The organism is Metapseudomonas otitidis (assembly GCF_900111835.1).
GTDB classification, from domain to species: Bacteria; Pseudomonadota; Gammaproteobacteria; order Pseudomonadales; family Pseudomonadaceae; genus Metapseudomonas; species Metapseudomonas otitidis.
Genome location: NZ_FOJP01000022.1, coordinates 53562 through 99750, shown reverse-complemented (window position 1 = coordinate 99750; position 46189 = coordinate 53562). Strand labels below are relative to the sequence as shown.

Below are 46189 nucleotides of genomic sequence, written 5' to 3'. Positions count from 1 at the left end.
ATCGACGACCACATCGACAACGACCCGGACCTGCGAGGCAAGCGCGACCTGCTGACCAGCATCGACGGAGTCGCCGACAAGACCGCCGCCCTGCTCCTGGCGGAGCTGGGCGACCCGCTGCGCTTTGCCAACAGCCGCGCCATCACCGCCTTTGCCGGGCTCAATCCACGGCTGCAGGAGTCCGGGAGCTATCGGGGGCAGACACGCATCTCCAAGATGGGCTCATCGCGCCTGAGGGCCGGCCTGTACATGCCCGCGATCAGCGCCCTGACCTACAACGAAGCGATCAGAGCCATGGGCGAACGGCTAAGGGAGCGGGGCAAGACCGGCAAGCAGATCGTCTGCGCCGCCATGCGCAAGCTGCTGAACATCGCCTATGGCGTGCTGAAATCGGGCCAGCCGTTTGACGCAAAACTGGCCCTTGCTCACTAGAGATCAAGACGGTATCTACGGGGAATGCCCCTGAACCGCGCGGTACCACCCCGGTAGAAGAAGCGAATTCATTCGCGAAACAGCTCCCGGTGCAAACGTGCTAGCCCGCAGCCCGCTCCGACGGCCGCCGCGCACCGGCCACCAGCTTGTCCACCGTCTTCGCCGCCGCAGCCATGCCGAAGCTGGCGGTGACCATCATCACCGCGCCAAAGCCGCCAGCGCAGTCCAGCTTCACGCCCTCCCCCACGAAGCTCTTCTGCTGGCACACCGAGCCATCGGGCTTGGGGTAGCGCAGCTGCTCGGTGGAGAACACGCAGGGCACGCTGTAGGTGCGCCCCGGCGTGCGGGAGAAGTTGTAGTCGCGGCGCAGCATGGAGCGCACCTTGGCCGCCAGCGGGTCGTTGAAGGTCTTGTTCAGGTCGGTGACCTGGATCTGCGTCGGGTCCACCTGGCCGCCGGCGCCGCCGGTGGTGACGATCTGGATCTTGCGCCGCTTGCACCAGGCGATCAGCGCCGCCTTGGCCGCCACGCTGTCGATACAGTCGATCACCGCGTCCAGCTCCACAGTGATGTACTCAGCCATGGTCTCGCGGGTGACGAAGTCGGCTACCGCATGGACCACACAGGCCGGGTTGATGGCGCGGATGCGCTCGGCCATCACCTCCACCTTGGCCTTGCCGACACTGCCGGCGATGGCATGCACCTGGCGGTTGGTGTTGGTGATGCAGACGTCGTCCAGGTCGAACAGGGAAATCTCCCCGACCCCGGAGCGTGCCAGCGCTTCGGCCGCCCAGGAACCGACGCCGCCGATGCCGACCACGGCCACATGGGCGGCCTGCAGGCGCGCGAAGCCTTCCTGGCCGTAGAGGCGGGCGATACCGCCGAATCGTTCGTCTGTCATCTCGTCACTCCGTCGCCCACCGGCGGGCGGCGCGCATTATAGGAAGGGCCCCGCTCCGCCCCAAGCCCATCCCGGCTGAATGGCAGCCCATAGATTCGCCCTGGGTCGGCCGACGCTATAGTCCCTGCACACCGACAGGGGGAGCCCCATGCGCAACTTCACCTTCTACAACCCGACCCGCATCCACTTCGGCGAAGGCCAGATCGCCAAGCTGTCCCGGGAGATTCCCGCCGGCAGCCGGGTGCTGGTCACCCACGGCGGCGGCAGCATCTTCCAGAACGGCGTGTGGCAGCAGGTGGAGCAGGCGTTGGCCGGCTACAGCCTGGTGCGCTTCGCCGGCATCGAGCCCAACCCGCAGTTCGACACCCTGGTGCGCGCCGTCGAACTGGCCCGCCAGGAGCAGTGCGACTTCATCCTCGCGGTGGGCGGCGGTTCGGTGATCGACGGCAGCAAGTTCATCGCCGCCGCCCTCTGCCATGACGGCGACCCGCTGGACCTGCTCACCGGCACCCGCGCCCAGGCCGCCGTGCCGCTGGGCTGCGTGCTGACGCTGGCGGCCACCGGCTCGGAGAGCAACCCCCACGGCGTGGTCACCCACGTCGCCCGCCAGGAGAAGCTGCCCTTCTCCAGCCCGCTGCTGTACCCCCGATTCGCCATCCTCGACCCGCGCACCACCTTCAGCCTGCCGCCCCGGCAGATCGGCAACGGTGTGGTGGACGCCTTCGTCCACACCCTGGAGCAGTACCTCACCTACCCCGCCGACGCGCCCCTGCAGGACCGCCAGGCCGAAGGCCTGCTGCTGACCCTGATCGAGGAAGGCCCCAAGGCCCTGGCCACCCCCGAGGACTACGCCGTACGCGCCAACCTCATGTGGTGCGCCACCCAGGCCCTGAACGGCCTGCTCGGCTGTGGCGTCCCCCAGGACTGGGCGACCCACATGATCGGCCACGAACTCACCGCCCTCTATCACCTGGACCACGCCCAGACCCTGGCCGTGGTGCTGCCCGCGCTGCTGGACGAGCGCCGCGACGCCAAGCGCGAGAAGCTGCTGCAGTACGCCGAGCGGGTCTGGGGGCTCAGCGGTGACGGGGCGGCGCGCATCGACGGTGCCATTCACGCCACCCGCGCTTTCTTCGAGCGCATGGGCGTGCCCACCCGCCTGGCCGACCATGGCCTCGACGCCGATGCCATTCCCCGCGTCCTGGCCCAACTGGAACGCCACGGCATGACCGCCCTTGGCGAGCGTCGCGACCTAGACCTGGCGGCCAGCGAACGCATCCTGCTGAAGGCGCTCTGACCCCCTTCGCAGCGGTGCCGCGCACACCGCTGCGAAACTTCCGCAGGCGTCGAAGGACAAAGGGTTTGTGCGGCGACGGAGCGGTACGTCTATCGTTCGTACACAATCTATACAGTCGCCGGACGCCGGAGTAGCATGCGCGCCGACCAGCGCTCGCTGGCGCTATCTCCCCCGTTCCACGCTTCGGAACCCGAAATCCCTATGTCATCGCGTAAATTTGGTCTCAACCTGGTGGTCTTCGTGGCGGTCGCCGCGTTGTTCACCGGACTCTGGGCGCTCTACAACCGTCCGGTCAGCGCGCCCGACTGGCCCGAACAGATATCCGGCTACTCCTACTCGCCGTTCCGCGCGGACCAGAACCCGCAGCAGAACCGCTACCCCACCGACGAGCAGATCCGTGAAGACCTGGAGCTGCTGAGCAAGCAGACCGACAACATCCGCACCTACTCGGTGGACGGCACCCTGGCGGACATCCCCCGCATCGCCGAGGAATTCGGCCTGCGCGTGACCCTCGGTATCTGGATCAGCCCGGACGAAGCACGCAACGAGCGCGAGATCACCAAGGCCATCGAGATCGCCAACACCTCCCGCAGCGTGGTTCGCGTGGTGGTGGGCAACGAAGCCCTGTTCCGCCGCGAGATCAGCCGCAAGGACCTCTCCGCCTACCTCGACCGCGTACGCGCCGCCGTGAAGGTGCCGGTGACCACCTCCGAGCAGTGGCACATCTGGCTGAAGTACCCGGAGCTGGCCAACCACGTCGACCTCATCGCCTCCCACGTCCTGCCCTACTGGGAATTCATCCCCATGCAGGACTCCACCCAGTTCGTGCTGGAGCGCGCCAAGGACCTGAAGAAGGCCTTCCCGAAGAAGCCGCTGCTGCTGTCCGAAGTGGGCTGGCCGAGCAACGGCCGCATGCGCGGTGGCGCCGACGCCACCCAGGCCGACCAGGCCATCTACCTGCGTACCCTGGTCAACGCCCTCAACGCCCAGGGCTACAACTACTTCGTGATCGAGGCCTTCGACCAGCCGTGGAAGGCCAGTGACGAAGGCTCCGTGGGCGCCTACTGGGGCGTCTACAACCTCGACCGCCAGCCCAAGTTCAACTTCGAAGGCCCGGTGATCGCCATCCCGCAATGGCGCATGCTCGCCGTCGCCTCGGTGGTCATGGCCCTGCTGGCCCTGGCCCTGACCCTGATCGACGGCAGCGCCCTGCGCCAGCGCGGTCGCACCTTCCTCACCTTCGTCGCCTTCGCCGGCGGTTCAGCCCTGGTGTGGATCGCCTACGACTACAGCCAGCAGTACAGCACCTGGTTCAGCATGACCGTCGGCGTGCTGCTGGGCATCGGCGCCCTGGGCGTGTTCATCGTGTTGCTCACCGAGGCCCATGAGCTGGCCGAGGCCGTGTGGGTCCGCGCCCGTCGCCGGCCGTTCATGCCGGTGCTGGCCGACAGCGCCTACCGTCCCAAGGTCTCCATCCACGTGCCGTGCTACAACGAGCCGCCGGAGATGGTGAAGCAGACCCTCGACGCCCTGGCCAACCTCGACTATCCGGACTTCGAAGTCCTGATCATCGACAACAACACCAAGGACCCGGCCGTGTGGGAGCCGGTGCAGGCCTATTGCGAACAGCTCGGTCCGCGCTTCCGCTTCTTCCACGTGGCTCCGCTCGCCGGCTTCAAGGGTGGCGCGCTGAACTACATCCTGCCGCACACCGCCCCGGACGCCGAAGTGGTCGCGGTGATCGACTCGGACTACTGCGTCAACCGCAACTGGCTGAAGCACATGGTCCCGCACTTCGCTGACCCGTCCATCGCCGTGGTCCAGTCCCCGCAGGACTACCGCGACGGCAACGAGAACACCTTCAAGAAGCTCTGCTACGCCGAGTACAAGGGCTTCTTCCACATCGGCATGGTGACCCGCAACGACCGCAACGCGATCATCCAGCACGGCACCATGACCATGATCCGCCGCAGCGTGATGGACGAACTGCAGTGGGCCGACTGGACCATCTGCGAGGACGCCGAGCTGGGCCTGCGGGTGTTCGAGAAGGGCTACGCCGCCGCCTACGCCCACGACAGCTTTGGCCAGGGCCTGATGCCCGACACCTTCATCGACTACAAGAAGCAGCGCTTCCGCTGGGCCTACGGCGCCATCCAGATCATGAAGGGCCACGCCCGCAGCCTGTTCATGGGCAAGGACTCCGAGCTCAAGCGCGGCCAGCGCTACCACTTCATCGCCGGCTGGCTGCCGTGGATCGCCGATGGCCTGAACATCTTCTTCACCGTCGGTGCCCTGCTCTGGTCGGCCGCGATGATCATCGTGCCGCAACGGGTCGACCCGCCGCTGCTGATCTTCGCCATCCCGCCGCTGACGCTGTTCTTCTTCAAGCTCGGCAAGATCGTGTTCCTCTACCAGCGTGCGGTGGGGGTCAACCTGAAGGACGCCTTCTGTGCCGCCATCGCCGGCCTGGCGTTGTCGCACACCATCGCCAAGGCGGTGCTGTACGGGTTCTTCACCAAGACCATCCCGTTCTTCCGCACACCGAAGATGCGCACCAACCACGGCCTGCTGATGGCCCTGGCCGAAGCCCGCGAGGAAGTGTTCATCATGCTGCTGCTGTGGGGGGCCGCCATCGGCATCGCCATCGTGCAGGGCCTGCCCAGCTCCGACGTGAAGTTCTGGGTCGCCACCCTGCTGGTGCAGTCGCTGCCCTACGCTGCCGCACTGGTCATGGCACTGCTGTCCTCGGCGCCGAAACCGGTGGTGGCCGAGCAGCCCCAACCCGCCGCGGCCTGACCTCCGCGAGCGTCCTAAACGGCGGCCAATGGCCGCCGTTTATGTTTTAAGATGTCGCCCTTTTCCGCCTTGCCGCCCCGGAGCCCCTGCATGACCGCCCTCTCCCCCACCCTGGAACTCGCCTGCGACCTGATCCGCCGCCCGTCGGTCACCCCGGTCGACGAAGGCTGCCAGGAGCTGATGATGCGCCGCCTGGAAGCCGCTGGCTTCCGCATCGAACGCATGCGCATCGAAGAGGTGGAGAACTTCTGGGCGATCCGTGGCGGCGAGGGCCCGGTGCTGTGCTTCGCCGGCCACACCGACGTGGTGCCCACCGGCCCGGTGCAGGCCTGGCAACACCAGCCGTTCGAGGCCCTGGTGGACGAGCACGGCATGCTCTGCGGCCGTGGCGCCGCCGACATGAAGGGCAGCCTGGCCGCCATGGTGGTGGCGGTGGAGCGCTTCGTTGCCGAGCACCCAGACCACAAGGGCGCCATCGCCTTCCTCATCACCAGCGACGAGGAAGGCCCGGCGCACCATGGCACCAAGGCCGTGGTGGAACGCCTGGCCGCCCGTGGCGAGCGCCTGGACTGGTGCATCGTCGGCGAGCCCTCCAGCACCACCCTGGTGGGCGACGTGGTGAAGAACGGCCGTCGCGGCTCCCTTGGCGCCACCCTCACCGTGCGCGGCGTGCAGGGCCACGTGGCCTACCCGCACCTGGCGAAGAACCCGATCCACCTGGCCGCCCCGGCGCTGGCCGAACTGGCGGCGGAGCACTGGGACGACGGCAACGCCTTCTTCCCGCCCACCAGCTTCCAGGTCTCCAACCTCAATGCCGGCACCGGCGCGACCAACGTCATTCCCGGTGAACTGAAGGCGGTGTTCAACTTCCGCTTCTCCACCGAATCCACCGTCGAAGGCCTGCAGCAGCGGGTCAACGCCATCCTCGACAAGCACGGCCTGGACTACCACGTGGAGTGGGCCCTGTCCGGCCTGCCGTTCCTCACCGAGCCCGGCGAACTGCTGGACGCGGTGGCCGCCAGCATCAAGGCCGTGACCGGCCGCGAGACCACGCCCTCCACCAGCGGCGGCACCTCCGATGGCCGCTTCATCGCCACCATGGGCACCCAGGTGGTGGAACTCGGCCCGGTCAACGCCACCATCCACCAGGTCAACGAACGCGTCCTGGCCAGCGACCTGGACCTGCTGACCGACATCTACCAACAGACCCTCGTCCGCCTGCTGGCCTGATCATGCTCACCTGCCCCCTCTGCCAGGGCGCCCTCACGGCGCTCGACAACGGCGTCGCCTGCCCCGCCGGCCACCGCTTCGACCGCGCCCGCCAGGGCTACCTCAACCTGCTGCCGGTGCAGCACAAGAAGAGCCGCGACCCCGGCGACAACGCCGCCATGGTGGAAGCCCGTCGGCGCTTCCTCGATGGCGGCCACTACGCACCCCTGGCCCGCCGCCTGGCGGAACTGGCAGCCGAGCGCCAGCCGGGCCGCTGGCTCGACATCGGCTGTGGCGAGGGCTACTACACCGCCCAGCTCGCCGACGCCCTGCCGGAAGCCGAGGGCTACGCGCTGGACATCTCCCGCGAGGCGGTCAAGCGTGCCTGCCGCCGCACACCCAGCCTCACCTGGCTGGTGGCGAGCATGGCCCGCGTGCCACTGGCCGACGCCAGCTGCCAGTTGCTGGCCAGCGTCTTCAGCCCGCTGGACTGGCAGGAGGCGCAGCGCCTGCTGGCCCCAGGCGGCGGCCTGCTGCGCATGGGCCCGACCCGCGGCCATCTGATGCAGCTGCGCGAGCGCATCTACGACGAGGTGCGCGACTACGACGACCAGAAGCACCTGGCGCTGATTCCCGCCGGCATGGCCCTGGCCCACAGCGAAACCCTGGAATACACCCTGCACCTGGACAGCGCCGAGGCCCGTGCCGACCTGCTGGCGATGACGCCCCACGGCTGGCGTGCCAGCGCCGAGCGCCGCGCTGCGGTGATCGCCGAACCGTTCGACGTGACGGTGTCCATCCGCTACGACTGGATCGTCAAGGCCTAGCCCCGGCGGGCTCGAAATAGCGCCCACTCCCCCTTAAACTTGCAGCCTCACGAGTGACCGCCCCGCGCACCGGCCGGGGCCCCGCCAGGACCTTCCCATGCGCCAACCCGATATCGAGATCTACCTGAAGGACGCCGAACAGGACGCCGTCACCGCCTGGCTGACCGAAGCCATCGGTCCCTGCAGCGACTGGCAGGCGCGCGGCCAGACCTTCAAGTGCCGCGCGGGCGACATCCCGGTGACCTGGCTGCCCAAGGCCGTGGGCAAGTGGCACAGCCTCCTGCTGGAAAGCGATGCAACCCCCTGGGACAGCGACCTGGCCTGCGCCCAGGCGGCCCACCAGGCGCTGGGCGTGGAGATCCGCTGCGCCCCCGGCGGCTGGGACGAAGCCCAGGGCGAGGAAGACGCCGACCGCTGGCTCAAGGTCAACGCCGACGGCGTCAGCGAGATCACCTGGCGTACGGACTGACCCCTCCCGCTGCAGACGAACCCGGCCCCGGCCGGGTTCTTTCATTCCGGCCCTCTTACGCCGCCTTGTTCATGAAGCCGCTGCAGCTTCATCCCCGAATCAGCCGCTGCACATCGCCTTCGGATTCGACACCCCCTGCGTGAAATGGCCTACACGCGGAGCAGACGGACGGACTTTGACAATCATTCTCATTCTAATTAGTATCGCCATCCATCGAAGCCAACCACAGGTGCCGGTCCCCATGTACGTCTGCCTCTGCCAAGGTGTCACCGACGGTCACATCCGCGAAGCGATCTACGAAGGTTGCTGCAGCTACCGTGAGATTCGCGAGACGCTCGGCGTCGGCACCCAGTGCGGCAAATGTGCCTGCCTGGCCAAGCAGGTGGTGCGCGAGACCCTCACCGAGGTCCAGAGCAGCCAGGCCGCCCTCACCTACCCGGCCACTTTCGTACCGGCCTGAACACCCCCTTATGAAGAACCGGACCTCGAGTCCGGTTTTTTTATGCCCGCAAATCAAGCAGTTAGCGACAAGACGCGGACTTGAAGCGTTCGTATTCACATTCAAATTATCTTATATATCAATCACTTACGTTGACACCCGGGCGGAACTGGTTAAAATTCCGTCACTCAACCCCTTGCGTGGCAGGACCCCCTCATGAAAGGCGACAAGAAAGTCATCCAGCATCTCAACAAGATCCTCGGCAACGAACTGGTGGCCATCAACCAGTACTTCCTGCACGCCCGGATGTACGAGGACTGGGGCCTGAAGAAGCTCGGCGAGCACGAGTACCACGAGTCCATCGACGAGATGAAGCACGCCGACAAGCTCATCAAGCGCATCCTCTTCCTGGAAGGCATCCCGAACCTGCAGGACCTGGGCAAGCTGATGATCGGCGAGAACACCAAGGAAATGCTCAGCAGCGACCTGAAGCTGGAGCACAACGCCCTGCCGGACCTGAAGGCCGCCATCGCCTACTGCGAAAGCGTCGGTGACTACGGCAGCCGCGAGCTGCTGGAAGACATCCTCGAGTCCGAGGAAGAGCACATCGACTGGCTGGAAACCCAGCTGGGCCTGATCGAGAAGGTCGGCCTGGAGAACTACCTGCAGTCGCAGATGGACGAGTAAGACACCCGCCCATGAAAAAGCCCCGCGTCAGCGGGGCTTTTTCATTTCAGCGGGAGGCTCAGGCGCCGGCCTTGCTCACCGCATCCTTGATCAGTTGCTGCAGCTCGCCCTTCTCGTACATCTCGACGAGGATGTCGCTGCCGCCGACCAGCTCACCGGCCACCCACAGCTGCGGGAAGGTCGGCCAGTTGGCGTACTTGGGCAGATTGGCGCGGATTTCCGGGTTCTGCAGGATGTCGACGTAGGCGAACTTCTCGCCACAGCCCATCAGGACCTGGGCAGCACGGGCGGAGAAACCGCACTGGGGAGCATTGGGAGAGCCCTTCATGTACAGCAGGACGGTGTTGTTGGCGATCTGCTCTTTGATGGTTTCGATGATATCCATGGCTACCTCGGCTGAACTATCCGACTACAGGGTCGGCGCGGTGGCGGCATTGTAACGGAAGTCCGAGCATGTCGCTCGGACTTGCACGGGCACTTTTCAGGCTGCCACCACCTCCACCGGCACGCCATTCAGCGCGGCATTGCCGGACACGGCATCGAGGAACCGCTCGTCGGTCAGGTCATTGGCACTGGCCCCTGGCAACTCGGCGGCGATGGCCATCATCACACCGGGCCGCCCATGGCCCCAGCCGTGGGGCAGGCTCACCACGCCGGGCATCATCTCCAGGCTCGCGGCCACCTCCACCTCGATGCTGCCGACCCGCGAACGCACCCTCACCCGCTGGCCATCGCTCAGCCCGCGCCGGGCAAGGTCGTCCGGGTGCATGAGCAGCTGGTGGCGCGGCTTGCCCTTCACCAGGCGGTGGTAGTTGTGCATCCAGGAGTTGTTGCTGCGGACATGCCGCCGGCCGATCAGCACCAGCTCGCCGGCCACCGGAGCGGGTTGCTCGGCGAAGCGCGCCAGGTCCTGCATGAACAGCGCCGGGTCGGCCACCACGCGGCGCGCCTCGGTCTTGAGGCGGCCGGCCAGGTTCGGCTTGAGCGGCCCCAGATCCAGCCCGTGGGGATGCTCCGCCAGGCGCTCGACGGAAAGCCCCCAGCTGGAGCGCTCGCCATAGGGGCCGAAGCGCAGCCCCATGTCGATCATCTGCCGAGGCGGCAGGGTCGGCTTCAGCTCCACGCCGGTGCGCGCCGCGAAGGCCTTGGCCATCCCGACGAAGATTTCCCAGTCATCCAGCGCACCGGCCGGCTTGGCCAGCACCAGCTCGTTGAAGCGGGTGACGTTGCGCACTGCGAACAGGTTGAAGGTGGTGTCGTAGTGGTCGTGCTCCAGCGGCGCGGTCGGCGGCAGGATCAGGTCGGCGTAGCGCGTCGTCTCGTTGATGTAGAGGTCGACGCTGACCATGAACTCCAGCCCGTCCAGCGCCTGCTCCAGGCGCCGCCCGTTGGGGGTGGAGAGCACCGGGTTGCCGGCCACGGTGACCAGGGCGCGGATCTGCCCTTCGCCTGGGGTCAGCACCTCCTCGGCCAGGGCCGAGACGGGCAGTTCGCCGCCGTACTCAGGCAACCCGGAGACGCGGCTGTGCCAGCGCCCGAAGTGGCCGCCGGAGGTGGTCGCCACCAGGTCCACTGCCGGCTCGGTGCAGAGCACGCCGCCAGGCTGGTCAAGGTTGCCGGTGACCAGGTTGATCACCTGGATCAGCCACTGGCACAGGCTGCCGAACGCCTGGGTGGACACCCCCATGCGCCCGTAGCACACCGCCCGTTCGGCAGCGGCGAAGTCACGCGCCAGCTGGCGGATCACCGTGGGCTCGATGCCGCAACGCGGCCCCATGGCCTCGGCGGTGAAGGGCGCCACGGCCTGGCGCACGGCGTCGAGGCCGTCCACCGGCAGGTGGCTGGCCCGGCCGAGGCCTTCCTCGAACAGGGTGCTGAGCATGCCCAGCAGCAGGGCGGCGTCCTGGCCCGGCCGCACGAACAGGTGCTGGTCGGCGATGGCGGCCGTCTCGCTGCGCCGCGGGTCCACCACCACCAGGCGCCCGCCCCTGGCCTTGATCGCCTTCAAGCGCTTTTCCACGTCCGGCACCGTCATGATGCTGCCGTTGGAGGCCAGCGGATTGCCGCCGAGGATCAGCATGAAATCGGTGTGGTCGATGTCCGGGATCGGGATCAGCAGCCCATGGCCGTACATCTGGTGGCTCACCAGGTGGTGGGGCAGCTGGTCCACCGAGGTGGCGGAGAAGCGGTTGCGGGTCTTCAGCAATCCGAGGAAGTAGTTGCTGTGGGTCATCAGCCCGTAGTTGTGCACGCTGGGGTTGCCCTGGTAGACGGCGACCGCCTGCTGCCCGTGGCGGGCCTGGATATCGGCCAGTCGCTCGGCCACCAGCGCAAAGGCTTCGTCCCAACCGATGGGCTGCCACTCGCTGCCCGCCCGGCGCATGGGCTGGCGCAGGCGATCAGGGTCGTTCTGGATGTCTTGCAGGGCCACGGCCTTGGGGCAGATATGCCCACGGCTGAAGCTATCCTGCGGGTCGCCCTTGATGGAGAGGATGTGCCGCGAGCCGTCCGCCCGGTCCTCGGTTTCGATGGCCAGGCCGCAGATGGCCTCGCACAGGTGGCACGCACGGTAGTGAACGGACTTGGTCATGGCCTTGCCTCATGTTCTTGTTCGAGACGACCGGTCGGGTCGCAATCGCTGAACTATGGAAGCAGGGCTGCCGCTTGACCAGCGGCTTAAGCGATGTGAATCGGCAGGCATCAAGCCTGCCGATTCGGGTGGTGCGGGCTTACTTGATGGAGCGGATGGTGCCCTTGTTGCCCACAACCTTGGCGCTGACTTTCTTGAACACGAAGTAGTCGTCGATGTTCAGCTCGTAGCGCGGGGCGACGATCAGGTCGGCGCCGGAGTTCTTCACGGCCTTGAAGGCAGCAGCGGACTTCACCGCGCCAACCGGATCGGGACCGAACGGCAGGCCGGCGGAGGCGCCGCCGTAGGTGACGCCGTCAGCGAACTGGCTGTCGCCACCGAACTGGATGAAGTTGAACAGGATGTTCACTTCGGACTGCCCGCTGATCGACTCACCGACGGCAACGTCGGCTTTCAGGTCGGTCTGGACTTCGGCTTCCAGGGCGGAAGACGGCTGGCTGATGTGGTAGCTGCTGCAGCCGGTTACCGAAGCAATCAGCGCCATCAGGGCAGCGGGCATCAGGAACTTTTTCATGTGGTACTCCATGTCTGGGAATGTGCCTCGGTCCTGTTCCACGTCTTGATGGACCGAGCCCCGGACCGGGTCCGATCCGGGGAGGCGACACCCTACAGCCCTGGTTTTTTTCCCATCAGTTCATGACTTCCCAAGCTGCCGTCAGGCTACTCCCCGCCACTTCGACGAAGCATCTGCGGGGCAATTTGCGCCTATGCGTAATTTCCTTATAAGATCGCGCCTTCCCCATTCCGTCGCCCCCGAGCGGCCCAGCCCGCCGGTCCCGCCTGCTTTTCCTCGAAAAACCCGGCCCGGACTTGCGGCCAGCGGCAACAAAAAAGGTAGTCAGCAATGAGCGCAAGGCATTTTCTCTCCCTGATGGATTGCACCCCCCAGGAGCTGAGCAGCCTGATCCGTCGAGCCATCGAGCTGAAGGACCTGCGCCATCGAGGGGTGCTCTACGAGCCGCTCAAGAGCCGCGTGCTGGGGATGATCTTCGAGAAGGCCTCCACCCGTACCCGCCTGTCCTTCGAGGCCGGCATGATCCAGCTCGGCGGCCAGGCGATCTTCCTGTCCCCGCGTGACACCCAACTGGGCCGTGGCGAACCGATCAGCGACTGCGCCATCGTCATGTCGCGCATGCTCGATGCGGTGATGATCCGCACCTTCGCCCACAGCAAGCTGGTGGAGTTCGCCGCCCATTCCCGCGTGCCGGTGATCAACGGCCTGTCGGACGACCTGCACCCCTGCCAGTTGCTGGCCGACATGCAGACCTTCCAGGAGCACCGCGGCTCGATCCAGGGCAAGACCGTGGCCTGGATCGGCGACGGCAACAACATGTGCAACTCCTATATCGAGGCGGCGATCCAGTTCGACTTCCACCTCAACGTCGCCTGCCCCGAGGGCTACGAGCCCAGCGCCGCGCTGGTGGCCCAGGCCGGCGAGCGTGTCCGCGTGATGCGCGACCCGCGCGAAGCGGTGCGTGGCGCCCACCTGGTGAGCACCGACGTCTGGACCTCCATGGGCCAGGAAGAGGAAACCGAACGCCGCCTGGCCCTGTTCGCGCCCTACCAGGTGAACAAGGAAATGCTGGACCTGGCCGATGAAGCGGTTATCTTCATGCACTGCCTGCCGGCGCACCGGGGCGAGGAAATCAGCATGGACCTGCTGGACGATCCCCGTTCAGTGGCCTGGGACCAGGCAGAAAACCGCCTGCACGCCCAGAAGGCGCTGCTGGAATTCCTCGTCGAACACGCGTCCAGAGCATGAGCCACGAACTGCTACTCAACCTGCGTGACCTGAGCTGCGGCTACCAGGATCAGCGCGTCGTCCAGAACCTCAACCTCCACCTCAACGCCGGGGACATCGGTTGCCTGCTGGGCCCCTCGGGCTGCGGCAAGACCACCACCCTGCGCGCCATCGCCGGCTTCGAGCCGGTGCTGGAAGGCGAGATCAGCCTCGCCGGCGAGGTCATCTCCCGCGCCGGCTACACCCTCGCTCCCGAGCGGCGGCGCATCGGCATGGTGTTCCAGGACTACGCCCTGTTCCCCCACCTCACCGTGGAAGAGAACGTCGGCTTCGGCATCCGCAAGCACCCGCAGCGCGAGCGCATCGTCGGCGAGCTGCTGGAGCTGGTGAACCTCTCGGCCCTGGCCAAGCGCTTCCCCAACGAGCTGTCCGGCGGCCAGCAGCAGCGCGTCTCCCTGGCCCGCGCCCTGGCGCCGGAGCCGGCCCTGCTGCTGCTCGACGAACCCTTCTCCAACCTCGATGGCGAACTGCGCCGGCGCCTCAGCCACGAGGTCCGCGACATCCTCAAGGCCCGTGGCACCAGCGCCATCCTGGTCACCCACGACCAGGAGGAAGCCTTCGCCGTTAGCGACCAGGTCGGCGTGTTCAACAAGGGCCACCTGGAGCAGTGGGACACCCCCTACAACCTCTACCACGAGCCGGCGACCCCCTTCGTCGCCAGCTTCATCGGCCAGGGCTACTTCATCCGCGGCCAGCAACTGAGCCCCGACACCGTGCAGACGGAGCTGGGCACCATCCGCGGCAACCGTGCCTACACCTGGCCGGAAGGCAGTGCGGTGGACGTGCTGCTGCGACCGGACGACATCGTCCCCGCCAGCGATGCCGGGCTGAAGGCCACCGTCACCGGCAAGACCTTCCTCGGCGCCGCCACGCTCTATCGCCTGCAACTGCCCACCGGCACCCAGCTGGAAGCCATCTTCCCGAGCCATGCCGACCACGCACCGGGCCAGGAAGTGGGCATCCGCATCGCCGCCGATCACCTGGTGGTGTTCCCCGCCCAGGGCAGCGTCGCCGCCCAGTTACCGGCACAGGACAACGGCGTCCGTCGCTACGTCACCGCCAGTTGATCCCGCCGCGCGTCGGCGAGCCGCTCAAGGCTCGCTGACGCCGTAGCGCCCCATCACCTCACGCAGCTTGCCGTTCTCCCGGTAACGGGCCAGGCCGTCCTCGAAGATCGCGGCGTAGCGTGCGCTGGCAGTCAGCGCCGGGGAAAAGGCCAGGTAGATGGCCACGTCCGGCGAGCGGCAGCCCGCCAGGCGCAGGCGCTCGGAGGGCGGCAAGGTGGATTGCAGGTTGTCCATCACCCAGCTGTTCTCGATGGTCGCATCGAGCCGACCGTGACGGACCTTCTCCATGTTCATGTCCAGCGCCTGGTCGCCCGCCACCACCTGCACCCGGTCGCCGCGACTGCGGTGCATGCGGATGTAGGTGTCGATTTCCTGGCCGTAGCTGTAGCTGTTGATGCTGCCCAGGCGCACCTGCGGCAGCGAGGGCAGCCCCTGGTAGCGCCACGTGGCATCCAGCGCCGTGTAGAAGCACATGCGCGAGATGCCGGGTGCAGTAGGGGTGTAGACGAAGTCCGGTGCGTCCTGGATGCCGGCACCGATCACCGCGTTGACCTTCCCCGCCCGCGCATCGCTCAGCGCCCGAGCCCAGTTGACCACCCGGTACTCCACCTCGATGCCGGACTCGGCAAAGATCTCCCGGGCCAGCTCGACGAAGATTCCCGGGCGGGGCGAATCGGGTTGGCAATTGATCGGGCACCACAGGTCACCGGCAATGACCAGGGTCTCCGCCTTCGGGGAGCCGGAGGCGAACAGGGCAGCCAGGCCGAGGACCAGGGCTGCCGGGATCAGACGTGCATCCTTGATGAACAAGACGAACTCCCTTCATGAGCGGCCAGCCAGGCGTGGAACGCTACCCCTGGGAAGCCTCGCTGCGTACCCGCTGGACGGCATCCAGCCATCCCTCGTAAAGCTTCGCCCGGTGGGCCTCGGCCATGCGCGGCGCAAAGCGCTGCTGGCGATGCCAGTGACGGGCGATTTCGTCCAGGTCCCGGTACAACCCCGCCTTCAGGCCCGCCAGGTAGGCGGCGCCCAGGGCGGTGGTCTCGGTCACCTCGGGGCGTTCGACCGCCACACCGAGGATGTCCGCCAGGAACTGCATGACCCAATTGTTCTCCACCATCCCGCCGTCCACGCGCAGGGCGCTGGGCGCGGCGGCCCCGTCCTGGCGCATGGCTTCCAGCAGATCACGGGTCTGGTAGCACACCGACTGCAGGCCGGCGGTGACGATCTCCTTGATCCCGGTGTCGCGGGTCAGCCCGAAGATCGCGCCCCGGGCCTTCGGGTCCCAGTAGGGCGCACCGAGTCCGGTAAAGGCCGGCACCAGATAGACGCCACAAGCATCCCCGGTCTGTTCCGCCAGTGCCTCGGTATCCCGGGCATGGCTGATCAGCTTGATGCCATCGCGCAGCCACTGAACCGCCGCGCCGGCAACGAAGATACTGCCTTCCACAGCGTAGGTCACCTTCCCATCCAAGCGGTAACCCACGGTAGTCAGCAGGCGATTGCGCGAGGTCACCGGCGTGTCGCCGGTGTTCTGGATCATGAAACAGCCGGTGCCGTAGGTGCTTTTCACCATGCCCGGCTGGAAGCAGGCCTGGCCGATCAGCGCCGCCTGCTGGTCGCCGGCCATGCCCAGCACCGGGATGGCGCTGCCCAGCAGCCCGGCCTCGGTGATGCCGAACTCGGCAGAGCAGTCCAGCACCTCCGGCAGCAGGCTCGGCGGAATGTCGAACAGCTGCGTCAGGTGATCGTCCCAACGCTGCTCATGGATGTTGAACAGCAGCGTGCGCGAGGCGTTGGTGGCATCGGTGCGGTGCACCTTGCCGCCGGTCAGGCGCCACAGCAGGAAGCAGTCCACCGTGCCGAAGCGCAGCTCACCGCGCTCGGCGCGCTCACGGGCGCCCGGCACGTTGTCGAGGATCCAGCGCAGCTTGGTGGCCGAGAAATACGGATCGATCAGCAAACCGGTGCGCCGCGCCACTTCCTCGTCGTGCCCATCGGCCTTGAGGCGGGAGCAGTAGTCGGCGGTGCGGCGGTCCTGCCAGACGATGGCCGGGTGGATCGGCGTGCCGGTCTCGGCGTCCCACACCAGGGTGGTCTCGCGCTGGTTGGTGATGCCGATGGCCGCGATCTGCGATGCCTGCAGCCCGCTCTGGCGAATGGCCTCGCGGCAGACCTTGAGGGTCGTCAGCCAGATTTCCTCGCCGTCGTGCTCCACCCAGCCGTCCTTCGGGAAGTACTGCTTGAACTCCGTCTGGGCGCGGGCGACAGGCAGGCCCTGGGCACTGAATACGATGGCGCGACTGCTGGTCGTGCCCTGGTCGATGGCAAGAAGGTACTGGGCCATTCCGGCTTCCTTGTTGTTATGGAGGGGTCATTCCCGCCCGATGGCGGCGAACTGGGCCTGGGTGTGTTCGGCCAGCACCTGCGCCGCCAGCTCCACTTCCAGGCCACGCCGGCCGGCGCTGACATGAATGGTGGGGTGATCCAGCGCGGAGCGATCGATGAAGGTGCGCAGGCGCTTCTTCTGCCCCAGCGGGCTGATGCCGCCCACCAGGTAGCCGGTGGCGCGCTGCGCCGCATCGGCCGGGGCCATGTCGGCCTTCTTGGCGCCCGCCGCGTGGGCCAGGGCCTTCAGGTCAAGGCTGCCGGCCACCGGCACCACGGCCACCAGCAGCTCGCCCTTCTCGGTGGCCGCCAGCAGGGTCTTGAATACACGCGCCGGGTCCAGCCCGAGCTTTTCCGCCGCCTCCAGGCCATAGGAGGGCGCCTTCGGATCATGGGTATAGCTGAGCACACGGTGCTCGGCCTTGGCCTTCTTGAGCAGGTCGATGGCTGGAGTCATGTTCGATAGTGAAAACAATGCGACGAAGTGGTCGTACCTTAGCTGAAAAGTCGCTCTTCGACAGCCCGCCGCTATAATGCGCGTCAAAAATCCGGGACCCCGTTCATGACCCTGGCACCCCGCCAACAGAACATCCTCGACCTCGCCCGCGAACGCGGCTACGTCAGCATCGACGAACTGGCCCAAGCCTTCGCGGTGACGCCGCAGACCATCCGCCGCGACATCAACCAGCTCGCCGAACAGGGCCTGCTGCGACGCACCCATGGTGGCGCGGCCGCCGATGCCTCGAGCATCCAGAACACCGCCTACGCCATGCGTGCCGGGCAGATGCGCGACGAGAAGCAGCGCATCGCCGAAGCCGTGGCGGCGCAGATCCCTGACCACGCCTCGCTGTTCATCAACATCGGCACCACCACCGAAGCCATCGCCCGCGAACTGATGGGGCACAAGGGCCTGAAGGTGATCACCAACAACCTGCACGTCGCCGCCCAGCTCGCCGACCGACCCGATTTCGAAGTGCTGGTGGCCGGCGGCACGGTGCGCAGCGACGGCGGTATCGTCGGCCCCTCGGCAGTGGACTTCATCCGCCAGTTCAAGGTCGACTTCGCCATCGTCGGCATCAGCGGCATCGACGAGGACGGCAGCCTGCTGGACTTCGACTACCAGGAAGTGCGCGTCTCCCAGGCCATCATCGACAACGCCCGCCAGGTGTTCCTCGCCGCCGACTCCAGCAAATTCGGTCGCAACGCCGTGGTGCGCATGGGCTCCATCGCCCTGGTGGACCGCCTGTTCACCGACCACGTCCCCTCCCCCGCCCTGGCCCGACTGATGGCCGAGCACAAGGTCCAGCTCGAACCGGTCTGACCCCGCCTGCCTTTCGTCGCCCATCCCGCCGTGACCGCTCGGCGGGGGTGGCGATTCGCCTTCGCTTCGTCTAGCATTTTTCGGAAACGAACATTCAAAGTTCACTTTCGATTCAGGTGCCTTGCCATGCCCGCCTCGACGAAGCGCTCCGCGCCCATTTCCGAAGTCTATGACCTGGCCGTGATCGGCGGCGGCATCAACGGTGTCGGCATCGCCGCCGATGCAGCCGGGCGCGGCCTGTCGGTGTTCCTTTGCGAACGCGACGACCTGGCCCAGCACACCTCCTCCGCCAGCAGCAAGCTCATCCACGGCGGCCTGCGCTACCTGGAACACTACGAATTCCGCCTGGTGCGCGAGGCCCTGGCCGAACGCGAAGTGCTGCTGGCCAAGGCGCCGCACATCGTCCGCCCGATGCGTTTCGTGCTGCCCCATCGCCCACACCTGCGCCCGGCGTGGATGATCCGCGCCGGCCTGTTCCTCTACGACCACCTCGGCAAGCGCGAGAAGCTGCCTGGCTCCCGTGGCCTGCGCTTCGGCGTCGGCAGCCCGCTGCAGGCCGGCATCAGCCGTGGCTTCGAATATTCGGATTGCTGGGTCGACGACGCGCGCCTGGTGGTGCTCAACGCCATGAGCGCCCGCGAGCACGGAGCCCACATCCACAGCCGCACCCGCTGCGTCAGCGCCCGGCGCAGCAAGGGCCTGTGGCACATCCACCTGGAACGCGCCGACGGCACCCTGCTGTCGATCCGCTCCCGGGCCCTGGTCAACGCCGCCGGCCCCTGGGTCGCTCGCCTGCTGAAGGACGACCTCAAGCAGAAGTCGCCCTACGGCATCCGCCTGATCCAGGGCAGCCACATCGTCGTGCCCCAACTCTACGAGGGCGAGCACGCCTACATCCTGCAGAACGAGGACCGCCGCATCGTCTTCGCCATCCCCTACCTGGGGCGTTTCACCCTGATCGGCACCACCGACCGCGAGTACCAGGGCGACCCGGCGAAGGTGGCCATCACCGAGGAAGAAACCCGCTACCTGCTCGACGTGGTCAACCAGCACTTCAAGAAGCAGATCAGCGCCGACGACATCCTGCGCACCTACTCCGGCGTGCGCCCGCTGTGCGACGACGAATCCGACGACCCGTCCGCCGTCACCCGCGACTACACCCTGGCGCTGGATGCCCATCCGGGCGAAGCCCCGCTGCTCTCGGTGTTCGGCGGCAAGCTCACCACCTACCGCAAGCTCGCCGAGTCGGCCCTGGCGCAGCTCGCCCCCTTCTTCCCGACCATGGGCGGCAGCTGGACTGCCACCGCCACCCTCCCCGGCGGCGAGTCCATGGACAGCCAGGAGGCCCTGGCCGAAGCCCTGTGCGAGCGATACGGCTGGCTGCCCAACAGCCTGGCCCGACGCTGGGCCGGCACCTACGGCAGCCGCGTGTGGAAACTGCTGGAAGGGGTCGCCAACCTCACCGACCTGGGCGAACACCTGGGCGGCGGCCTCTACGCCCGCGAAGTGGATTACCTGTGCCGCGAGGAATGGGCGCAAGACGCCGAAGACATCCTCTGGCGCCGCACCAAGCAAGGGCTATTCATGACCCCCGGCCAGCAGGAACGCCTCGCCCAATACCTGATCCACCGCGCCCAGGCCGACGCGGCCTGAGGCCTTGCGAGCAGCGCTCGCACCTACATCCCGCCATGAATCGATGCGGTTCGCCGAGCTCACCGCATCCTACGGGCTGCTCCGTCCGTAGGATGGGCTGAGCTGTGCGAAGCCCATCGCTGGGGCGGCACAGCGCCATGAGTGAACCTGACGTAGCCCGGACTTCAGTCCGGGAAGCCCCACCCGCTCCCGGGCTGAAGCCCCGTCTACGAAGACCAGAGGCTTCGCGAGCAGCGCCCGCGCCTACATACCCGCCATGAACAGATGCGGTTCGCCGAGCTCACCGCATCCTACGGGCTGCTCCGTAGGATGGGCTGAGCTGTGCGAAGCCCATCGCTGGGGCTGCACAGCGCCACGAGTGAACCTGACGTAGCCCGGACTTCAGTCCGGGAAGCCCGCCCTGCCCCCCGGGCTGAAGCCCCGTCTACGAAGACCAGAGGCTTCGCGAGCAACGCCCGCGCCTACACCCCCGCGATGAATCGATGCGGTTCGCCGAGCTCACCGCATCCTACGGGCTGCTCCGTAGGATGGGCTGAGCTGTGCGAAGCCCATCGCTGGGGCGGCACAGCGCCATGAATGAACCTGGCGTAGCCCGGACTTCAGTCCGGGAACTCCCACCCCGCTCCCGGGCTGAAGCCCGGGCTACGAAGGCCAGAGGCTTCGCGAGCAACGCTCGAACCTATGTAGGCAGCGCACTCACAACTGCGCGAAGTGCCCGTCCGCCGGCTGCCGGTGGGCCATCAGGTGCGGTAGCACGGCGGCCAGCAGCGGCTCCTTGAAGGCGTCCTGGAAGCGATGGGCGAGCCCGGGGATCAACCGCAGCTCCGCGCCCTTGATATGCGCCGCCACATGCACCCCGTGCATCACCGGCAGCAGCGGGTCGGCGGTGCCGTGCACCACCAGGGTCGGCACGTGCAGGCGGTTGAGCAGTTCCACCCGGCTCGGCTCGGCGAGGATCGCCAGCATCTGCCGCTGCACACCTTCGGGGTTGAACGCCCGGTCATAGGCCCGCGCGGCCTGCTCCAGCAGTTGCGCCCGGTCATCGGTCACCTGCGGGCTGCCCAGGGCGGCCAGCAGATCGGCCTGCTGTTCCAGCGCCACCTGGCGGTTCGGCGCCTCGCGGCGGGCCAGCAGCGCCAGCAAGGCATCGCTGGGCGCCGGCAGGCCCTGGGCGCCGGAACTGGTCATCACCAGGGTCAGGCTCAGCACCCGCTCCGGGGCCATATCCGCCAGGTGCTGGGCGATCATCCCGCCCATGCTGGCGCCGAGCACATGAGCCTCGCGCACCTTCAGCGCGTCCATCAGGTGCAGCGCGTCGCCGGCCATGTCCCGCAGGCTGTACGGCGCCTCCACGGGGAAGCCCAGGCGGTAGCGGATCACTTCATAGGTCAGGTTCGCGCTGGGCGCCGTCTGGGCCCAGGCGGACAGGCCGACATCCCGATTGTCGTAGCGGATGACGCGAAAACCCTGCTCGCACAGCGCCGCCACCACCTCGTCCGGCCAATGGATGAGCTGGCCGCCCAGCCCCATGATCAGCAGCAGGGCCGGGTCATCGGCATCACCGATGCTCTGGTAGGCCAGGCGCACGTCCCCCAGCGCCACCGTCTCGGTGGGTACGTGGGTGTCGCAGCGCGCAGCGGCAAAGGCTGGCAGGCCGCCCAGCAGGGCGACGAGAAGAATGAACAGGCGCATGGTGGAAATCCGGAATGCAGAACCCCAGTGAAGCGCGATTCTGATGAATTCCCGTCGTGCGCTCTGCCACAGAACCGTGACAGTTTGATGAAGGGCGCCCAACGGTCATGGCGCCCTCCTCGCCTCAGCCCCAACGGCGCGTCAGGCGAACTCCGCCCGCAGCTGCCGCGCTGCGGCCACCATGTTCACTAGCGCCGCCTCGGCCTCGGGCCAGCCACGGGTCTTGAGGCCGCAGTCGGGGTTGACCCACAGGCGCTGCGGGTCGATGCGCCGCGCCGCCTTGCGCATCAGCTTGACCATCTCGGCGGTGTCCGGCACCCGGGGCGAGTGGATGTCGTAGACCCCCGGACCGATCTCGTTGGGGTAGGCGAAGGCCTCGAAGGCCTGCAGCAGCTCCATGTCCGAACGGGAGGTCTCGATGGTGATGACGTCCGCGTCCATCGCCGCGATGGACTCGATCACATCGTTGAACTCGCTGTAGCACATGTGGGTGTGGATCTGCGTGTCGTCGCGCACCCCGCTGGCCGCCAGGCGGAAGGCCTCGGTGGCCCACTCCAGGTAATGGGCCCAGCCGCTGTGGCGCAGGGGCAGCCCCTCGCGGAAGGCCGCCTCGTCGATCTGCACGATGCGGATGCCCGCCGCCTCCAGGTCCTGCACCTCGTCGCGGATGGCCAGCGCCAGCTGGCGCGCCTGCACCTCGCGGGGCACGTCCTCGCGGGGGAAGGACCACATCAGCATGGTCACCGGCCCGGTGAGCATGCCCTTCATCCACTTGCCGGTCAGGCCCTGGGCATAGCGGATCCACTCCACCGTCATCGGCGCCGGACGCGACAGGTCGCCGATGATGATCGCCGGCTTCACACAGCGCGAGCCGTAGCTCTGCACCCAACCGAAGCGGCTGAACACATAGCCGTCCAGCTGCTCGGCGAAGTACTCCACCATGTCGTTGCGCTCTGCCTCGCCGTGCACCAGCACGTCCAGCCCGAGGCGCTCCTGCACCTCCACCGCGTGGCGGATCTCGGCCTGCATCGCCTCGGTGTAGGCCGCCGCCGACAGGCTGCCCTGGCGGTAGGCCTGGCGTGCCAGGCGGATGGAAGCCGTCTGCGGGAAGGAGCCGATGGTGGTGGTGGGGAACGCCGGCAAGCCCAGGCGCTCGCGCTGGCGGACGATGCGCTGCTCGAAGGGCGACTGGCGCTGGCTGTCCTGCGGGCGAATGGCCGCCAGGCGCGCCGCCACCTCGGGCTTGTGGATGCGGGTGCTGGCCGCACGGGCCGCCAACGCTTCGCGGTTTGTAGCCAGGGCGGTGAGCACCTCGGGGTGCTCCGGTTCGCGCAGGGCGCGGGCCAGCAGCGCCAGTTCGGCGCACTTCTGCACGGCAAAGGCGAGCCAGCCCTTCACCTCGGCGTCCAGGCGATCCTCACGGGTCAGGTCCACCGGGCAGTGCAACAGCGAGCAGGAAGGCCCGACCCACAGCCGATCCCCCAGGCGCTCATGGGCGTGGCGCAACACCTCCAGCGCGCGGTCCAGGTCGCAGCGCCAGACGTTGCGGCCGTTCACCACGCCGAGGGACAGCACCTTGTAGGCCGGCAACCGGTCGAGGATGGTCGGGTACTGCTCGGGGGCGCGCACCAGGTCGATGTGCAGGCCGTCCACCGGCAGGCTGGCGGCCAGCCCGAGGTTGTCCTCCAGGCCGCCGAAATAGGTGGCCACCAGTTTGCGCAGCGGCTCGCGCTGCAGCAGGTTGTAGGCCCGCTCGAAGGCGGTGCGCCAGTCCTGGGGCAGGTCCAGGGCGAGGATCGGCTCGTCGATCTGTACCCACTCCACGCCCTGCTCGGCCAGGCGCTGGAAGATCTCGCCGTACACCGGCAGCAGCTGCTCCAGCAGGTCCAGGCGGTCGAAGGCACCGCCCTTGGCCTTGCCCAGCCAGAGGTAGGTCAGCGGGCCGAGCACCACCGGCTTCACCGCGTGGCCCAGCGCCAGGGCTTCGTCGACCTCCTCGAAGAGCTGTTCCCAACCGAGGTGGAAGGTCTGGCCGGCGCTGAATTCGGGGACCAGGTAGTGGTAGTTGCTGTCGAACCACTTGGTCAGCTCCTGGGCGTGTCCGCCGCAGCAGCCAGCCCCCACGCCACGGGCCATGGCGAACAGGGTCGCCAGGGTGGCGCGACCGTCGGCCGGGCGGAAGCGCTCCGGCACCGCGCCGACCATCAGGGAATGGGTGAGCACCTGGTCGTACCAGGCAAAGTCGCCCACCGGCAGCAGTTCGATGCCCGCCTCGGCCTGCAGGCGCCAGTGCTCGGCGCGCAGGGTGCGGCCCACGTCGCGCAGGCCGGCTTCGTCCAGCTCGCCCTTCCAATGGGCTTCAAGGGCCTTCTTCAGCTCGCGATCGCGACCAATGCGGGGAAAGCCGAGGGAATGTACCCGGACCATGTCTGTCTCCTTGTCTGTGAATGCCGGGCATTCTGGGCACCCACAGAACATGAGACAAACTCATAAAATTCTCTTTCAACTCAAGAAACGCTCATACAAAACCGAGCACTCAGGTGCCCGACTTGAAGCGCGTGAAGGCCCGGGTCAGGGCGCGGTTGAAGGCCGAGCCGTTGTCGTTCTTGGTATACAGCCGGGCGCGCACCTCGGCCGGCGGGTAGGTGCCGGGGTCGGTGAGGATCGCCGGGTCCACCGTGGCCGAGGCCGCCGTCACCGCGTTGGCGTAGCCGATGCTGTTGGTGATCGGGCCGATCACGTCCGGCCGCATGAGGAAGTCCATCAGCGCCAGCCCCTCGCGGGGGTGCGGCGCATCCGCCGGGATGACCATCGCATCGAACCAGATCTGCGCGCCCTCCCGCGGAATCGAATAGCGGATGTGGTACGGCTTGCCGGCCTGGGTCGCCTGGCTGGCGGCCACCGTGGCGTTGCCGTTCCAGGCCATCGCCAGGCAGGTGTTGCCGTTGGCCAGGTCGTTGATGTTGCGGTCGTTGGCGAAGTAGCGGATCGAGGGGCGGATCGTCGCCAGGTGCTCGGCGGCCTTCTTCAGGTCGTCCAGGTTCTGGCGGTTGATGTCCAGGCCGAGGTAGCGCATGGCCGCGCCGAACACCTCGTTGGGGTCGTCCAGCAGGCTCACCCCGCAGTCGGCGAAGCGCGCCACCACCGCCGGGTCCATCAGCATCGCCCAGCTGTCCACCGGGGCATCGGCCATGCGTGTGCGGATGGCCTCCTCCTGGTAGCCGAAGCCGGTGGTGCCCCAGGCGTAGAGCCCGGCGTAGCGGTTGCCCGGGTCGAAGGCCGCCATGTGCTGGACGAATTCATCCCCCAGCCCGGCGAAGTTCGGCAGCACGCCCTTGTCCAACGGTTGGATGGCGCCGCTGCGGATCGCCCGCTGCAGGTGCTGGCCGGCGGTCAGCACCAGGTCGTAGCCGCTGTGGCCGGTGAGCAGCTTGGTCTCCATCGCCTCCAGGGAGTCAAAGTGGTCGGCCACCACGCGGATGCCCGTCTCGGCCTGGAAGCGCGAGAGGGTATCCGGTGCCATGTACTCGCCCCAGATGAACAGGTTGACCTGCCGGGGCGCGTCCTCGGCCTGGGCACACAGGCCCAGGCCGAGCAGGAGTGCGGCTGCGAGCGAGCGCATGGTGAGCCTCCTAGCGCTGCCGCGCGGCGTATTGCGGCATGGTGATGCAGGCGACGTTGCCGCCCCCCAGGAGGATCTCGCGGGAGAAACCGATGCCGAGGATGCGGTGCTGCGGGAACAGCTCCGCCAGGGTGGCCTGGGCGACCACGTCGCACGGGTCGTTGAACAGCGGCAGCACGATGGCCGAGTTGCCGGCGTAGTAGTTGATGTACGACGCACAGATGCGGGTGCCGGCCTCGCGCAGATGGGTGCCGTCCACCTGGTCCAGCCCCTCGGCTTCCTCCGCCGTCCACTCCAGCACGCGCGGTTGCGGCAGCTTGTGCACCTCCAGCGCGCGACCACGGGCGTCACGGGTGCTGCGCAGGATGTCGTAGGCCTCCTGGTAGATCTCCCACTGCGGGTCGCTGCGGTCGTCGGTCCACTGCATCACCACCACGCCGGGGCGCACGAAGCAGGCCAGATCGTCGATGTGGCCATCGGTCTCGTCGAACTTGCAGCCACGGGGCAGCCAGATGACCTGGTCGGCGCCCAGGTAGTCGCACAGGCGCCCGGTCATTTCCGTCTTGCCCAGGTGGGCGTTGCGGTTGCGGTTGAGCAGACATTGCTCGGTGGTCAGCAGGGTGCCCTGCCCGTCGCTCTGGATGCCGCCCATCTCGGCGATGAAGGGCGCGCGGTAACGGTCGTAGCCCTCGATCTCGAGGATCTTCTGGGCGATCTGGTCGTCCTTGTCCCAGGGGTAGTAGAGGCCGCCATCGAGGCCGCCGTAGGCGTTGAACTCGAAGTCCACGCCACGCACCTCGCCGGTGGCGTCGTTGACCAGGAAGGCCGGGCCGCTGTCGCGGAACCAGGTGTCGTTGCAGGTCATCTCCACCACCCGCACGTGCTCGGGCAGCAGGCGGCGGGCGTTGGCGTATTGCGCTGCCGAGGCGCAGACGGTGACCGGCTCGCTGCTGGCGATGGCGCTGACGATCTGCACCCAGACCTTCTGCGCCGGCTTGGCGCCGTTGCGCCACACGTCCGGGCGCTCCGGCCAGCCGAGCCAGCAGCGGGCCTTGGGTTCGAATTCACCGGGCAGGCGGAAGCCGTCGGCCTTGGGCAGGGAAGTCAGGGTGCGTGCCATGTTCAGGTCCTCGTGGGGGATGGGAATGCCCCGACAGTACCCGCGCCGACGCGGCGGCGACCAATGACCTTTTTCGCTTAACCCCTGAATTCAATTCACATATCGGCCAGTTGATCACTGAACCAGTCGACGAATTGCGCCACCGCCGGCTTGTCCAGCCGCAGGCGCTCGCACACCAGCGCGTACTGCCCGAGGGACGGCACCTGGGCCGCGAACGGCCGCACCAGCCGGCCGCTGGCCAGGTCCTCGGCACTGGTGAGGTTGTCGCCGATGGCCACCCCCTGGCCCCGCGCCGCCGCCTCCATGGTCAGCCCCGCGTGGCCCAGGTACAGGTGCCGGGCCGGACGCAGGTCGGCGGCGTGGGTGGCCAGCCAGGCGTTCCAGGTCTTGCCGTCCTGGTCGTCGTGCAGCAGGCAGTGGCGCGCCAGGTCGCGGGGGTGCTTGAGGGGCGACTGGTTGAACAGGCCCGGGCTGCACACCGGGAAGAACTGCAGGGTCGGCAGCGGCCGCACGAAGTAGCCGCTGGCGTCCTCCGGACCGGTGCCGTAGATGATCGCCAGGTCCATCTCCGCACCGGGCAGCTGCGCCTCCAGCGGCTGCTCGTGCAGGTGCAGGGTGATCTGCGGGTGGCGCTCGGCAAAATCCGCCAGCCGCCCCACCAGCCACTTCTGCGCCAGCTCGGTGGTCACCGCCACCCGCAGCTGGGCCTGGGAACCAGGGTCGCGCAGCTCGTCGCAGGCATCGAGGATCAGCTCGAAGGCCTGCTGCAGGCTGTGCAACAGGCGCCGCGCCGGCGCACTGGGGCGAACCTGGCGCCCCTCGCGCTCGAACAGCGCCACCCCGAGCTGCTCCTCCAGCTGGCGGATCTGGTGGCTCACCGCGCTGTCGGTGACGCACAGCTCCTGGGCAGCACGGCCGAAATGCGCATGGCGCGCGGCCGCCTCGAAGGTGCGCAGGGCGGTGAGCGAAGGCAGGCGACGCATGGCAGAAGGCTCCCGGAAACGGACGGCGCATGCTGGCGCAAGCCACAGGCTGCGACAAGGGCGCCGCTCGACACCCACACGATGGATGAAGGAAACTCATGGCCCTTCGATTCTTCACCAGTTCCATTCATGGACGGGAGCCCACGCATGCTCGAAGTACGCCACCTCAAGACCCTGCATGCCCTGCGCGAGGCCGACAGCCTGGTGGAGGCCGCCGAGCGCCTGCACCTCACCCAGTCGGCCCTCTCCCACCAGTTCAAGGAGCTGGAGGAGCGCCTCGGCCTGCCCCTGTTCATCCGCAAGACCAAGCCGGTGCGTTTCACCAGCGCCGGCCTGCGCCTGCTGCAACTGGCCGACAGCCTGCTGCCGCAGATGCGCGCCGCCGAACGCGACCTGGCGCGCCTGGCCGGTGGCACCGCCGGGCGCCTGCACATGGCCATCGAGTGCCACAGCTGCTTCCAGTGGCTGATGCCCACCATCGACCAGTTCCGCGACGCCTGGCCGGAAGTGGAGCTGGACCTGGCCTCGGGCTTCTCCTTCGCCCCGCTGCCGGCCCTGGCCCGGGGCGACCTGGACCTGGTGGTGACCGCCGACCCCATCGAACTGCCGGGCATCAGCTACGTGCCGCTGTTCACCTACGAGGCACTGCTGGCCGTGGCCAACCAGCACCCGCTGGCGGGCAAACCCTACGTGGTGCCCGAGGACCTGGAGAGCGAAACCCTGATCACCTACCCGGTGGAGCGCGACCGCCTGGACGTGTTCACCCGCTTCCTCGAACCGGCCGACGTCGAGCCCGCGCAGATCCGCACGGCTGAGCTGACGGTGATGATGATGCAGCTGGTGGCCAGCGGCCGCGGCGTGTGCTGCCTGCCCAACTGGGCGCTGCACGAGTACAGCTCGCGGGGCTACGTCACCGCCAAGCGCCTGGGCGACAAGGGCCTGTACGCCACCCTGCACGCCGCCATACGCGCCGACATGCTCGACGCCCCCTTCATGCGCGACTTCCTGCTCACCGCCAAGGACACCTCCTTCGCCACCCTCGAAGGCGTCAGCGCCGCACGTTGATGCGCACTCCACCGACACCCTCCCTGTAGGGCCGACTTCAGTCGCCCAGCGGTGCGCAGCGCCGCCAGTGGCTTCGCGAGCAGAGCTCGCTCCTACGAGGAAGCACGCGCCAGCCAAGTAGCCCGGGCTTCAGCCCGGGACCGCGCGCGCCATCCGCCGCTCATGCTCGATCAGCCAGCGTTTGCGCCACAGCCCGCCGCCGTAGCCGGTGAGGGAGCCGTCGGAGCCGATGATGCGGTGGCAGGGGATGACGATGGCGATCTGGTTGGTGCCATTGGCGCAGGCGACGGCGCGTACCGACGAGGGCGAGCCGATGGCGCGGGCCAGGTCGGCGTAGCTGCAGGTGATGCCGAAGGGGATCTCGCGCAGGGCCTGCCACACGCTGCGGGTGAAGGCCGAGGCGCCCATGGCCAGCGGCGTGGCGAAGACCACCGGTTCGCCGGCGAAGTAACGCGAAAGCTCCGCCTCGATCTGGTCGATGAGGGCGAAGCGGCCGAAGCCGATGCTGGTGCCGGTGAGTTTCTGCAGGTTCTTCAATTCGTTGGCCAGGGCCGGCCGGTCGAAGAACTCCAGCAGGTGCAGGGATTGCGCGTCCGCCACCGCCAGCATCACGCCCAGGGGCGTTTCCAGCCAGTCGGCCTTGAGCAGCTCGCGCCCGCGCAGGTGCGACGGCGGTTCGCCCAGCAGGCGGGTGAAGGCGCTGCGGAAGCCGCTGTCGGAGTCGAAGCTGGCGCTCACCTGGGCGTCCACCACCCGCGCCCCGGCGGAAAGCTGGGCCAGGCCCTGGCCGATGCGGCGCAGGCGGGCCATTTCGAGGAAGGTCACGCCGAAATGGCGCTTGAAGGCACGGCGCACCGTGGACGGGTCGTGGCCGAGGGCGACGAGGTCGTCTTCCAGCCAGCGCCGCTCCTGGTCCTGCTCCAGCAGCGCGACCAGCTCCTTGACCAGCGGCTCCCGGGCGCCCACCTGGTCCAGCGGACGGCAGCGCAGGCAGGGCCGGAAACCCGCCTCGACACAGGCCTTGATGCTGCCGAAGAACACCGAGTTCTCCCGCTTGGGCTTGCGCGCGGCGCAGGTCAGGCGGCAGAACACCCCGGTGCTCTTGACCCCGACGAAGGCAAAGCCCTCATAGGCCGGGTCGCGCTCCAGCAGCGCCTGGTAGAGGGTCTCGTCATCGGGTAGCGAATCGAACAGCGGGGCATCCATGGCCGGCTCCGGAACCGTGGGAAAAAGAGCGCCCACTTTATGCCAGGAAACCGTCCTGTGCCGCCTTGGATCGGGCGTCCATTCCACGGGGCGGGCGAGCAGGGTGCCCGCCCTCCCCGACGTGGCCATCAGGCCTCTTCGAAGTGCAACTCCGGCGGCTGGCGACGGAAGCCGCCGGTGAGCCAGGCGAGGTAGATAACCCCCAGGGCCAGCCAGGAGAGGCCGAGGATGATCGCCAGGTGGTCGAGGCTGATCATCAGCCACAGGGTGGAGACCATGCCGATCAGCGGGCAGACCACGAACAGCAGCGCCTCGCGCGGGCCGCGCTGATCGCTGCGCAGCCAGTAATGGAAGATCACCGACAGGTTCACCAGGCTGAAGGCCAGGAAGGCACCGAAGTTGATGAAGGAGGTGGAGGTGGTCACGTCCATCTTCAGCGCCAGCAGGGCCACCACGCCGCACAGCACGATGCTGCCCACCGGGGTGCCGAAGCGCTCGCTGAGGCGGCCGAACAGGGACTGCGGCAGCACGCCGTCGCGGCCCATGGCGAACAGCAGGCGCGAGGCGCTGGCCTGGGCGGAGAGGCCCGAGGTGAACTGGCCGACGATCAGGCCGATGAGGAACACCGAGACGAACACATCGCCACCGATGTTGCGGGCGATCTCGTAGGCCGCCGAATCCGCGCTCTGGAACTCGATGGACGGGTGCGCCAGCTGCACGAAGTAGGAGGTGACGATGAAGATCAGCCCGCCGATCAGGGTGATCAGCAGGATCGCCCTGGGAATGGTCCGGCGCGGGTCGCGGGTCTCTTCGGTGAGGGTGCTCACCGCATCGAAGCCGAGGAAGGAGTAGCAGGCGATGGCCGCGCCGCTCATCACCAGCGGCAGGTTCAGGCCCTCGCCGACGAAGGGCGCCAGGGACCACAGCGGCTTGCTCGCATCGCCCAGCACGTAGTGCACGCAAAGCGCGACGAAGGCCAGCAGCACCAGGAACTGCACCAGCATCAGCGCGCCGTTGACGGTCTTGGCCAGCTTCAGCCCGACCACGTTGATGGCCGTGGTGACGCCGATGAAGGCCAGCACCCAGAGCGCCTGGGGCACGTCGGGGAAGGCCGAGTGCAGGTAGGCCGCGCCGATCAGCCAGATGGCCATGGGCAGGAACAGGTAGTCCAGCAGCACCGCCCAGCCGGCGAGGAAGCCCAGCTTGGGGCTGATGGATTTGCGCACGTAGGTGTAGGCCGAGCCGGCCACCGGGAAGGCGGCGGCCATCCGCGCGTAGCTCAGCGCGGTGAACAGCATGGCCAGGGAGGCGGCCACGTAGGCGGCGGGCACCAGGCCCTGGGTGACGTCGGCGAGGATGCCGAAGGTGCCGAGGACGATGATCGGGGTCATGTACGCGATGCCGAACAGCACCACGGACCCCAGCGACAGGGTGCGCTGAAGACGAGCCATTACTGCTACTCCGAATTGTTGGTTGTTATGGCAGAGCCGAAGTCGGCGAAGGTGGAGCGACCGCCTCGAACGGGCGGCCAGGCGGGCGCCCTGCAGGCGCCCGTCAGATCGTGATTCAGGGGATCAGCCACTCGCGCAGGCCGCCCTCGTGCTCGACCAGCCGGCCGGGCAGGTGCAGGCGGCGTTCGTCGAGGTAGCGGTAGTCGCTGCGGGCGGCGGCGAGCTGGGCCAGGTCCAGTTCGATGACCTGCCGGCACGCCTCGCGCCCGGCTTCCAGCAGCAGGTGGCCGAAGGGGTCGACCACGGCGCTGCCACCGGCGAACACCAGCCCGCCGTCGCCCTCGCCCACGCGGTTCACCATCACGGCGAAGGCCTGGTTCTCCATGGCGCGGCCCATGATCGCGGTGCGGTGGGTGGGGCCGTAGGGGTCCATGTTGCCGTTGGTGACGATGATCAGCTCGGCGCCGAGCTGGCCAAGGGCGCGGGCGCTCTCGGGGAACTCGATGTCGAAGCAGATCAGCAGGCCCACGCGCACGCCCTTGTACAGGCAGGTGGCGTAGCGGTCGCCGGGGGTGAAGATGCCGCGGTCGGAGGCCCACAGGTGGGTCTTGCGGTACGTCAGGGCGATGCCTTCGGGGGTGATGAGCAGCGTGGTGTTGTAGTAGGTGCCGGCGTCGTTCTCGGCGATGCCGATGGCCACGGCGACGTCGTGCTCGCGGGCGGCACGCCGCACGGCCTGGACGGTGGGGCCATCCAGCGGTTCGGCGACGGCGGCGATGTTCTCGGCGGTGGGGAAGCCCATCAGGTGGGTCTCCGGGAACACCACCAGGTCGGTGTCGGCGGCGCAGGCGGCGATGGCTTCCAGGGCAGCGGCGAGGTTGTGGGCGGTATCGCCGTCACGACCGGTGAGCTGGACGAGTTCGACCTTCATGGGCACTCCTGATTCTTGTCGTTGCGCGAGACCTGCTGGCGCAAAACGGTCAGAATGCGCGCTGCGTCGGTCCCGGTGTTCGCGCAGTATGGAACCCCCGGCGCCTTCGGTGAAATCACGCCCGCGTGGTAACCCATCAGGGGTAGAAGCATGACGTTGAGCCTGCAGGACATCGCCTGGCACCGCTCGGTGGGGCAACTGATCGAGTCGCTGGACGCCCCGGGTTTCTGGGTGGCGCTGGTGCGCACCCTCGGCCAGTACGTGCCCCACGACAGCTGGGTGGCGCTGCTGTTCAGCGAAGGCCGGCCCCAGGTGTTCGCCGAATGCCCGGGCGAGGACGGCGAGCCGGACCTGCTGTTCCAGGACTACCTGGACGGCCTCTACCTGCTGGACCCCTTCTATATCCACAGCCGCGAAAGCAGCCGTGGCGGCCTGCTGCGCCTGGCCGACGTGGCGCCGGAATGCTTCGAGCAGACCGACTACTACCAGCGCTACCACCGCCTCAACGTGGTGACCGACGAGCTGCAGTTCAACGTGCCGCTGGAGGGCGGGCGCACCCTGTGCCTCTCGCTTGGTTCGCGCCAGGCCTTCACCCCCGAGCAGATCGCGCTGTTGAGCCTGGTGGAACCCTGGGTAGTGGGGCTGATGCGCCAGCGCCTGGCCTTCGAGGCCGAACGCCTGGCCAGCACCCCGCAACCGGCGCCGAACTGGGAGGTGCAGCTGGAACAGGTGGGCCAGCAGGTGGAAAGCGCCCTCACCGCCCGCGAGCTGGAAGTCGCCCGGCTGATGCTCAGCGGCTGCTCCAGCAAGGAAGTGGCACGCAAGCTGGCCATCTCGGCGGAGACGGTGAAGGTCCACCGCAAGCACATCTACGCCAAGCTCGGGATCAAGTCGCAGTCGGAGCTGTTCTCGCTGTTCCTCAAGGCGCAGCGGGGGTAGACCGCAGAGGCGAGGGGAGCGCTGCGCGCTCCCTGGCGAATGAATTCGCCCCTACAGGTACCGTGCCCCGTGGGTGTGAATTCATTCGCGATCAAGCCTGGCGCCCTCACCTTTTTGCGGTTGAAACCACTCCCACATCCCCGTAACGGATCGATGCGGTTCGCCGAGCTCACCGCATCCTACGGGCCTGCTCCGTCCGTAGGATGGGCTGAACTATGCGAAGCCCATCGTTGGTGGCGGGCTGCGGATCGGTAGGTGCCGTGCCATGTGGATGCGAATGCATTCGCGATCAAGGCTAGGCGCCACCAAACTTCGCGGTTGAAACCGCTCCCACAAGGAGCGGGCAAGGCCCACGTAGGATGGGCTGAGCTCGGCGAAGCCCATGCGGCCGGCATGGGCCACCCGGGCTGAAGCCCGGGCTACGGGGTTTTAGCGGAGTTTTTCCAGCATCTGGTAGTACCACATGCCCACGGCGAGCATGGGGTTGCCGAACACGTCGCCCATGGGGACCTTGATGTGGGAGCAGCCGGCGAAGGTGTCGAAGCGCCCCAAAGTGCCGGTCATGGCCTCGGCCATGATCTCGCCCATGATGTGGGTGGTGGCGACGCCGTGGCCGGAGTAGCCCTGGCAGTACCAGACATTGGGCGAGAGCTTGCCCAGCTGCGGGATGCGGTTGATGACGATGCCCATGGCACAGCTCCACTGGAACTCGATCTCCACGCCCTTGAGCCGGGGGAAGGTGCGCTCGATGGCCGGGCGCAATTCCGCGGCGATGTCCCGCGAGTCGCGCCCGGAGTAGTTGGCGCCGCCGCCCAGCAGCAGGCGCTTGTCGGCAGTGAGGCGGTAGTAGTCGAGCACGAAGCGGCAGTCGTAGACGGCCAGGTCCTGCGGGTTGATCTGGTCGGCGACCTCGCCCAGCGGGCGGGTGGTGACGATGCCGCCCATGGCCGGGAAGATCATGCCCTTGAGCTTCTTGCGCTCCAGCTTGTGGTAGACGTCGCCGGCCAGCAGCACCTGCCCGGCGTTGACCCGGCCCTGGGCGGTGACCACCGCCGGGCGCGGCCCGTGGACGATCTCCAGTACCTCGGAGTGTTCGAAGATCATTGCCCCCAGGCTCTCGGCCGCGCGGGCCTCGCCCAGGCACAGGTTGAGCGGGTGCAGGTGCATGTTGCGGGTGTTCTTCAGCGCGCCCAGGTACAGGTCGCTCTCCAGGTGGCTGCGCATGCCGGCGGCATCCAGCAGGGTCACCTCCCCTTCCATGCCACGGGCCAGGGCTTCCTCGTAGGAGGCCTTCAGCTCGTCCATGTGCGCGGGCTTCATCGCCGCGTGCAGGTGACCGTGCTTGAGGTCGCACTGGATGCCGTAGCGGGCGACGCGCTGCTTGATGATCTCGTGGCCGCGCCAACGCAGGTTCCAGATGAAGTCATCCACATCCTTGCCCAGGCGCTGGCGCATCTGCTTGCGCATGGCCTCGTCGCCGGAAAGGCTGCCGGTGACCTGGCCGCCGTTGCGGCCAGTGGCGCCCCAGCCGATCTTCTTGGCTTCCACCAGGGCCACCTTGAGCCCGCGCTCGGCCAGCTCGACGGCGGTGGCGACGCCGGTGAAACCGCCGCCGATGATGACCACGTCCGCCTCGACCGTGCCGGTCAGGGTGGGGTAGTCGGTCTCCTGGTTGAGGGTGGCGGTGTAGTAGGAGCGGCAGCGCTCGGCGCTGGCGGTGTTCTTCAGTGCAGCATTCATCGGGTCATTCCTTCAGTGCCCCTGTGGGGGGCATCCAACGGGTGCAGGCCGCCCAGCGGCCCGCGCAAAAAAGGGTCAGGCCTGGTCCATGTACCAGCGCCAGTCCTGCTCGCTGACTTCGGCCATGAACTGGCGGTACTCGGCGCGCTTCACGGCCAGGTACACGCCGAGGAAGGCCTCGCCGAACGCTTCGCGGGCCCAGGTGGACGCCTCCAGGGCGCGCAGGGCGGTGAGCCAGTCGGTGGGCAGGCGCTCGGTGGCCTGGGCATAGCCGTTGCCCTGGACCGGTTCGCCGGGGTCGATCTCGTCGCGCAGGCCGCGGTGGATGCCGGCGAGGATGGCGGCCGCCGCCAGGTAGGGGTTGGCGTCGGCGCCGCAGATGCGGTGCTCCACATGCCGGCTGGCCGCCGGGCCGCCCGGTACGCGCAGGCTCACGGTGCGGTTGTCCACACCCCAGGTGGGCGCCAGCGGGGCGTAGCTGTTGGCCTGGAAGCGGCGGTAGGAGTTGGCGTTGGGGCAGAACAGCAGCAGCGAATCCAGCAGCGACTCGAGCATGCCGCCCACGGCCAGGCGCAGCAGCGGGGTGCCGGCCGGGTCTTCGCTGGCGAACAGGTTGCGGCCCTGCGCGTCGGCCAGGCTGACGTGCATGTGCATGCCGGTGCCGGCCAGGTGGTCGAAAGGCTTGGCCATGAAGCAGGCGCGCATGCCGTGGGCATTGGCCACGCCCTTGACCAGGCGCTTGTAGCGCACGGCCTGGTCCATGGCGGTGAGCGCGTCGCCGTGCTCCAGGGTGATCTCCACCTGGCCCGGGGCGTACTCGGAGATGGCGGTGCGCGCCGGGATGCCCTGGGCCTTGCAGGCGGCGTAGAGGTCGGCGAGGAACGGCTCGATCTGCTCCAGCTCGCGCAGGCCGTAGACCTGGGTGGTGCGCGGGCGGCGGCCGTCGGTGTCCAGCGCCGGTTGCGGGCGGCCCTGGGCGTCGTTCTTCTGGTCCAGCAGGTAGAACTCCAGTTCGCAGGCCATCACTGGGTGGTAGCCGTCGGCCTTGAGCTGGTCGATCACCTGCACCAGCAGGTGGCGCGGGTCGGCGATGACCGCCGGCATGCCCTCTTCCGGGTGCATGCACACCTGCAGCGCGGCGGTGGGCATGCGCCGCCAGGGCAGGCGCACCAGGCTGCCGGGCAGCGGGTAGGCGCGGCAGTCGATGTCGCCCACGTCCCAGACCAGGCCGGAGTCCTCCACGTCCTCGCCGTTGAGGGTGAGCCCCAGGATGGTGCTCGGCAGCGGCCGGCCGCTCTGGTAGACGGCGAGCAGTTCCTCGCGGTGCAGCAGCTTGCCGCGCGGCACGCCGTTGGCGTCGAGGATGAACAGCTCGAAGGTGTCGATGTCCGGGTTCTGGTCCAGGAAGTCCTGGGCTTCCTGCGCTCTGGCGAATGTCATGTGGCTCCCTCTGCGCCCTGTGGCGCGCGAAATGGTCCCGTCCCTGGCCATGCAAAGGCTGTGCAGGCGGGCAAGGTCAACGATAGTCACGGTGCGGCGCGTGGGCCGCGATCAGGCAGGTGCGCTATCCGGCGGGCGCGCGTGGCGGCAGTGCCAGAGCGCCCAGAAGGCCAGTTCGAGAGGGAGGGAGACGCGGGTCAGGGCCGGCCACCGGCGGCACCGCCAGCGCACGCTGCCCAGGTGGGGCGGCGTGTGCGATACGGGGGCGGTTGTGCGGGTCGAACCCATCGGAAAGGTGCCGAAAACAAGGATGCCCCGGAGACTCGCACGCCCCCATGGGTGCTTAAAATCCAGTTTTTCCTATCTTTGGTTCAGGCGGCGCTAAACAAATTACCGCCCGTGGAAGCGGGCTCGACCGCGAAGTGCCCGGGCACCGGGCCTTCGCGAATGACTCCGCCCCCGCATGCCTCAGGCGTCGTCCTGGGCGCCCTGCATGGCCTCGTAGACAGCCACAGCCTCGATGCCCAGTTCTTCGGCCAGCTCCAGCACGCGCGGCAGGTCCTGGGTGTAGACCAGCACGGCCTGCAGCACGCCCTCTTCCATCGGGTCGCTGAAGCCCACCAGCACGTAGCCGCCCTTCTCCGGGTAGAGGGCGCTGAGCTGCACCTGGATGCTGCGCACGGCGCGCAGCGGCTCGACCTTCTTCAGCTGCTTGGGCTGGATGTTGAAGGTCACACTCGGACCGAAGGAGGCGATGATCTGGCTCAGCAGCTCCGGGTAGTCGTCCGCGTGGAACAGCACGGTCTCCGGCAGGCTGCCCACCACCACCCACTCGCCGAGGGGGATGGTGAAGGTGTCGTCGTAGTTGATGTCGGGGTTGGCTGCGAGGAAGGCTTCCGGGTCGGCATAGGCCTGGGCCGCTTCGTCGGCGATCTGCTCGATCTCTTGCTCGGTCATGCAACCCGAGCTGATTTTGGTGATGAGTTCGACGAGCTGCGCTTTCATGGCAAGGAAGTCCTGGGGTGGATAACGAGGCGTGAAGGATATAGGCAAGCCGCCGCGCCGTCAGCCGAACCGGCCCTCGTGCTGCCGAGCCGCCGATGCCCCACGAAAAAGCCCGTCCACAAGGACGGGCTCTTTCACCACCAACCGGCTCAGGCGCGGAGCTTGCCGGTCCAGTCCATCAGGCTGCGCCACAGGCACACGCCCACGAAGTAGGCCGAGGACAGGCCCCACAGCACCAGCATCATCGGCTTCATGCCCGGGTACTGGATGACCAGGAACATGCTGCTCAGCATCCACACGAAGGTCACGGTGATGTTCAGCGGCATCAGGCGCTTCACCCGGAAGGGGTGCAGGAACTTCAGCTTGGTCAGGGTCAGCGCGGCCAGCACGCAGATGATGCCGAAGCTCACCACCGGCGGCAGGTCCAGCAGGTAGAGGTACAGCGCCACCACGTTCCAGGCGGCGGGGAAGCCGACGAAGTAGTTGTCGCTGCTCTTCATGTTCAGGTTGCAGAAGCAGAACAGCGACGACACCAGGATCAGGCTCACCGTGGGCAGCACGGTGTAATCCGGCAGCGGCACGTAGCGGTAGATGAAGATGGCGGGGATGAACACGTAGGTGAGGTAGTCGATCACCAGGTCCAGCGTCGAACCGTCGAAGTTCGGCAGCATGGTGCTGGTCTGGACCTTGCGCGCGAAACTGCCGTCCAGGCCGTCCACCAGCAACGCCGCGCCGAGCCACAACAGGCAGTCACGGGGTTGGTTGTCGAAGAGCGCCAGGATGGCCATCAGGGCCAGCACCACACCGGTGGCAGTGACGCCGTGGGCCGACCAGGCCTTGGCTTTGTTGACCGCGTTGATTTGAGTGGACACGTTCGTCTCTATTCCGCTGAGTGGTGACGATGTTGGGTAGACAACAGGTTTTTCCTACACGTTCATCGATCGAGTCCGAGCGACGACGGGCACAATGCCGAAGATTCTACTCGTTGCGCCAGTCATTCGATGCAGCTTCCTTCACGTTGGGCACGCTCCGCCGCCCAGCGGCTTGCCCCTGTGCCGCCGCAGCGCCCCGGCCAGAGGCCCGGCAGGCGCCTGACCGACCGTCGGCCCGCTGCGGCTTGCATCCCCGCCCACCCCGCTGCACCCTAGCGCGCCGAAACCCGACGCCCGTGCCATGAGCCATCCCCTCGACCCCGCCCGTTGCCCGCTCTGCGGCCAGCCCAACCAGTGCAGCCTCGCCCGTGGCGACGCCCAGCCGTGCTGGTGCTTCAGCGTCGAGATCGACCCCGAGGCCCTGCGCCAGGTGCCATTGGAAGCCCGCGACCGCGCCTGCCTGTGCCCCCGCTGTGCCCGCCTGCGCGCTGACGACGAGCCCGCCTGATGCGCCTCGACCGCCTGCTGGGCAACCTCCCCGACCTCAACCGCCAGGACGCCCGCCTCGCCCTGGCCGCCGGCCGCGTGCAGGTCAACGGCGCCCCCGAGCGTGACGCCCGGCGCGAAGTGCGCGTGTTCGACCGCGTCACCCTCGACGCCCGCGAGATCCAGCCCGGCAAGCCTGCCCGCTACTTCATGCTGCACAAGCCGGCCGGCTGGGTGAGCGCCACCTGCCACGACGAACACCCCACCGTGCTCGACCTGCTGGACGAGCCCGACAAGCACGAACTGCACCTGGGCGGCCGCCTCGACCTCACCACCACCGGGCTGCTGCTGATCACCAACGATGGCCTCTGGTCGCGCCGCGTGACCCAGCCCGAAACCAAGCAGCCCAAGGTCTACCGCGTGGAGACCGAAGACGAGATCGACCCCGCCTGCATCGCCGCCTTCGCCGCCGGCCTCTACTTCGCCTACGAAGACCTCGTCACCCGCCCCGCCCAGCTGGAAATCCTCGCCCCGCGCCAGGCCCGCCTCACCCTGCACGAAGGGCGCTACCACCAGGTCAAGCGCATGTTCGGTCACTTCCGCAACAAGGTCGTCGGCCTGCACCGCGAGCGCATGGGCGACCTGCCGCTGGACCCGGCCCTGCGCCCCGGCCAGTACCGCGCCCTCACGCCGGGCGAGATCGCCCTGTTCTGAGGCCCGACCAGCGGCCGCCCGATCTCCCGAACCTTTCACCCCCGGCCCCACTCACAGCTCCGTGGCCAGGCAGCCGACCAACTGCAGGATTTTTTTCGGCCAGAGGCTTGCGGGCGGAAAACGCGGCTGCTTAACTCCCAACCCAAGGTCAGAGTGTGACCAATGAGTCACAACAACCTTCCAAGCGACCCGCTGTACCGGCGCACGCGCCCTGCCCTGTTTCACCTGCCTGGTCAAAGGACCCACTCCAACGCCCTTCAACGGCGCTGGAACGGCCACCCTTTTTCGCTGTAAATCATTGAAAAATAAATAATTCTAAAAATCCTCGCCTGACATTCCCCTGTCATCTCCAGGCGTTTATCTGACTGCCATGCGCCGCGAACGATGCCCCCATCGCCCGCTCGTCCAACCTGCGCCCGGAGGAAACGACATGAGGCCTCAAACCCAAGTCGTCACAGTCAACAGGAAGTACAAGGTTCACACGGAGTTCTACGCCAACCCGCAGGCCAGCCGGACCATCATCCTGGTCAACGGCTCCCTCGCCACCACGGCCTCGTTCGCGCAGACGGTCAAGTACCTGCACCCGCAGTTCAACGTCGTGCTCTACGACCAGCCCTACGCCGGCCAGTCCAAACCCCACAACGACCACGGCAGCCCCGTCACCAAGGAAGCCGAGGCCGAGATCCTCCTCGCGCTCATCGAGCACCACCAGGTGGACTATGTCTCCTCCTTCTCCTGGGGCGGCGTCGCCACCCTGCTGGCCCTGTCGCAGAACCCGGCGCGCATCCGCAAGGCGGTGATCAACTCCTTCTCGCCGGTGCTCAACGAACCGATGCTCGACTACCTGCGCAACGGCATGACCCACCTCCAGGCCCTGGACCGGGAGAACGTCGCGCAGTTGGTCAACGCCACCATCGGCAGCTACCTGCCGGCGCTGTTCAAGCGCTTCAACCACAAGCACGTCGCCAGCCTCGACGACCACGAATACCTGCAGATGCACTTCCACATCCGCCAGGTGCTCAACCTCGACGCCCACTGCTACGTCGACTGCCTGCAAGCCGTGGACATCCCCCTGCTGTTCATCAACGGCGAGCACGACCTCTACACCTCCCCCGAGGACGCCCGCGGCTTCGCCCGCCACGTGCGCGACTGCCAGTTCGCCACCATCCGCAACGCCGGCCACTTCATCGACCTGGAGCACAAGGCCGGCTGGCAGCAGACCCAGGACGTCCTGCTGGGCTTCCTCAACGCCCCCACCCGCAGCCAGCAGCCCCGCGTCCTCCACGGCCTGGGCCCGCAGGCCATGGCCGTATGACGCGCACACCCGGCCGCCAGCGCCCGACGCAGGCGGCCGGCAAGGTGCGTTTCATCACGGAAGGTTCAGGGGCGGGGCTTCATTTCGGCCACGACTTCTGGTAAAAAGTCGGCCTCGCAAGCGGGCGTCGTATAATGGCATTACCTGAGCTTCCCAAGCTCATGACGAGGGTTCGATTCCCTTCGCCCGCTCCAGAATCCACGGGCCTTCCAGCTGCCCACCGGGTTAACCGGAAAGAGTTGGGGGCCGTTTTGGGGGCCGTTTCCCCAAATCGGCATGCAGTCAACGGCTGAGCCTGTACTGACTGTTTCGCGTACGCATGCGCACATGATGCGCGACCCTCCGCGCCAAGGTAGAGGGGGGTCTTTCAAATGAGTAATTTTTGTAATCCTGACCAAAATTGCAGCCTAAGCCCTTGTCGCTATTGGCTTTCCATGCTCATTTGGAAAGTAATTTCTGAGTAACTATTTAGTAATCTGATTACTCATCTATAGAGTGATTTTTGCATTCGTAAAAACCCTTATAAATCAGTTAGTTAACCAAAAATCACTTTTCTGATTACTCTGAAATTACTCACCTTTGTAACCCTCTAGGCCAAGAACCACGCGGCCTCCAGCCATGTCCCCGGCGGATGTTGCGGAAGTTACTCATTCTGAAAATCGCACCCTGTACTCCAACTGGCAGGCTTGATATCTCCCCGTTTACCGGGCCGCTCTGCAGGGATTCGCAGGCTTTTTGGTGCGCAGAGTTCTGAGGCAGCCCCGCAGCCAGGCTCTCTTGCAAAGGGCTGCAGGGGTGCAGAAAAAACGACCCATTTAGACCGCAGGCGTGGCGGGGGGACGACCCCGCGCCGCGAGGGTGAAACCCGGGGTTTTCGCCGGGACGCACCAATACGGTGCAACGGAGCAGGGCGGGCACCCCCTGCCGCGCGGGCACGAAAAAGCCGCCCGTAGGCGGCTTGGGGTGTGGCAGGCAGGGAGCTAGGCGGGGGTCGGGTACTCGCGGAACCGGATCACCTCCTCGCCCAGCCACTCGTTCACCTGCTGCAGCCTCGACTGGAGCGGCTCCAGTTCGTTCTGCACCCATACGGTCGTCGCATCCGTGATCGATCCGAAGCCCCCGGCATTCTGCGGGACGATGCCCATCAGCTGTGGAGGGATCCGCAGGCCGGCCAGCATGTCGTCGCGGGTGATGTTCTTGATCGAACCGAACTCATCCTTGGCCGCCACCTCGCTGACGGGGATCAGCTGCAGCCCCTCCTTCTTGCCGTTCGGGGCGTAGACGAACAGGTTGCGGAAGTTGCCTGGGCCCTTGGCGTTCTTCAGCGCGTTGCGCAGGGCATCGATGTCCTCCTCCTTCTGCGCCGCGTCGGTCATGTAGAGGATGAAGCCCGCGTGCGACCCGTTGTTGTAGTACTTGCGGCGGAACAGCGTGGCCGACTCGTTGAGCAGGCCGGACTGCAGGGCCGCCAGCCACTCGGGCATGCCGTACACCTCCTGGTGGATGTCCGCCTCGCGCAGGTGGCAGATGGTCCCCTTCTCGAACTCGTGCTCATCCTTCCAGCCGCGCACCAGGTAGTAGCGGTCGAGATCCTCGCCCCGCCGCATGTACTTCGCCAGGCAGGGCTGCAGGGCCACGGACGTGCCGAGCATGGACCGGCGGCGCTCCAGGTAGGCGTTGCCGGACCAGAGCCAGTCCAGGGCGAACTGCTCGAAGGCCGCCCGGGACAGCAGCCGGTGGGGGACGAACGCCCGGGCCAGCATGTTGCGCTTGAAGGTCAGCCCCGACTGCAGGTACACGCTCGCCGAGATCGACCGGGACAGACCGTCCAGCGACAGCGGCGGCTCGTACCAGCGCCCGTTGAAGGCGCATTCCAGGTAATCGAAGATCTCGCGCCCGCTGAGGACCGGCGTCGGGTCGCCGAAGGTGAAGGCCTCGACGCCTGCAGGCGCGCCGGCTGGGGTTTGGGTGGTCATCATTGCAGCTCCATAAAGCCGGTGTTGGATGTCGTCTGCCCTTCGAGTGGCTCGTTCTGCAGGGCATGGAACAGGGCCCAGGCCAGGTCGGCATGGCCCGTGGTTTCGGTGCGGCCGGCGGTGTAGGTCATGTGGCGACCGCTGGCGGTCATGGTCTTGCGGATGGCCATCAGCGCCTGGGCGAAGTCGGTCCAGCCTGCGTCGAACTCCAGCCGCCCCTTGTGGATCACGTCGTAAGCCTTCAGCACCAGACGCGTCTTCACCTCGGGCGAGTAGCTGAAGGTCACCAGGTTGGGGAAGAACTGCTTAACCAGCTGGGCCACGCCCGAGCCCATGCCCGTGGTATCGATGCCGATGTAGGTGACCCAGAAGCGCTCGGTGATTTCCTTGATCACCTTGGCCTGGGCGGCGAAGTCCATGCCCCGGAACTGGTGCTTCTCCAGCACCCTGAAGGCCCCGCCCGGCACCTGCGGCGGCGCCACCACCACCAGGCCGGCAGTGTCCCCGGTCTCGGCCGGATCGTAGCCCACCCACACCGGCCAGCTGGCGTAAGGGCGCTTGGCGAAGGGCTTGTACTCCCCTTCCCACTTCACCCAGCTGTCCACCATGCAAGGCTGCAGCATGGCCAGGGGGAAGACCGACGCCCCGTCGTCCACGAACTCGCACATCAGCAGGTTGGCGAAGGCCTCGGGCGAGTACTCGAAGCGCAGCTCATCGATATCGAACAGGTCGCAGCCCCGGTCCGCCGCGTCCAGGATGGTGACGATCTGCCGCCAGATCTTGTCCTCGCACAGGCGTCCCTGCTGCAGCGCGCCGTGGCTCACGTCCACCTTCAGGTGCGCCGATGCCGGCTTGCCCCGGTTGAACACCTCCCCGGTCCAGAACGTGTACGCCTCGTGGGCCATGCTCGACGGCGTCGAGAAGTACGTCTTGCGCCACTTCTTGTGCATCGCCATGCCGCTGGCGACCTTGTTCAGTTCCTGGAACTTGAAGGTCCAGAAGAACTCGTCGAAATAGAAATTCCCGTGATAGCCCTGGGCCGTGCGGGCGTTGGTACCGAGGAAATGCAGCTCCGCGCCATTGGGCAGGATGATCGGATCGCCGGTGAGATCGACCCCCGTCACCTCGCGGGCAAAGGCCTGGATATAGGCCTTGAAGATGTGTGCCTGATTCTTCGAGGCCGACAGGAAAATCTGGTTTCTGCCCGTGGTGAGCGCATCGATCAGCGCCTCCCGGGCGAAGTAGTAGGTCGCGCCGATCTGGCGTGACTTCAGGATCACCCGGGTGCGCTGGTTGCCGGCCCGGTACCAATCCTTCTGGTAGTCGAAGCAACCATCGAGGAAGGCCTCGACCAGCCGCTCCACCTGGTCCTCGCTGAACTCATTGCGCCGAGGCTTTGCCTTCGGCCCCGCATTGCGCTTGGCCAGCTCCGGGTTGAGGTCCGTTTCGCTGCCACCGCCCTGGTAGCGCTCAATCCGCGCCTGCCGCTCCATCTGCCGATGGAGCAGATCGATCTCCTTGTAGTCCGCCCCTGTCTTCGGATCCTTGAGGATCAGCTGCACCAGGCGCGCCTCGGTCGCCGCCTGGACCCGCTGCAGCGCAGTCGCCCGGTCCCACTCATCCCGGGCCTTCCAGCTGTGCAGGGTCTTCTCCTTTTCCCCCAGCAGATCGGCGATATCGGTGACGCGCCACCCCATCCAGTACAGGTGCTTGGCGTGGCGTCGAGGGTCGGTCGGGAGGCTGGCGATAGCGTTCATGGCGCCGATGCTGCCGCCCGCGCGCGAAGCACACCCGCGCCGCCCCTTGTATCCCCCACCACTACAAAGCGGGCGCGTTGCCCGGCCAGCGCCGTCTGCCGACCATGCCCCTCAACGCCGACTGCGGCAAAGCAGCTGAAACCGAGGACACCCCATGAAGAAATTCCGCTCGAAGTGGCTCCGCGTTGCCGTGGAAGGCGCCACTACCGACAAGCGCGAGATCAAGCGCAGCTGGCTGGAGCAGGCCGCCAAGAACTTCAGCCAGAACACCTACGGCGCCCGCATCTGGCTGGAGCACTTCCGCAGCCTGCTGCCGGACAGCCCCTTCAAGGCCTACGGCGACGTCGTCGCCCTCAAGACCGAAGAGGTGGAGATCTCCGGCCAGAAGAAGCTCGCCCTCTACGCCCAGCTGGAGCCCACCAGCGAACTGATCGCCCTCAACAAGGCCAAGCAGAAGATCTACACCTCCATCGAGATCGACGAGAACTTCGCCGACAGCGGCGAGGCGTACATGGTCGGCCTCGCCGTCACCGACTCCCCGGCCAGCCTGGGGACCGACGTCCTCGCCTTCTCTGCGCAGAAGCCCGAGGCCAGCCCCTTCCGTAGCCGCCACTACTCCGAGACCTCCATGTTCTCCGAGGCCATCGAAGCCAATCTCGAATTCGAAGAGGTCACTGACCAGGTGGGGCTGTTCGGCAGCCTCAAGACCGCCATCAGCGACCTCATCAGCAAGGGCAAGGACAAGGAAGGCAGGGATGCCACTTCCTTCAAGGAGCTGGGCGAGGCCCTGGAGGGCCTGGTCACCTTCGCCACCCAGCAGCAGGAGCACGCGGTCAAGGCCGACACCGCCATCGCCAACCTCACGAAGGCGGTAGAGACCATCACCACCGACTTCGCCGCCCTGAAGGAGCAGCTCGGCAAAACCCAGGACCTCAGCCAGAAACAGCGCCCGCCGGTCACCGGTGACAAGCAGCACGTCGTAACCGACTGCTGATCCCCAGGGACAGCCAACAGCCAAGGATCAACCGGAGAGACCCATGCGTAACGAAACCCGAAAACTCTTCAACGCCTACCTGGACCAGGTGGCCAAGCTCAACGGCGTGGACAGCGCCACCACCAAGTTCGCCATCGAGCCCAGCGTCCAGCAGAAGCTGGAGCAGCGGATGCAGGAATCCAGCGAGTTCCTCGGCCAGATCGGCATGATCGGCGTCGACGAACTGATCGGCGAAAAGGTCGGCATCGGCGTCAGCGGCACCATCGCCAGCCGTACCGACACCACCGGCAGCGGCGTGCGTACCCCGCGCGAAGTGCAGGCCCTGGACAACCAGAAGTACGAGGCCAAGCAGACGGATTTCGACACCGCCATCCGCTACTCCCTGCTCGACGCCTGGGCCAAGTTCCCGGAGTTCCAGGCCCTGCTGCGCGACGCCATCATCAAGCGCCAGGCCCTGGACCGCATCATGATCGGCTTCAACGGGACCAGCGCCGCCGCCACCACCAACCGCAGCACCAACCCCCTGCTGCAGGACGTCAACATCGGCTGGCTGCAGCAGTACCGCAACAACGCCCCGCAGCGCGTCCTCAAGGACGGCAAGGCCGCCGGCAAGATCGTCATCGGCAACGGCGCCACTGCCGACTACAACAACCTCGACGCCCTGGTCTTCGACGCGGTGGCCAACCTGATCGACCCCTGGCACCGCAAGGACCCCGGCCTGGTGGTGATCCTCGGCAGCAACCTCGTGCACGACAAGTACTTCCCGCTGGTGAACAAGGAGCAGCCCGCGTCCGAGAAGCTCGCCACCGACATGATCCTGTCGCAGAAGCGCATGGGCGGTAAGCAGCCGATCGAAGTGCCCTACGTGCCCGACGGCGCCATGCTCATCACCACTCTGCCCAACCTCGCCATCTACTGGCAGCTCGGCGGCCGCCGCCGCTACA

40 protein-coding genes and 1 tRNA gene (1 of these 41 running past the window's edge) are annotated in these 46189 nt (G+C 67.1%); 20 read left to right on the top strand and 21 right to left on the bottom strand.

Annotation, left to right across the window (positions count from 1 at the left end):
* The coding region (locus BM198_RS25365; protein ID WP_139233708.1) for a transposase at positions 1-432 on the top strand (432 nt) is incomplete at its 5' end.
* 100 nt (positions 433-532) lie between these two features.
* On the opposite strand, the gene tcdA is transcribed toward BM198_RS25365, so the two are convergent.
* Positions 533-1333, bottom strand: coding sequence for a tRNA cyclic N6-threonylcarbamoyladenosine(37) synthase TcdA (gene tcdA / locus BM198_RS25360; protein ID WP_044414406.1), 801 nt, complete (start codon positions 1331-1333; stop codon positions 533-535).
* 148 nt (positions 1334-1481) lie between these two features.
* Between tcdA and BM198_RS25355 the strand changes: the two genes are divergently transcribed.
* The 7 genes from BM198_RS25355 to bfr all read left to right on the top strand — a co-directional run bounded on the left by BM198_RS25355 (position 1482) and on the right by bfr (position 9057).
* Positions 1482-2630, top strand: a complete 1149-nt coding sequence (locus BM198_RS25355) for an iron-containing alcohol dehydrogenase (RefSeq protein ID WP_074973416.1) — start codon at positions 1482-1484, stop codon at positions 2628-2630.
* Between the two features lie 201 nt (positions 2631-2831).
* Positions 2832-5426 carry a glycosyltransferase gene (locus BM198_RS25350; protein WP_044414409.1) on the top strand — a complete coding sequence of 865 codons (2595 nt, stop codon included), beginning with the start codon at positions 2832-2834 and terminating at the stop codon, positions 5424-5426.
* Positions 5427-5516: 90 nt separating this feature from the next.
* On the top strand, positions 5517-6656 hold the full coding sequence (dapE, locus tag BM198_RS25345) for a succinyl-diaminopimelate desuccinylase (RefSeq protein ID WP_074973414.1): 1140 nt from the start codon (positions 5517-5519) through the stop codon (positions 6654-6656).
* A 2-nt stretch (positions 6657-6658) separates the two neighbouring features.
* Complete coding sequence (locus BM198_RS25340; protein ID WP_074973412.1) at positions 6659-7462, top strand: putative RNA methyltransferase; 804 nt, start codon at positions 6659-6661, stop codon at positions 7460-7462.
* A gap of 97 nt (positions 7463-7559) precedes the next feature.
* Positions 7560-7931, top strand: coding sequence for a hypothetical protein (locus BM198_RS25335; RefSeq protein ID WP_044414416.1), 372 nt, complete (start codon positions 7560-7562; stop codon positions 7929-7931).
* A gap of 241 nt (positions 7932-8172) precedes the next feature.
* Positions 8173-8391, top strand: coding sequence for a bacterioferritin-associated ferredoxin (locus tag BM198_RS25330; RefSeq protein ID WP_074973410.1), 219 nt, complete (start codon positions 8173-8175; stop codon positions 8389-8391).
* 195 nt (positions 8392-8586) lie between these two features.
* Positions 8587-9057 (top strand): bacterioferritin, encoded by a 471-nt coding sequence (gene bfr, locus BM198_RS25325; protein ID WP_044414420.1) that lies wholly within the window; start codon positions 8587-8589, stop codon positions 9055-9057.
* A 58-nt stretch (positions 9058-9115) separates the two neighbouring features.
* On the opposite strand, the gene grxD is transcribed toward bfr, so the two are convergent.
* From grxD to BM198_RS25310, 3 genes are all read right to left on the bottom strand, one after another.
* Positions 9116-9442: a Grx4 family monothiol glutaredoxin gene (gene grxD, locus BM198_RS25320; protein WP_044414422.1), complete on the bottom strand. Its 327-nt coding sequence runs from the start codon at positions 9440-9442 to the stop codon at positions 9116-9118.
* A gap of 96 nt (positions 9443-9538) precedes the next feature.
* Positions 9539-11647, bottom strand: a complete 2109-nt coding sequence (locus BM198_RS25315; protein WP_074973408.1) for a molybdopterin oxidoreductase family protein — start codon at positions 11645-11647, stop codon at positions 9539-9541.
* A 139-nt stretch (positions 11648-11786) separates the two neighbouring features.
* Complete coding sequence (locus BM198_RS25310) at positions 11787-12221, bottom strand: hypothetical protein (protein ID WP_074973406.1); 435 nt, start codon at positions 12219-12221, stop codon at positions 11787-11789.
* Positions 12222-12551: 330 nt separating this feature from the next.
* On the opposite strand from BM198_RS25310, the gene argF reads away from it, so the two are divergent.
* A complete protein-coding gene (gene argF / locus BM198_RS25305; RefSeq protein WP_044414430.1) occupies positions 12552-13469 on the top strand; it encodes an ornithine carbamoyltransferase in 918 nt (305 codons plus the stop codon).
* The gene (locus BM198_RS25300; RefSeq protein ID WP_074973403.1) at positions 13466-14575 is read left to right on the top strand and encodes an ABC transporter ATP-binding protein; all 1110 of its coding nucleotides are present in this window, start codon (positions 13466-13468) and stop codon (positions 14573-14575) included. The genes argF and BM198_RS25300 overlap by 4 nt, the downstream gene beginning before the upstream one ends.
* A gap of 24 nt (positions 14576-14599) precedes the next feature.
* Here BM198_RS25300 and BM198_RS25295 read toward each other — a convergent pair whose 3' ends face one another.
* The 3 genes from BM198_RS25295 to ybaK are packed head-to-tail and all read right to left on the bottom strand — an operon-like array spanning position 14600 to position 17420.
* Entirely contained in the window at positions 14600-15385 is a 786-nt protein-coding gene (locus tag BM198_RS25295; protein WP_052807682.1) for a substrate-binding periplasmic protein, read from the bottom strand.
* Positions 15386-15425: 40 nt separating this feature from the next.
* Positions 15426-16922, bottom strand: coding sequence for a glycerol kinase GlpK (glpK, locus tag BM198_RS25290; RefSeq protein ID WP_074973401.1), 1497 nt, complete (start codon positions 16920-16922; stop codon positions 15426-15428).
* Between the two features lie 27 nt (positions 16923-16949).
* On the bottom strand, positions 16950-17420 hold the full coding sequence (gene ybaK / locus BM198_RS25285) for a Cys-tRNA(Pro) deacylase (protein WP_044414438.1): 471 nt from the start codon (positions 17418-17420) through the stop codon (positions 16950-16952).
* Between the two features lie 105 nt (positions 17421-17525).
* On the opposite strand from ybaK, the gene BM198_RS25280 reads away from it, so the two are divergent.
* Positions 17526-18284 carry a DeoR/GlpR family DNA-binding transcription regulator gene (locus BM198_RS25280; RefSeq protein WP_074973398.1) on the top strand — a complete coding sequence of 253 codons (759 nt, stop codon included), beginning with the start codon at positions 17526-17528 and terminating at the stop codon, positions 18282-18284.
* A gap of 126 nt (positions 18285-18410) precedes the next feature.
* The gene (glpD, locus tag BM198_RS25275) at positions 18411-19937 is read left to right on the top strand and encodes a glycerol-3-phosphate dehydrogenase (protein WP_074973396.1); all 1527 of its coding nucleotides are present in this window, start codon (positions 18411-18413) and stop codon (positions 19935-19937) included.
* A 696-nt stretch (positions 19938-20633) separates the two neighbouring features.
* Here the strand turns inward: glpD and BM198_RS25270 are convergent.
* The 5 genes from BM198_RS25270 to BM198_RS25250 form a co-directional block, all read right to left on the bottom strand.
* Positions 20634-21629, bottom strand: coding sequence for an alpha/beta fold hydrolase (locus BM198_RS25270; protein WP_044414444.1), 996 nt, complete (start codon positions 21627-21629; stop codon positions 20634-20636).
* Positions 21630-21770: 141 nt separating this feature from the next.
* Positions 21771-24056 (bottom strand): 5-methyltetrahydropteroyltriglutamate--homocysteine S-methyltransferase, encoded by a 2286-nt coding sequence (gene metE, locus BM198_RS25265; protein ID WP_074973394.1) that lies wholly within the window; start codon positions 24054-24056, stop codon positions 21771-21773.
* A gap of 109 nt (positions 24057-24165) precedes the next feature.
* Positions 24166-25251, bottom strand: coding sequence for an extracellular solute-binding protein (locus tag BM198_RS25260; protein ID WP_074973392.1), 1086 nt, complete (start codon positions 25249-25251; stop codon positions 24166-24168).
* Positions 25252-25261: 10 nt separating this feature from the next.
* On the bottom strand, positions 25262-26371 hold the full coding sequence (gene aguA, locus BM198_RS25255) for an agmatine deiminase (RefSeq protein ID WP_074973389.1): 1110 nt from the start codon (positions 26369-26371) through the stop codon (positions 25262-25264).
* A gap of 95 nt (positions 26372-26466) precedes the next feature.
* Positions 26467-27354 carry a LysR substrate-binding domain-containing protein gene (locus tag BM198_RS25250; protein WP_074973387.1) on the bottom strand — a complete coding sequence of 296 codons (888 nt, stop codon included), beginning with the start codon at positions 27352-27354 and terminating at the stop codon, positions 26467-26469.
* Positions 27355-27501: 147 nt separating this feature from the next.
* Between BM198_RS25250 and metR the strand changes: the two genes are divergently transcribed.
* Positions 27502-28419, top strand: coding sequence for a transcriptional regulator MetR (gene metR, locus BM198_RS25245; protein WP_074973385.1), 918 nt, complete (start codon positions 27502-27504; stop codon positions 28417-28419).
* Between the two features lie 129 nt (positions 28420-28548).
* Here the strand turns inward: metR and BM198_RS25240 are convergent, their stop codons facing one another.
* From BM198_RS25240 to BM198_RS25230, 3 genes are all read right to left on the bottom strand, one after another.
* Complete coding sequence (locus BM198_RS25240; protein ID WP_074973383.1) at positions 28549-29625, bottom strand: bifunctional transcriptional activator/DNA repair enzyme AdaA; 1077 nt, start codon at positions 29623-29625, stop codon at positions 28549-28551.
* 128 nt (positions 29626-29753) lie between these two features.
* A complete protein-coding gene (locus BM198_RS25235) occupies positions 29754-31076 on the bottom strand; it encodes an APC family permease (protein ID WP_074973379.1) in 1323 nt (440 codons plus the stop codon).
* 115 nt (positions 31077-31191) lie between these two features.
* Positions 31192-32007: a carbon-nitrogen hydrolase family protein gene (locus BM198_RS25230; protein WP_074973377.1), complete on the bottom strand. Its 816-nt coding sequence runs from the start codon at positions 32005-32007 to the stop codon at positions 31192-31194.
* A gap of 150 nt (positions 32008-32157) precedes the next feature.
* On the opposite strand from BM198_RS25230, the gene BM198_RS25225 reads away from it, so the two are divergent.
* Complete coding sequence (locus BM198_RS25225) at positions 32158-32946, top strand: helix-turn-helix transcriptional regulator (RefSeq protein WP_074973375.1); 789 nt, start codon at positions 32158-32160, stop codon at positions 32944-32946.
* A 429-nt stretch (positions 32947-33375) separates the two neighbouring features.
* On the opposite strand, the gene BM198_RS25220 is transcribed toward BM198_RS25225, so the two are convergent.
* From BM198_RS25220 to pcsA, 4 genes are all read right to left on the bottom strand, one after another.
* On the bottom strand, positions 33376-34686 hold the full coding sequence (locus BM198_RS25220) for an NAD(P)/FAD-dependent oxidoreductase (RefSeq protein WP_074973373.1): 1311 nt from the start codon (positions 34684-34686) through the stop codon (positions 33376-33378).
* Between the two features lie 75 nt (positions 34687-34761).
* Entirely contained in the window at positions 34762-36126 is a 1365-nt protein-coding gene (locus BM198_RS25215) for a glutamine synthetase family protein (protein ID WP_074973371.1), read from the bottom strand.
* 468 nt (positions 36127-36594) lie between these two features.
* Positions 36595-37131 (bottom strand): hypothetical protein, encoded by a 537-nt coding sequence (locus BM198_RS25210; RefSeq protein ID WP_044400139.1) that lies wholly within the window; start codon positions 37129-37131, stop codon positions 36595-36597.
* 149 nt (positions 37132-37280) lie between these two features.
* Positions 37281-38003 carry a phosphatidylcholine synthase gene (gene pcsA, locus BM198_RS25205; protein ID WP_074973369.1) on the bottom strand — a complete coding sequence of 241 codons (723 nt, stop codon included), beginning with the start codon at positions 38001-38003 and terminating at the stop codon, positions 37281-37283.
* Between the two features lie 301 nt (positions 38004-38304).
* Between pcsA and BM198_RS25200 the strand changes: the two genes are divergently transcribed.
* The 4 genes from BM198_RS25200 to BM198_RS25185 all read left to right on the top strand — a co-directional run bounded on the left by BM198_RS25200 (position 38305) and on the right by BM198_RS25185 (position 40712).
* Positions 38305-38511, top strand: a complete 207-nt coding sequence (locus BM198_RS25200; protein ID WP_074973366.1) for a cysteine-rich CWC family protein — start codon at positions 38305-38307, stop codon at positions 38509-38511.
* Positions 38511-39203, top strand: a complete 693-nt coding sequence (locus BM198_RS25195) for an RNA pseudouridine synthase (protein WP_074973364.1) — start codon at positions 38511-38513, stop codon at positions 39201-39203. Before BM198_RS25200 ends, BM198_RS25195 begins: the two co-directional genes overlap by 1 nt.
* 430 nt (positions 39204-39633) lie before the next feature.
* Positions 39634-40518, top strand: a complete 885-nt coding sequence (locus BM198_RS25190) for an alpha/beta fold hydrolase (RefSeq protein WP_074973362.1) — start codon at positions 39634-39636, stop codon at positions 40516-40518.
* 120 nt (positions 40519-40638) lie between these two features.
* Positions 40639-40712 (top strand) — tRNA-Gly (locus BM198_RS25185).
* A 786-nt stretch (positions 40713-41498) separates the two neighbouring features.
* Here BM198_RS25185 and BM198_RS25180 read toward each other — a convergent pair.
* Positions 41499-42497: a phage portal protein gene (locus BM198_RS25180; RefSeq protein ID WP_074973360.1), complete on the bottom strand. Its 999-nt coding sequence runs from the start codon at positions 42495-42497 to the stop codon at positions 41499-41501.
* Positions 42494-44251 carry a terminase ATPase subunit family protein gene (locus tag BM198_RS25175; protein WP_074973357.1) on the bottom strand — a complete coding sequence of 586 codons (1758 nt, stop codon included), beginning with the start codon at positions 44249-44251 and terminating at the stop codon, positions 42494-42496. Before BM198_RS25175 ends, BM198_RS25180 begins: the two co-directional genes overlap by 4 nt.
* Before the next feature lie 154 nt (positions 44252-44405).
* On the opposite strand from BM198_RS25175, the gene BM198_RS25170 reads away from it, so the two are divergent.
* Both BM198_RS25170 and BM198_RS25165 read left to right on the top strand, forming a co-directional pair.
* Entirely contained in the window at positions 44406-45245 is an 840-nt protein-coding gene (locus BM198_RS25170; protein ID WP_074973355.1) for a GPO family capsid scaffolding protein, read from the top strand.
* Between the two features lie 43 nt (positions 45246-45288).
* A protein-coding gene (locus BM198_RS25165) for a phage major capsid protein, P2 family (protein WP_074973353.1) crosses the window boundary here: on the top strand, positions 45289-46189 show its 5' portion. It continues 119 nt past the right edge of the window; only the first 901 of its 1020 coding nucleotides appear in the window; the start codon lies at positions 45289-45291; the stop codon falls past the right edge of the window.

Excerpts from the sequence above, each read along its gene's own strand:
- tcdA (WP_044414406.1), bottom strand. The coding sequence starts at position 1,333 with ATGACAGACGAACGATTCGGCGGTATCGCCCGCCTCTACGGCCAGGAA.
- BM198_RS25355 (WP_074973416.1), top strand. The coding sequence starts at position 1,482 with ATGCGCAACTTCACCTTCTACAACCCGACCCGCATCCACTTCGGCGAA.
- BM198_RS25350 (WP_044414409.1), top strand. The coding sequence starts at position 2,832 with ATGTCATCGCGTAAATTTGGTCTCAACCTGGTGGTCTTCGTGGCGGTC.
- dapE (WP_074973414.1), top strand. The coding sequence starts at position 5,517 with ATGACCGCCCTCTCCCCCACCCTGGAACTCGCCTGCGACCTGATCCGC.
- BM198_RS25340 (WP_074973412.1), top strand. The coding sequence starts at position 6,659 with ATGCTCACCTGCCCCCTCTGCCAGGGCGCCCTCACGGCGCTCGACAAC.
- BM198_RS25335 (WP_044414416.1), top strand. The coding sequence starts at position 7,560 with ATGCGCCAACCCGATATCGAGATCTACCTGAAGGACGCCGAACAGGAC.
- BM198_RS25330 (WP_074973410.1), top strand. The coding sequence starts at position 8,173 with ATGTACGTCTGCCTCTGCCAAGGTGTCACCGACGGTCACATCCGCGAA.
- bfr (WP_044414420.1), top strand. The coding sequence starts at position 8,587 with ATGAAAGGCGACAAGAAAGTCATCCAGCATCTCAACAAGATCCTCGGC.
- grxD (WP_044414422.1), bottom strand. The coding sequence starts at position 9,442 with ATGGATATCATCGAAACCATCAAAGAGCAGATCGCCAACAACACCGTC.
- BM198_RS25315 (WP_074973408.1), bottom strand. The coding sequence starts at position 11,647 with ATGACCAAGTCCGTTCACTACCGTGCGTGCCACCTGTGCGAGGCCATC.
- BM198_RS25310 (WP_074973406.1), bottom strand. The coding sequence starts at position 12,221 with ATGAAAAAGTTCCTGATGCCCGCTGCCCTGATGGCGCTGATTGCTTCG.
- argF (WP_044414430.1), top strand. The coding sequence starts at position 12,552 with ATGAGCGCAAGGCATTTTCTCTCCCTGATGGATTGCACCCCCCAGGAG.
- BM198_RS25300 (WP_074973403.1), top strand. The coding sequence starts at position 13,466 with ATGAGCCACGAACTGCTACTCAACCTGCGTGACCTGAGCTGCGGCTAC.
- glpK (WP_074973401.1), bottom strand. The coding sequence starts at position 16,922 with ATGGCCCAGTACCTTCTTGCCATCGACCAGGGCACGACCAGCAGTCGC.
- ybaK (WP_044414438.1), bottom strand. The coding sequence starts at position 17,420 with ATGACTCCAGCCATCGACCTGCTCAAGAAGGCCAAGGCCGAGCACCGT.
- BM198_RS25280 (WP_074973398.1), top strand. The coding sequence starts at position 17,526 with ATGACCCTGGCACCCCGCCAACAGAACATCCTCGACCTCGCCCGCGAA.
- glpD (WP_074973396.1), top strand. The coding sequence starts at position 18,411 with ATGCCCGCCTCGACGAAGCGCTCCGCGCCCATTTCCGAAGTCTATGAC.
- BM198_RS25270 (WP_044414444.1), bottom strand. The coding sequence starts at position 21,629 with ATGCGCCTGTTCATTCTTCTCGTCGCCCTGCTGGGCGGCCTGCCAGCC.
- metE (WP_074973394.1), bottom strand. The coding sequence starts at position 24,056 with ATGGTCCGGGTACATTCCCTCGGCTTTCCCCGCATTGGTCGCGATCGC.
- BM198_RS25260 (WP_074973392.1), bottom strand. The coding sequence starts at position 25,251 with ATGCGCTCGCTCGCAGCCGCACTCCTGCTCGGCCTGGGCCTGTGTGCC.
- aguA (WP_074973389.1), bottom strand. The coding sequence starts at position 26,371 with ATGGCACGCACCCTGACTTCCCTGCCCAAGGCCGACGGCTTCCGCCTG.
- BM198_RS25250 (WP_074973387.1), bottom strand. The coding sequence starts at position 27,354 with ATGCGTCGCCTGCCTTCGCTCACCGCCCTGCGCACCTTCGAGGCGGCC.
- metR (WP_074973385.1), top strand. The coding sequence starts at position 27,502 with ATGCTCGAAGTACGCCACCTCAAGACCCTGCATGCCCTGCGCGAGGCC.
- BM198_RS25240 (WP_074973383.1), bottom strand. The coding sequence starts at position 29,625 with ATGGATGCCCCGCTGTTCGATTCGCTACCCGATGACGAGACCCTCTAC.
- BM198_RS25235 (WP_074973379.1), bottom strand. The coding sequence starts at position 31,076 with ATGGCTCGTCTTCAGCGCACCCTGTCGCTGGGGTCCGTGGTGCTGTTC.
- BM198_RS25230 (WP_074973377.1), bottom strand. The coding sequence starts at position 32,007 with ATGAAGGTCGAACTCGTCCAGCTCACCGGTCGTGACGGCGATACCGCC.
- BM198_RS25225 (WP_074973375.1), top strand. The coding sequence starts at position 32,158 with ATGACGTTGAGCCTGCAGGACATCGCCTGGCACCGCTCGGTGGGGCAA.
- BM198_RS25220 (WP_074973373.1), bottom strand. The coding sequence starts at position 34,686 with ATGAATGCTGCACTGAAGAACACCGCCAGCGCCGAGCGCTGCCGCTCC.
- BM198_RS25215 (WP_074973371.1), bottom strand. The coding sequence starts at position 36,126 with ATGACATTCGCCAGAGCGCAGGAAGCCCAGGACTTCCTGGACCAGAAC.
- BM198_RS25210 (WP_044400139.1), bottom strand. The coding sequence starts at position 37,131 with ATGAAAGCGCAGCTCGTCGAACTCATCACCAAAATCAGCTCGGGTTGC.
- BM198_RS25200 (WP_074973366.1), top strand. The coding sequence starts at position 38,305 with ATGAGCCATCCCCTCGACCCCGCCCGTTGCCCGCTCTGCGGCCAGCCC.
- BM198_RS25195 (WP_074973364.1), top strand. The coding sequence starts at position 38,511 with ATGCGCCTCGACCGCCTGCTGGGCAACCTCCCCGACCTCAACCGCCAG.
- BM198_RS25190 (WP_074973362.1), top strand. The coding sequence starts at position 39,634 with ATGAGGCCTCAAACCCAAGTCGTCACAGTCAACAGGAAGTACAAGGTT.
- BM198_RS25180 (WP_074973360.1), bottom strand. The coding sequence starts at position 42,497 with ATGATGACCACCCAAACCCCAGCCGGCGCGCCTGCAGGCGTCGAGGCC.
- BM198_RS25175 (WP_074973357.1), bottom strand. The coding sequence starts at position 44,251 with ATGAACGCTATCGCCAGCCTCCCGACCGACCCTCGACGCCACGCCAAG.
- BM198_RS25170 (WP_074973355.1), top strand. The coding sequence starts at position 44,406 with ATGAAGAAATTCCGCTCGAAGTGGCTCCGCGTTGCCGTGGAAGGCGCC.